Genomic DNA, 57,671 nt, shown 5'->3' with positions numbered 1-57,671 from the left:
TGCCATTGCTATGTTTGTTCGACAAGAAATTTCTAAACGTCATTACAATCCACTCATCGTTTTTGCCATTACCGCTTTTGTCGCTTCACTGATTTCCGGTATGAGTTTGAAATATAGTTTAGGCAATGATCCTCATATCGCATTAGCTTCTAGCGTTTTATTACTCGTTCCAGGATTCCCATTGATTAATTCACTTGCGGATATTTTAAAAGGGTATGTCAATATGGGAATAGGACGATGGACCATCGCTACGGTTCTCACTTTTGGTGCTTGTTTAGGCATTGTCTTTGCATTAAATCTTTTAAATATTGTTTCTTGGGTGGGGTAATAGATGTTTTTACTGAATTTACTCGATGATATGCTTTTCGCAGCCATCCCCGCAGTAGGATTTGCTTTAGTATTTAATGTTCCGCCTAAAGCCTTAAAGTATTGTGCTATTTTAGGTGCACTCGGACATGTCACGAGAACCTTATTATTACACTTTGGTGTTCCAATTGTTTTTGCCACTTTTTTCGCCACTTGTGTGATTGGTTTTATTGGGGTGCATTTATCTCATCGTTATTTAGCTCATCCGAAAGTCTTTACCGTTGCGGCAATTATTCCAATGATTCCAGGTGTTCATGCTTATAAAGCCATGATTGCTATCGTACAAATTCATCATTATGGCTTTTCCGATACATTATTTGAGCAAATGATCAGCTCTTTTATCAATACCAGCTTTATTTTAGGTGCGCTTGTTTTGGGCTTAGCCTTACCAGGGCTATTGTTCTATCGACAAAAACCAGTTGTGTAGAAAATAAAAAAGCCGACATTAGTCGGCTTTCGTATTGAATCAATATTTACTTAAGCATGGCAAGTTTGACAAGCAGCTTGGAACATCCAAACAAGTTTTTCTTGTTCTTTGATGTAGTCGCTCATTTGAGAAGCCGTACCTTCATCATCAGACTCACCCGCTAATTCAAGGATTTCGCGTTGTTGTTCAAGTAATACTTTTAATCCTTCTAATGTGCCTTTTAAGCAAGATTGCGCATCAGATACACCTAACTCTTCTTTAATACGTGAGTGTTGGAAGTATTGTGAATAACCGTTATGCGGTGTGTAACCTAAAGTTAAGATACGTTCTGCCACTTCATCTACTTTTACTACTAAATCAGTGTAGATTTCTTCAAATTTTGCGTGTAATTCAAAGAAGTTTACCCCTTTAATGTTCCAGTGGTAACCGCGCACGTTGGTGTAGAATACTTGATAGGTTGCTAATAATTCATTTAATTTTACTGCTAATTTTTCAGATGCTTTTTTATCTAAACCGATTGATGTTTTTGACATAGTATTTTCCTCTTTATTGTTGATTAAAATGTTGTTCCCTTGCTTGGGAAGTGCGGTCATTATAAGCATCATTTTTTATGATAGCTATTTCATATTATCTAGTGATTCAATAGTTGAAATCTATCTATAATAAATTATACATAGTTAAAAACTTTTATTTTGAGTTGCGAAAAAAACTCTGTGAAGTAGATCACACATTCAATATTTCCCCTTTGACAGAATGAAGCGAAGATGATTATGATTGATGCAAATCATTTTATTCTAAGATTTGATTGCTTTACTTCATTTTCGAATGAAATGTTTGGCTAGGTTTAAAAACCAAAAATATGATTTTATTACTCATCAGGAGTTTAGTATGACAAAGCATTTTTCCTTTGAAACTAATGAATCTCGTCGTCATTTTATGAAACTTATGGCTGGCGTGGGGGCAGGTCTTGCATTTAGTGGTACGTTAGGCACATTTGCACCAAAAGCCTTTGCTGCAGACATTAAAGGTAAAACCATTGAAGCGGGGATTGCTTATCCGCTTTCTACCGGTTTTGACCCAATGACATCAAGTGGTGCATCATCTTATGCAGCAAACTTGCACATTTTTGAAGGTTTGGTGGATTTGCATCCTGCAACTCGTGAACCTTATCTTGCTTTAGCAGGAAAAGAGCCAGAACAAGTTGATGAAACAACATGGCGCATTACTTTACGTGAAGGCGCAACCTTCCATGATGGTGCACCGGTCACCACTGAAGACGTTGTGTATTCTTTCAATCGTATTATGGATCCAGCTAATAAATCATTATTTGTGATGTTTATTGATTTCATTGAAAGTGTGAAAGCTTTAGACGATAAAGTGGTGGAATTTAAATTGAAATATCCATTTGCTTTATTTGCTAACCGCTTAACTTGCGTGAAAATTGTACCGAAACACGTGATCGACAAAGTAGGGCAATCTGCATTTGATGCACACCCAGTTGGTTCTGGCCCATTCAAATTTGTTTCAGCTGTGAAAGATGACAAAATCGTCTTTGAAGCGTATGAACCTTACAATGGTAAATATCCAGCACAAGTTGAAAAAATGTCTTGGTTATTACTTTCTGATGCCGCAGCTCGTGTGACTGCACAAGAGTCTAAACGTACTCAAGCAATGGAAAGTGTGCCTTATTTAGACATTAGTCGTTTGAAAAACAAAAAACAACAAGTGCAATCCGTTCAATCTTTCGGCTTGTTATTCTTAATGTTTAACTGTGAGAAAGCTCCGTTTAACAATCCAAAAGTACGTCAAGCGTTACACTATGGTTTAAACACTGACAAACTTGTTGATATTGTATTTGATGGTAATGCAGAAGCTGCAACATCATACTTACAAACGACTCACCCAGATTATATTAAGGCATCAACTCAATATCCTTATGATCCGGAAAAAGCAGCGGCATTATTGAAAGAAGCAGGTGTAACTGAGCTTAAATTTGAATTGCTCGCAACCGACCATGACTGGGTGAAAGAATCTGCACCGTTAATTTTAGAGTCTTGGAACAAGATTCCAGGTGTGAAAGTAACTTTACAACACTTACAATCAGGTGCGTTATACAGCAACAACGTGGATCCTGGTGTATATGAAGTGGCAATTGCTCCAGGTGACCCATCAGTGTTCGGTAATGACTTAGACTTGCTTTTAAGCTGGTGGTATCGTGGTGATGTGTGGCCAAAACGTCGTTTCCGCTGGAGTAATACCCCTGAATTTGCGAAAGTGACTGAATTACTCAATGCAGCAGTGAGAGCAAAAGATCACGCTGAAGCGAAAAAATCATGGGAAGAAGCGATTAACATTATTGCGGCTGAAGTACCACTTTATCCGATTGTTCATCGTAAACTTCCTTCTGCATGGGATGATAGTAGCCTTGAAGGCTATCAACCATTGGCAACAACCGGTTTATCTTTCCTCGGTGTGGGCCGTAAATAAAAGCACTTTTTAATTTAATATCTTGGCTGTTGAGTAATCAACAGCCTTTTTTCTTTCCTTTTTATCTCAAAGTGCGGTCATTTTTCTCTCTATTTTTCAATCATTTTTTCTCTTAATTTCATTTAAAAAAAATCTTTGTGAAGCCGATCACAGATTTGAATTTTGCTCTATGTACTTGGATTGACAGGGCTTGGGCTGAACACTATGATTACTGTAATTCATTTTGTTTTTGAATTTGATTGTTTTGCTTCATTTTTGAAGCTAACGAATTTCTCAAGCTAGAATAGGAGAAGTCAGATGGAAATGATACTTCGATTATTGTTACGCCGATTGATGGCCTTGCCGGTCATGATTCTAGGTGTAACCGCACTCGTTTTTGTGGTGCTTCAATTCACACCAGGTGATCCCGCTACGGTGGCATTGGGCGAAAGTGCTAGTGAAGCGGCAAAACAACTTTACCGCGAATCACACGGTTTAAATGATCCACTCTTTATTCAATATTTTCGCTTCTTAGGTAATTTACTTGTATTTGATTTTGGTGTGACGATGCCACCAGAATTACCAATCAGTAGCATGCTAGCGAAATCTTTCCCAATCACGTTACAGCTTACCTTAATTGGTGTGGTGTTTGCGGCAGTAGTCTCTTTCTCATTAGGTGTACTAGCCGCGCTTTATCGTGATAGCTGGGTAGACCAAGTGATTCGTTTAATCTCTGTTGCAGCGGTTGCGACACCATCATTCTGGTTAGGTATCTTACTTATTCAATGGTTCTCTTTGGAATTAGATTGGTTACCTTCAGGTGGTTTTGTGCCATTCAGTGAAAGCCCGATGGGGTATATCAATTCCATGATTTTGCCATCTCTTGCGCTTGCCGTGCCAGTATGTGCGTCATTAATTCGTGTGGTGCGTACAACCATGGTAGAAGAAATGGATAAAGATTATGTGAGAACTGCGATTGGTAACGGTGTGCCTTATGCAACCGTTATTCGTCACAACGTATTACGCAATGCATTAATCACGCCTGTAACAGTATTAGGTTTACGTGTAGGTTACTTACTTGGTGGTGCAGTGGTTATCGAACAAATCTTTGACTTACCGGGCATGGGTAAATTGATTTTTAACGGTATCGTCAACCACGACTTACACTTAGTACAAGGGGTGGTTCTGACAATCGCTTTTACTTTCGTTTTAGTGAATATTATCGTTGATATTCTCTATGTGTTGATTAACCCTAAAATTCGGAGTCTATAATGTTTCGTCAAGGTTTAGCAGATCGATTAGCTGCAAGCGGTGCGAGATTCCGAGCACTTTCCACCGCATCAAAAATTTCATTATTATTCTTAGTTTTCGTTGCTTTAGTGGCGGTATTTGCCCCTTGGGTAGCCACACATGATCCATTAGAAGTGATCGCACGTATGCGAGCTCCAAGTACAGAATATTGGTTTGGGACTGATCGACTTGGTCGTGATATTTTCTCTCGTATTGTTTACGGTGCCCAAACGTCCTTATTTATCGGTTTAGGTGCGGTAGCTTGTGCCATTCTTTTCGGTAGTATTTTAGGTGCAACTGCAGCTACATCCGAGAAATGGGGTAATGAAATTATCATGCGCTTAATGGATATTTTAATGGCCTTCCCAGGTATCGCATTAGCCGCAGTGTTATTAGCAACCTTTGGTAACTCAGTGCCAGTTATTATTATCACCATTGCCGTAGTTTATACCCCGCAACTTGCTCGTGTAGTTCGTGCGAATGTGGTATCACAATGGGATGAAGACTATGTGCGTGCCGAACGCGTTATTGGTGGTAGCCGTACTTATATTCTTCTCAAACACGTTGTACGCAATACCGCTGCACCGGTTTTAGTATTCGCAACCGTAATGGTGGCAGATGCTATTGTATTCGAAGCCTCGCTTTCTTTCTTAGGCGCAGGTGTACAACCACCACATCCTTCATGGGGTAACATCCTTTCTGAAGGTCGTAACATCGTATTAAACGGTGCATGGTGGGCGACAACCTTTGCAGGTGTCATGATTCTTTTAACCGTATTAGCCTTAAATATTTTGGCAGAAGGTCTAACCGATGCCTTGGTTAATCCGCGCTTAAAAGGTGGTAAAAAACCAGAAGGCAAATCAGATGAACGTCTTTCTACCGACGTACAAGAAGCGCTTTCTGAAGGTCTTGCATTAAAACGTTACTTACTCAAATTACATGAAAAAGAAATCACCCGTACGAATCGTATGCAGTTAAATCCAAATGCAAAACCGATTTTACAAGTGAAAAACTTATCTATTCGTTTCCCTAATCGTTATGGTGAAATTCCACTGGTAGATAACATCAGCTTCACCGTAAATGAAGGGGAAACCATGGGGTTAGTAGGTGAGTCTGGTTGTGGTAAATCTATTACTGCGTTCTCTATCATGGGTTTGTTACCAAAAACAGCAAAAATCACTGGGGAAGTGCTTTTCACAGACCGTAGCGGAAAACAACACAGTTTACTTAACTCTAATAATCTAAGTGAATTGCGTGGTTCTGAAATTGCGATGATTTACCAAGACTCTTTAAGTGCGTTAAACCCATCAATGCGTATTAAAGACCAAATGGCACAGCTCATTAAACGTGGTAGCCACCATACCGCAGAAAAACTGTTGGAATGGGTACACCTTGATCCTGAAAAAGTATTGAACCGTTATCCGCATGAACTTTCTGGTGGTCAACGTCAACGTGTGGTGATTGCAATGGCATTAACTCGTGAACCGAAATTATTAATTGCCGATGAACCAACAACCGCATTAGACGTAACCGTTCAAGCTGAAGTGGTGAAATTATTGAATGAATTACGCGAAAAACTGGGGTTTGCGATGGTGTTTGTCAGCCACGATTTAGCATTGGTTGCACAGTTAGCTCACCATATTACCGTAATGTATGCAGGTCAAGTAGTTGAAATGGCGCCAACATCCTTATTGCTTGCCAATCCAACTCACGAATATACACGTGGCTTATTGGGTTCTGTCCTTTCAACCGAAGTCCGTGCGAAACGTTTATATCAAATTCCGGGCAGCGTACCGTCACCTTACGATTTTGCTGTGGGTGACCGTTTCGCAAGTCGTTCATTACGACCAGATGCAAATCCGGATCTAAAATTGATATTAACCGCCGTGGAAGGCGAGCCGTCTCACTTGTGGGCTTCTCATCTAGCTAGGCCTGTAACGGAAGCGAAAGGAGCATAATATGAGCAGTAGTATTAAAGTCATTAAAGAACAAAACATCATCGATTTAGAAAATATCGTGGTGCAATTTCCTTCTCGCGACGGTTCATTGTTTGGACGTAAAAAATTCACTGCGGTGAACAATGTGAGTCTTGGCATTAAAGCGGGGGAAACCATTGGTTTAGTTGGGGAGTCTGGCTGCGGAAAATCTACCCTAGCCAATGTAATCATTGGACTTCTTAAACCGACATCTGGTTTAGTGAAATTCAACGGTTTACAAATGCAATATGGCAGCTCAGAAGCGAGAAAACAATTCGGTCGCCAAGTGTCGGTCATTTTCCAAGACCCTGCAACCGCACTGAATCCTCGTATGAAAGTGTTGGATATTTTGCGTGACCCAATGGATATTCACAATGTGTTACAACCCCATGAACGGGAAAAACGTGTGTATGATTTGCTTTCTCGCGTCGGTTTACCACGTTCTGCAGCACAAGTTGAACCGACTCGTTTATCCGGTGGGCAAAAACAACGTGTGGCCATTGCACGTGCTTTAGCGCTGAATCCAAAACTGATTGTGGCGGATGAACCGACTTCTGCGTTAGATGTATCTGTTCGTGCTCAGGTATTAAACTTATTGGCGGACTTGAAAAAAGAACTCAATCTTGCCATGGTGTTTATCTCTCACGATATCCAAACCGTACGCCAAGTATCTGACCGTATTGTCGTGATGTACGGCGGTCAAATTTTGGAGACCGGTAGCACTGAAGATATTTTCAACCACCCAACCGTGGATTACACCCGAAAATTACTTGGTGTTGCGCCGTCATTGTTGTAAACAGATAAAATAAAACATCTTAATTTATAACCGCACTTTTAAAGTGCGGTTATTTTTTTGATCATTTTTTTGTTTTAAGGTGTTGATAAATTTTAGAAACATATTCCGAAAGTCTTTTAGAGTTTAGGTTTTTTCTCAAATATCGTAGAATGGGCATATAAAAATAAGGAGATTTAATATGCAACAAAAAATTCAACAAGCATTAGCCGATTCGCCACTTTCAAATGCAATTCTTTCTGCGTTAGAAGAACAAGAATGGAAAGGTTTTTTACCTGCTGAAAAAGTGCGGTCAATTTGTGATGAATTTAAGCTTACGCCTGTTCAATTAGGTTTGGCGCTTTTGCCCGTAGCGGCTTGTTATAGTCACACACCCATTTCAGAATTTCATGTTGGCGCGATTGCGATTGGTGAAAGTGGTGATTTTTACTTTGGGGCGAATCAAGAGTTTAAGGGTAGTAGCATGGCTCAAACCATCCATGCTGAACAAAGTGCGATTAGCCATGCATGGTTACGCAATGAACCTCGCATCACCGATATCGTGGTGAATTACACGCCTTGTGGTCACTGCCGTCAATTTATGAATGAGCTTTATCAAGCAGAAGATTTGAAGATCCATTTGCCACACAGCCAAAATAATCCACTTCCTCAATATTTACCCGATAGCTTCGGCCCGAAAGATTTAGGTGTTGATTTGCTTCTATTAAACAAAGAAGAACAAGGTTTCACTTTGACGACGGAAGATGAAGTGGCAAATAAAGCAATTTTAGGGGCAAACCGAGCACATTCACCTTATTCTAAAAGCCCTCATGGTATAGGCATTTTATTTAAAAATGGGGAAATGATTTGTGGTCGATATGCAGAAAATGCGGCATTCAACCCAAGCTTACCCGCTATGCAAACAGCGATTAATTTTGCTTACTTAAATCAATTGGATGTATCAAAAATTGAGCGTGTAGTATTTGCAGAGAAGCCTTTTCGTTTAAGTCATCGCAAGATGGCAGAGCAGTTATTGAAGAGCCTCTGCAAGGTGAAAATGGAATATATTAGCCTGTAAGTGCGGTCAAAAATGAATTAGTTTTTGGACTAAAAGAAAGGGCGAACAGAGATAATCTCTCATGTTCGCCTTTCTTTTTACTGATTTTATGCTAATTCAGCACGTAATTTTTTCGTAACATCAACCATCACTTTTAATGCCGCAATTGTTTCAGGCCAACCGCGCGTTTTTAAACCACAGTCTGGGTTTACCCATAAACGTTCTTTCGGCACCACTTGTAATGCTTTGCGAAGAAGATGTTCAATTTCTTCAGCCGCAGGCACGCGTGGACTATGAATGTCATATACACCTGGGCCAATATCATTCGGGTATTTGAAATCACCAAATGCGGTGAGTAATTCCATGTCAGAACGCGAGGTTTCGATAGTAATGACATCGGCATCTAAGGCTGCAATAGCCGGTAGAATGTCGTTAAATTCGGAATAACACATATGTGTATGAATTTGAGTATCATCTTGGCAACCCATTGAGCTTAAACGGAAGGCTTCACCCGCCCATTTCAAATAAGCCTCCCAATCTGCACGTTTTAACGGTAAACCTTCACGAATAGCCGGCTCATCAATTTGAATGACTTTGATGCCTGCCTTTTCTAAATCTAATACTTCATCAGAAAGCGCTACCGCAATTTGTTTACAGACCGTTTCACGAGAAATATCGTTACGCACGAAAGACCATTGTAAGATCGTGACCGGACCAGTCAGCATGCCTTTCATCACTTTATTGGTAAGGCTTTGAGCATATTGTGACCAACGTACCGTCATTGGTTCTGGACGAGTAACATCACCGTAAATCACAGGCGGTTTTACGCAACGAGAACCATAACTTTGTACCCAACCAAATTTGGTGAACGCAAAACCATCGAGTAGTTCGCCGAAATATTCCACCATGTCGTTACGTTCTGCTTCGCCATGTACCAATACATCTAAGTCTAATTTTTCTTGCTCACGTACAACAAATTCAATTTCTTTTTTCATTGCAGTTTCGTAATCAGCTAAGCTGAGTTCGCCTTTTTTGAAGGCTGCACGCGCATGACGAATTGCTGTCGTTTGTGGGAAAGAACCAATATTCGTGGTGGGTAGAAGTGGTAAATTTAACCACGCATTTTGTAATTTAATACGTTCTGAAAATGGCGATTTACGTTGGTCAGCATTTTTCGGTAGATTTGCTAAACGTTCTGCCACACAAGTGCGGTGAATTTCACGCGAGTTTTTACGTGCATCCGCAGCTACTTGAGAAGCCTCTAATTCGGCTTGAACTGCTTCACGGCCTTGTTCTAGTGCGGTCTTAATAATGCGTAATTCTTGAATTTTTTGTAACGTGAAAGCCAACCATTGATAAAGCTCAGGCTTATTTGCTTGGAGTTGCGTTTCAACCTCTAAATCATAAGGTGTATGGAGGAGAGAACAACTTGGTGCAATCCATAAACGCTCACCTAATTTCACTTTTAATGGCTCAACCACATCTAACACTTGATTTAAGTTTGCCCGCCAAATATTACGGCCATCAATGATGCCTACAGATAAGATTTTGTCATAATCCGCAAAGGCAGTAAGTTGTTCCGGTGCGCGCACTAAATCGATGTGCAAACCTGCTACAGGTAAGGCTTTTAACAAATCAGCGTGTTCTGCCACAGAACCGAAATAAGTCGCAAGCAATAATTTTGCTTTCACTTGTTCAGCAAAAGTGGCGTAAACCGCTTTATAAGCCGCAATCCATTCTGCCGGTAAATCTAAGGTGAGAGCAGATTCATCAATTTGAATGTATTCCACACCTTCCGCAGCTAACGTATTTAAGATTTCAACATAAACCGGCACGAGTTGTGCTAATAAATCAAAGCGATTAAATGTCGCACCTTTTTCTTTACCTAACCAAAGGAAGGTGAGTGGACCAACGATTGTTGGTTTAACTTGATACCCAAGCGCTTTAGCTTCACGAATTTGTGTCACATAATGTGCTGGGTTTGCTTTAAATTGCGTCTCTTTATGGAATTCTGGTACAAGATAGTGGTAGTTGGTATCGAACCATTTTGTCATTTCAATCGCAAATTGGGTTTTATTGCCACGCGCCAACTGGAAATATTGATCGAGTGTTAAGTTTTGGCTATCGAAACCAAAGCGAGCAGGAATTGCACCTGTTGCTACTTGTAAATCTAAAATGTGATCGTAAAGTGTGAAATCAGCCACCGCGACAAAATCGGCATTTGCCTTGGCTTGGTGTTGCCAGTTAAGTTCACGTAATCTTTTTGCAATATCTAATAAATCCGCTTCCGCAATTTCGCCACGCCAGTAACGCTCTTGAGCAAATTTAAGTTCACGCTTTGCGCCTACGCGCGGAAATCCTGCTAAATGAAATGTTGTCATAATTAATCCTTCTATTATTTTGTTGGTTTAGACGTCTAAACGTCTGTTCAAATATAGAATGCAATAGAATCTTAAATTACACAACTTCATAATTTTCAGGTTTTGAATGAATAAAATTAATAAATGAAAAGTCTGCACTTTAAGATTTCTAAAAAGGAGAAAAAAGACAAAAAAATAACCGCACTTTAAAGCGCGGTTATAGAGAATTCTGAACAGTTTAGTTGAGATTATTCAACACCAACCATTACAGAGGTTGCTTTGATAATCGCATATGCTTCTTTACCAACAGCTAAACCTAATTCTTTTACTGCATCGATAGAGATGGTAGAAGAAATTACGTTACCGTTACCGATATCAATGTGTACGATTGCGTTCACAGAACCGGTTTCGATTGATTTTACAGTACCTTTAAGTTGGTTTCTTGCACTAATTTTCATTTAGCATTTCCTTATGTTTGAGTTAAACAGAGTAGACATTATATAGATAAATATATAAATTGAAAATACTACTTAATAGGTGATAAACCTTTTAAGATTTGCTCAGCATTTTCTTTACTTAACGCGTAAGCGTAATTAATCCATTTGATAGAATTTAAGTAAAAAATAACCGCACTTTATCGTGCGGTTACGTTATTTTATAAACATTTAGCTGGTTTTGGCAGACCCGCCAGTTTGGTTGCTTGCTTGGCTGGTCCGTCAGGGAAGAGTCGTTGCAAATAGCGGCTATTGCCTTTATCAGCACCTAATTTTTCTGACATTGCTTTTACCAGCATTCGAATCGCAGGAGAGGTGTTATATTCTTGGTAAAAATCACGCACAAAATAAATCACTTCCCAGTGAGCGTCGGTCAGGTCTACATCTTCTAGCTGAGCGATGTGTTTTGCTACATCTTCATTCCAATCAGCAATATTAAGTAAATAGCCAAAGGCGTCGGTTTCGATTTGTTTTCCTTGTACGGTAATCATATTAATTCACTTCTTTAAAGCTGATCATTTCGTTATCGGCGTAGTCAGACGCTTCTTCATCATCAAATTTCATTGGTTCGATACGTTCTTCATCAAATGCGGTATCCCCTTCAATGCCATCAAGTGATTGACCATGTTTAATGCCTTTGAAATCGAAGAGTTTTGGGTCACATAAGTGTGACAACGTAATATTTTGCATCGCACTAAACATGGTTTCCAAACGTCCAGGATATTGACGATCCCAAGTATTTAACATTTCTTTCACGACTTGACGTTGTAAATTAGGTTGAGAACCACACAAATTACAAGGGATAATTGGGAATTCTTTCGCTACGGCATATTTTTCAATATCTTTTTCTTTACAATAAGCCAATGGACGAATCACAATTTGCTTGCCGTCATCTGAAATTAATTTAGGTGGCATAGATTTTAGTTTCCCACCGTAGAACATATTCAGAAACAGGGTAGCCAGCATATCATCACGATGGTGTCCTAGTGCAATTTTTGTTGCGCCAAGTTCAGTTGCCGTACGGTATAAAATACCACGGCGTAGACGAGAGCAGAGAGAACACGTTGTTTTGCCTTCTGGAATTTTCTCTTTCACGATGCCATAAGTATTTTCTTCAACTATTTTATAATCCACACCAATACTTTGTAGATATTCAGGTAAAACATGCTCAGGAAAACCTGGCTGTTTTTGGTCTAGATTGACTGCAACGATATCAAATTTAATCGGTGCGCTTTGTTGTAAATTCAACAAAATATCAAGAAGTGTATAACTGTCTTTACCACCAGAAAGACAAACCATTACTTTATCACCCTCTTCAATCATGCCAAAATCAGCAATTGCGTTGCCAACATTACGGCGAAGACGTTTTTGCAGTTTATTGAAATTATAAGTTTGTTTTTTATCTTGGTTTTGTTCTGTCATATTGATTTACTTTAGCTAATAAAAAAGCCCTGAATAACTTCAGAGCTTATAAATTCTGTGGTGCCTAGGGTCGGACTCGAACCGACACGGTTATTCACCGGCGGATTTTGAATCCGCTGCGTCTACCAATTTCGCCACCCAGGCATTTGGGTTGTTCTGAATTATACGTTTATCTTACTTCGTTGCAAGTAAAATTTCATTAAAAAGGTGTGGTTGTTTTAAATTTCATCAACTTGTATTCAAAGATAAAAGGGAAGTTTAAAATAATTTGATACGTTGTCACAATTTATGAGTGAAATAAAAGCTTAGTATTTCTACTAAGCTTTATGATTATCTAATTAAGCAGTTTGACCAGCAAGGTTACCTAAATCTTTATCAATTAAGAATAAGCCTTTGCCATCTTCGCCAAGAAGATTTAATTTGTCTAAAATACCGCTGAATAATTTCTCTTCTTCGTGTTGTTCTGCAACATACCATTGTAAGAAATTGAATGCAGAGTAGTCTTTTTCTTCAAAAGTTTTACCCACTAATTCATTGATTTTACTTGTGATCAATTTTTCGTGTTTGTAAGTTAATTCAATGATTTCTTTTAATGATTTGTACTCATGCGAAGGCGCCTCAATTGCAGTGATTACCGCTAATGCACCAGTTTCATTTAAATAAGTGAATAATTTACGCATGTGTTGCATTTCTTCTGCAGCGTGAGCTGATAAGAATTTAGCTGCACCTTCAAAACCATTTTGTTCACACCATGCGCTCATTTGTAAGTAAAGGTTTGAAGAGTAGAACTCAAGGTTCATTTGATCATTTAATAATTTGATTACGTTTGATGATAACATTTTGTATTCTCCTTTTAAAATTATAATGTTGCTAAATCACGATCGATAAAGTAAAGCGAACGACCGTCTTCACCTACTAAGTTAAATTTATCAATAATGCTATTGAATAATTTTTCTTCTTCGTGTTGTTCTGCAACGTACCATTGTAAGAAGTTAAAAGTAGAATAGTCTTTGTTTGCAAAAGTCACTTCAACTAATTCATTAATTTTAGAAGTAACGAGTTTTTCATGTTCAAGTGTGGTTTCAAATACTTCTTTAAGTGATTTGTAGTCATTCTTAGGTGCGACAATTTTACCTAAAAGTGGCATACCACTTGTTTCACTCACATATTTGAATAATTTTTGCATGTGTTCTAATTCTTCATCAGCATGACGAAGTAAAAATGCTGCAGCACCTTCATAACCGTGCTTGCTACACCAAGAACTCATTTGTAAATAAACATTAGAAGAGTAGAACTCTAAATTGATTTGTTCATTTAACTTATCTGCGATTGCTTTATTAAGCATAACCAACTCCTTTCCTTATTAAGTAGAGATTAAAAATAAAAACAAGACTGCTTAACTTGTCATCGGTGTGCATTCTAATCTCGCAAATGAGAATAGTCAACTATTTTTTTAAAATTATTTTTATAAGTCACTAATAACAAAAGAGAAATCAATGTTAACTATTCTCATTTATGTGATATATATAAAATAAATTCTCATTATCAGATCAAGAATAATGAAATCTGCAGAATTGATGTACGAATTGTATTCAGAATTCACATAGCGTTATCTACAAATTTCATACTAATTCTAATTATTCCATTTCAAAGACATCCATTTATTTCTTTTATATCCACAACCCAAAATCACCTTATTTTGACCAATGCATTAAAGTAGGATAGTTATCTATTTATATTTGTGACATGTCTATATATTACATTTAACATAATATACATTATGCGAAATTAGTTATCAGGTTAGCGAAAACTGCGGATTAAATAAATCACACAGTTATACACAAGTCACAGGTACTAGTAAAACAAGACAAAATAAGGACAGATAACACGTTGTAACGAGCTATTTTATCGTTTTATTGAATGGTTAAATTTGAATGTCAAGGAAATGTAAAGGCACACGATGCGTTTCGCATTATCTAATCAGCGTAAAGGACGTGGCTATAAAGGTTCTGCAGAAGGCGCATTAATTGCTGTGATTTTTTGAAGAATGCCGAGCGCAATGAATTCATTTTTTCAAATCTCATCGAGCATGATTTCCGGCAAAATCCGCGGGTTTTGCCTTCCATTTTCCGCAAACGGAAAATAATTACACTCGCCAGAAATAAAAATCCCGTCCTCGTTAAACTGCGGGCGGAATTTTTATTTCTGGCTATTAAATTTCTTTTACTTGCAAAAGAATGATAATGTCAGTCTTTGAATTTGATTTAGAACTACCACTTAAAATGCCTTTAGGTAAAAAACTAAACCCTGTTTCCCCTTCTGTTATCTTATTTTCAGCCAAACCACCTAACACAACAATATCCCCACTTTTAACGTTACATCTGTGACAATGTCGCGTTTTATTAAAGTCGGTGATTGATTAACGCCTGTGTCAGTCTTAACAAAGTTAGATAATTGTTGATTGATTTTCAAATCAATAGCATTATTTTTAATTGTAGGTTGAATATCAAAAATCACACCACTTGAACGATATTCGATTGATTGCACGGCTCTACCGTCTCTATCATATGTCACAGCACCTAACACTGACACATCAGACCCAACTGAAAAATTACCTTTTGAGCCTGATTTAACTCTAAGCGTTGGCGAACTTACAACATGAAAGCGACTATCTGTACGAAATAACTCAATCATAGCATCTAAATTTCCCGTATTTACCGTGATAAAGTTTTCATAATTTTGTTTAACGCCAATATTAATACCAAGCTTACCTTAAGCAGTTTCGCCAATAAATTAATTCCACTTCCCTCTTTTTCTTCTGTTTGTACTTCAAAAACATAGCCTGTTACAACAACTTCACGACTTGGTACATCGACACCTTTTAAAACAGATTTTACTCGTGCAATATCTTCTGTTTTACCATAATAAACCAACTTATCACCGCTTGCTGACACTGCCCCTTCCTCATCTTTTAAAAACTGCGACAAGTATTCAGTATCACGATAAATCGGACTATAAACAAAGCTATTTTTCATCACTTTTTTAGGTTGAGGCTCAATATGAGCAAGATATACAACACCTTTTTTCTCATACACCTTTTATATTAATATTTTCAAAATAAAGTGTTAAGAACTCATTGAAATCTTGTTCTTCCGTAGTATGAAAACTTAATAAACGTTTATCTTCCGCCAGTTTTGGATCTAACATATAAGGCTTATTTAACACTTCATCATAAATCATTGATATTGCTTTTGACAGCGGTACAGATTCCAGTTTAAAATCTACACTTTTTGCAGTTGCTGATATGGATAAAAAAGCAAAAAGTACGGTTAAATAACGCTTCATTTCATTTCTCCCGAATAGTAATTGACAATCTGATTATCAATTTCTCCTTGTAGCATTCGACCACTGAAAATAAATTGGCTTCTTGGCTCCAGACGTAATCGACCTTGATTATCAGACAATACAACAAAGGCTTGATTATTCTTACGTAACTCCCCTGTTATTCGCCATTTGGTTGATAATGATTTGCTAATCTTAGGCATTTCAATAGCAATATTTACTTTACTTGTAGCTTCACTTGCAATTGATGATGTTTCAACTTCTGTTTGTTCAGGTTGTAAGTATTGGTTGAAATAGTCATAAACAAAATAAGCAGACACACCAAGCAAAATTGGCGTTGCCACGATAAAAAATAACGTTTTTGTTGATGAAAATATAGATTGCCGTTTATCAGTTACGCTTTCTTTTGCATTGGTATTTTCATAAGATTTATATAATTCAAAAATATCTTTATCATACTTTTCTTGGTAGTAATTCATTCGGTTATTTTTGAATAATTTAATGCCCTGAAATACATCAACTCGATAGCGATTGCGAAGACCTAAAGCAATGTGCTTTTGCATTCGATAGGTTGTTTCAATACGATCTTTAATAAATCTTGGGATTTGAGCAACATCTTGATTTATCACAACAAGATCGCAAGTAACACCTGTTTCAGCATGTGCAAAATGGCGATGTTCTGCAATAAATGAACGATGATTTTTAGGGATATCTTTATCACTTCCCCAAATTCGCCAAACTTCATCTATTACAATCAAGTCTCCAGCTTTGCAAAAGGTATCTTGATCTTCCATTGACGGTAAAAATTTAGGATCTAAACATTATTCATTTTCTACATAAACCAAATCACCAAGCTGCTCTACGGTTAATTTTCGTTTATTTTTTAGTAAATACTGATGAATTTTTTCCTTATCTAAACCGTAAACGTTAGATACTACCCTACGCCCTGTTGCAATTGCTGGCAAAATCACAGATTTAACCACTTCATAAGATTTACCACTACCAGGCACGCCTACATAAGCTGAAATCGCCATAATTTTTATCCTATAATTGGTAATCTACGAATAATGAAACGAGCAAGCAATGCAGAAATAAATAACGAAACGCCAAAAGGAAATTCAATTAAATTCAGGAAATACCACATACTGCTAGGCAAATATCCAAACAATGAATTTAAATCTGGGATAAGGTTATCAGGAATAAATAGAACAATGACAACAGGAATAAACTCCGTTGTAATATAAAATAAAGCAAAAAATACAAAGAATTTAGCTACAATACCTTTAAAAACAAAACCTAATAAACCACTAAATAAAGATAAAATAAGTTTTCCCATAAATCCCCCTTATGCAGTAAGCAGATGACGTAATGCAATAAATGCCCATAAAATAGTAAAAATTGATTGTATTAACTGTCGTTGTTCTTCCAATAATCCACAATGGCTATCAATCGTAAAATGCTTATTCCAAATATCAAAAGACCAAGTTGGACAAGTAGCAGACAGCCCTTTTAATTTGAAATTTTGCAATGTTGGAAAGAATTTTTTAAAAGGATCTAAGATTTCTTGTGCTGTTGGCATTTCTAATTCAGAGTATTCAGGCGTACCATAATCTTCTTGTTCATTATTCTTATTATTTCCAGTATTATGGGAAACACTTGTATTCGGTGCAACATCAACATTTACATCAAAATCAAGTTGATCTCCTGTTCCTGCTTTTGCAAATAAATCAGCTAACGTGGGATTAGACAAAGCCAGCTCATTTAGGGCTGTTCTTACTTCGGTTGCTGTAACTGGATTAGTTGAATTAAAAGGTAAACCTTGATAATCAGACTGTGCAGCCGCAGACAACAACATAGCATTGTACATATTCGCAACTTTTTCAGCTGTTAAAGGACGAGTATTAAATAAACCACTATCTATATCAGAAATTTAACCTAATTCTTCTTCCTGTGAGGTTGTTACAGGGAAATCGCCAATAAAATTTTCATTTTCTTCAAAACTAATATAAGTAACATTATTTACTCGTGTTGAAATTTTATAATCTGTTTCTTCAGGTTTATTAAATGAATGAACCTAAGAATTTCCAGTAAACGCTGATGATACGGCTTCAAAATCATCACGTAATTCTTTATATGTAAAAGTTTGTCTAACTTCAGGATAAATACTTGTTCCTCTTTGTTTATGTCTTAGATATGTATTAACCACATCTGTTTTTGATGATAAATACTTATATTTTCTACCGTCAATATCGGCTTCTTCATAAGTTTCTTCTCCTTTACCGCCGAATTCTTCTTGGGAAATATATTCAGATAACTTTTGAATAGAATTTGATTGGGCGTACTCCCCTGTTCTTAATGTGTCAAAGTATTTATACTTATTACTTAAAACATCAGATTTATAAATATAATCTACATTATCTGAAAATTGATTTTTTTCTTTTGAATATCTATAAATGACAGGATCTTGCAAACTTGGTTGAACATTAACAATTTTAGTTTCTCCATTTACTTGAATTGCATAACGCCCATCAGATAATTTTACTGCGGTTGGTTCAAAGGTAATTCCGATATTTTCATTTTCAGGTATATTCAAATCAGATAATGAAATTACCCCCGAAGCCAGAGCCAAATGCACCCAAGAAATATCTTTTGCGTGTCTTAAACTTGATATAGCACCTAATGCAAATTTGGCGTCATTCGCTGCAGTCTTGCCAACAGCTTTAAAAGTTTGTGTTGTTGCAAGTCTTGCAAAAACGGCATCATTTGCGGCAACTAATGCGGCTCTTTTAGTTACAACTTGTGTAAATACCCGACTTAATAACGGTCTTGCAACTAATGCGACCGCTGGATTTGCATAAACAAATGTTGAAGAATAAATCAGTTGTGCAATACAAAAATAAACAACTAACTTTTTAATCCTTGAATAACAGCCCAACCACATAGAACCCCTGTAAAAAAGCTCATTAACTCCCACATATTTAAATCCTTAATAAAAAAGGGACATAAAGCCCCTTTATAAATTTGCTCTACGATTGACTAAAATGCGTTCAACATTCGAGCTACTTTTTTGATACCCATTACAACAACTGCAACGCCCATAATCGTACCTGCAACAGCCACAACACCAGTAATAATTGGTGCTACATCAATTTTAGCAATCAAAGCATCAAGATAATTTGTTTGCCCCTGTTATGATGCAAAAGCTGTTGAAGACATCGCTAAAGTAGCAAGCACGCCAGCTTTAACGTACATATTTGATAAAGCATTTTTCATTTTCATAATAAACACCTAAAATAAACTCGGTTCTAACGAACCATTTTTATCATTTGTCCTAATCCGTATGAGAGAACATAAAACATTAAGACAAGCCCTAAACCATAACTAAACAAGCCTATATCAAACTCGCCTAGCTGTGGTTTATTTTGAATTTCCACAGTTTGAAGTTTCGCCACTTCGGACTGTGGAATTTTCAAAACAATTTCATCACAGCCATTTTCGCTACCGAAATTCATATAAGGATGACAAAATTTTGCTGTAACAACAGTTTCATTAATCATAAATGAACACCATTTAATGAAGCTCAATTATTGTTTTAATTCCTCAATAACTGAACTTTCATCAAAATTATATGTAATCCCTTTACGCCCATTTTCCATAGCCCATTCACGCGGATAAACTAAGATCATCACTAATTTATCTTTTAAACGGTTAATCGTATTTCTTAACGCATCATTCATAGAGCGATCATCAATCTTAATTTCTTGAATTGATGTGTTATAACCACCGTAGCCATCAGGCTCTTGTAATTGAATCCCCATATTATGGCGTTCTTTTACTTCTCCCGTTTCTCGGTTAGTAAAAGATAAAGATTTATAACCTTTTAACGTTCCTACAATATAAAAACCAGTACGCATAATTTTCTCCTAATCATTGGTTAAAAATTCAAATACATTCATTTACATCATTAAACAGCAAAACGTAAATTAGGTGCATTACTTGGAAATTGATAAAAATCAGGGGCTTTGAATGGTCTAACGAAAATATGTTCACAAGATACCACTCGAACGGCCTTAAACTTTTCAATATCACAAGGATTAGCAATATCTATCCCAATTTTTCTTAGTCTTGCTCTATGTGTCTTAAATTGACGTTCTGCAAGATCTAAATTCTGACCACTAGCCCATTTCATTGCATAAAAAGCTGATGTATTAGCCTTTCTTAATGTATCAACTACTCCTTGAGATACTAATTGTTCTGCGATACTTTCTAATTCAATTTTGCTAACACTTAATTTTTTATACATATCAATAAATCCTTGATTTAAAAGTTCTAGTTTCGAAAAATCACTAATACCCCAATAACATAAATTTTCTTTTTGCAAATATCTTGACTTTAATTTTTGTTCAAACCTAACCACACCATTTTTTTCACAATATTCATAAACGTCTTTGTAATACTTAAATTCAGGTGAATTTTCTCCAAATTTACGCTTAATTTTTTCATAAGAATGTACCCTTAATTCTTCATGTTTAATGTAGCAACTCGGATAAATAAGATTGGCATTACCTTTCTCACTCAACCAATCAACAGTGCAGCCATTAGTATGAAGTCTCCCAATAGAGTTACGATAACGCATTTGAGAAAGAGCTTTTAAAAATGTACGCTCATTACCACTTCCGACAGATTTATTTGTTGTTATATCTAAACGCTTAATAATTGCTCCATCAGAGAATTTCTGAACTTTTGTACTATCTTCACCTTGTCTATAAAAAATCTCGGTGCAACGTGTAAACTGTGGTAATTTGAGTGAAAAAAGAATTGAATTAAAACAAGCTACGCAACTATCAATTTCTTCAAATCCAATCAAATTCTCAACCCTGCCCCATCGGCTTGGGTTTCCAGACATTCGAATAACTGAACCTGAAATTTTTATGCTTACTTCATCACAAAAACTACCTTTATGATGATATTTACCTGTTCTAATCCCTGTCTGAAGTTCCCCTGTATCTAAATGAATTCCTATCATTCCAAAATCAAAAATAGAACGAAGAATAGATTCTGGAATCTCTACCCAAAAATCTTGTTCTATCTCTAACCAGTCGATAAAAAAATTCATGTTAATATACATATAACAAATAACATTTGATGATAAAATACACCTGTTACAAATATCTTGCCAATATGTAGATGATAAAACTTGTATACAAAGTATAATAATAAAATATTAAATTAATAAATTATTAAGGTGCTAAATTAAAAAATGTAACTACAGATAAAACAATTAGATTGAAAAAACAGGAAGCAATTGATTTGAAAGATATATCTTTCGAATTGACTAAGAAAGCAATCATGGCAGGGCACCAAAAGCCATATAAAGAAAGTGATATTGTTCACTATTTAATTGAGAATATTGTTCAATGTGTAAAAGTAAATGAAAAAGGCTTACTGAGCCTTGATTATGCTAAAGTAACTAATTTACACATAAATGAAGATGAATATAATAAGCCTTACGAAAGCTAAAAAGTGCAGAATATTGCACCAAAGTTCGGGTGTTACAGAACTCCCGAACTTTTTGAGTGTTTTTCAAGCAACTAATTAAGGAGATAAAAATGAGCGTTAAAGTCATTACAGGTACACCAGTTAATATTAAAGACATTGATATACTGGATGTTTGCACAACAACTTATACTACTCAAATTAATAAAAAATCGCTAATGCAGTCCATTTTTGGTAATAAAGGTGATTTATCTTTTGCTGATGGTATTAATGAACTAAAATCACTAACCGAAAGTTTAGGTGGTAATATAATATTCGATATTAAAGTATCAACCGCAACAGCAAGCTTCAATAATGGAACCTATTTATATACAACTTTGATTGCTAGTGTCGGTAAAGAATAAAAAAACGACAATTACTAGTTATTTTCTTCTATAAAATGGTCTAAGTGCTACAGGGCTAAAAACTTTTATAAATTCCTCTTTATCTACTGGAACACTTGAGTTTTTTAGCTCTGTCAAAAATGCGGCTAAATGTTTGCAAAGGTCAAAGCGCGCTTGAGTTTCTTCGGGCATATAAAATCGTTTTGTATCAAATCTGATCTCTATCATATCTAACGTGCAATAAACCCTATAATCATCAGCCTTTAGTAATCTAACAGCATTTAGAAAGTGTATAGGCGTTATATCTTTCAATATAATATTTGCCATAAATTCAAATATTTAAATATAAAGGTGCACAGATTTTCATAAAGGTGCACAGATTTTGAAAAAGGTGTACAAATTTTAATAAAGTTAACCAATTTTGCATAACGGCGGATTATGTGTAAATTCTTGCGCGGTGCTCCGCCATTATACCGCGCTTCAAATTGTAACATAATCCGAAAATCATTATGCGAAATCAATTACAAGGTTAGTAATGGCTACGTATTAATAAGATCACATAGTTATACACAGGTTGCAAATACCACTTAAGCGATGCAAAACCTAGCTCTAAAGTACCTTGTAATAAGATTAAATAATGATTTATACACTCTAAAGTTGTTATGTAAGGAAAAAATAAAGAAGTTTATATGTATCAAAATAATGGCAACGCTACGTGAATTCTGCGTTATTTTATGAGGTGAATATCATCAGATTTAAAAAAAGAAAAACGTAAATCTCATGGATAAGATTTACGTTTTTGATGATTGACATTTGTGTGACTATGTCACGATATGTATAAGATTAAGATAACAGTTTTGCACCGTATTCATAAACCTGTTGTAGTAAATTTAGCTTAGTTGGATTATCCGAATATTCCTCTGCTAACCGTTGTAAACTTTCTTCAAATTTAACCGCACTTTGTTCTAATTTACGTTGGCGATATTTTTGCCATTTGATTTGCTCTGCACGATGTAGAGTTTTATAGAAATGTCTTGCACGATAATGGAATAACAATTCTGGAATTCGTTTATCTTCAAATGCTAAACCATGCTCAGCTAATTTCTCTGCTGGTAAATCACGTAAAATAGCCATATTGTTTTTATCGGCATTGCTAAAGAAACCGCTATAAAGTTCAGTTTCTACATTATCACTCGGCTCAAATTCGCGTTCTTCTGAGAAGATTTCAATAACTTTCTCGCGAATATCTAAGGATTGGCGTAATTTTGCTAAATTATCTAAGCAATGTTGTCTGTCTATCCCTAAACGAGCTGCATTTTCTGGCAGTAACGTTTTTGCAGGCGCCAAAATTGGGCATTTATTAATATGAACCAATTTTAATGGAACTGATGAAACTCCCCTTTCTTCTAGCTCGCTTTTCTTGGTATATAAATCTTGTCGCAAATCAACCGCACTTTTACTGAGTAAATTATCAATATCACCTGATAAATCACAGACGATTACGGCATTTTGATTAGTTGGATGCCATGCTAATGGTGCCACCCAAGCACAATTGCCACGATAATTCCCTAGCATGCCCGAAACGTGCACTAATGGTGTCATTTCCGCGGTATCAATCAGTTTCTCAATTTCCTTTTTACCTCTATGCTCAAAGAAGAATTGAAATAATTTAGGCTGCTTTTCTTTGATTAATTTAGCCATAGCGATGGTTGCATATACATCCGCCATCGCATCATGGGCATTTTCATGCTCAATACCATTTGCTTTAGTGAGTTTTTCTAAGCGAAAGCTTGGCATACCATCATCGTCATAAGCCCAATTTATCCCTTCTGGACGCAGTGCATAGCAAGCCCGGACCAAATCCAGTAAATCCCAACGAGAATTGCCATTTTTCCAGCTATATTCATAGGGATCGATGAAGTTACGGTAAAAGGTATAACGCGTCATTTCATCGTCATAACGAATGTTGTTGTAACCCATCACACAGGTATTGGGTTGTGAAAATTCAGCTAGAATTTTTGCGGCAAATTCAGGTTCCGGAATCCCTTTTTCATTACATTCTTGTGGTGTAATTCCTGTGACCATTACGGCTTCCGGGGCGGGCAAATAATCATCGGTTTGCTTGCAATACAACATAATAGGCTCACCAATGATATTGAAATCTGCATCGGTACGAATACCAGCAAATTGAGCAGGACGATCATTTGCCGGATTGATACCAAAACTTTCGTAATCGTAGATAAAAAAACTAAAATCGTTTGCCATAATTAAGCCAAAATTTTATCTAAATAATATAAACAGAAAATTGCTGAAAGGCTAATAAGAACACCAAACCAGTTGATTTTGCTGATTTTTTCTTTAAAGAAAAATGCGCCGGTGATGGTGCCTAAACAAATAACACCAATATTCATTCCCGCAAAAACTAAAGTTGGGTTTTGTCCGAAGCTTTGGTGCGCTTTAATGTAAAACAGGATATTGAAGAAATTCAATACACCTAAAATAATTCCACCAATAAAGCTTGGCACTGTCCACTGTGTGCGTTTTAGGAATAAATACAGGAACATGACACAAGCGGCTAATGAGAAAGCAATGAATAATGTAGTTGGGAATGCTCCCCCGCTTTTGGCCACTTGTTTGAATAAGATATCAATGGTGCCATAACCAAACCAAACACCGATTAAGCCTAAAATACCTTTAAAACTGACCGCACTTTGTTCATTTGATTTGTTCAAAATACAGAATAAACCGATGAATGCCAAAATAATGCCAACGATTTTGGGCTGGCTTAATGTTTCATGGAAGATAATAAAAGAGGCAACAATCGGTAGAAATAACGATAAGCGTTGTGCTGCATCTGAACGCACGATACCCGCAAATTCAACTGCTTTAGACATAATGATAAATACGGTTGGTAATAAAATTCCTAACGCCAGGAAAATAGGTGTGCTATCACTTTGTGCTAAATATTCAGTAAATTCCAATCCTTTGAAATCAGGTTTGAGTAAGAAATAGCTTAATGAAATGGCGACAATATAGTTGAACGCTATTGCTTGTTCAATAATGATGTTTTTCTTGCGCGCAACTTTGAGTAACACTGATACGGCAACACTACATAGAATGGCAAAAATAAGGTTGTGCATAATTCGTCCTAAATTCTCATAAAAATAACAATGAAAAAAGCGGCCAATTGCTTTGACCGCTTTAAAAAACTACTCTGTTGCGCCAAAGCCACGCAAACCAACCACATGAACTTGTTCTTGGTTGCCAGCGATTTTACGCACCAGTTTATAGGTTGTCCCTTTTTCAGGGCTGATATTCTCTGGCGCTGCGATAAGTAATTGCATATCCAAACGTTCGCAAAGTTCGAACAAGGTGGAAATGGATTTACCATCTAAACGCGCCGCTTCATCCAAGAATAGTAAACGACATGGTACGATGTCTTTACCGCGAATACGGCGGCTTTCCTCTTCCCAGCTTTGTACAACCATTAATAGGATTGACATACCCGTACCGATCGCTTCACCTGTCGATAATGCGCCACTTTCAGCTCGTAACCAGCCATCAGCACCACGGAAGACTTCAACTTCTAACTCGAGGTAATTACGGTAATCTAATAATTCTTCACCGATAGTTTGTGCTGTGCGTTGGCCCATATCAATATGCGGGTTAATGCGTTGATAAAGTTTCGCAATGGCTTCAGAGAAGGTAATGCGATTGTCACTGAATAAATCTTGGTATTCTTCCTGTTTACCTGATAGCGCATCAAGCAACATCGCATGAGTATCGCGAATATTGACTACTAAACGTACCGATTTCACCTGACCGAAGGCAATATTTTGTAAGCCTTGGTTCAACATGCGAATACGGTTTTGTTCACGTTGAATGGTTTTACGCATAATATTCGCCACACTTTCAGAACTGATCGCCAATTTTTTCTCACGGCCAGTCAATTCTTCTGTTAAGCGATTAAGCTCAATTTCCATTTGCTCAATTGCATCAATCGGATCATCAGTTTTAATAATATCCTGACGAATACGTTCACGAAGATGTTGATATACCGCAATGAAGAAGCGGACTTTATTTTCCGGCTTGCGACTGTCTTCAGAAATACGCAATGCATCGCGGAGATATTCATTATCAGCCACTGCAGTACGTAGCGCACCTAATGCTTTATCCGACATTGAACGTAGTTCATCAGCAGATAAATAAGCTAACTCACGACGATTGAGTCGTTTTTCCACATCGGAATTACGAGATAAACGGAGAACCACGCACCAGCTGACTTTCGCAGCTACAACTAATTCACGTTGAGTTTTATAATCACGTTCTGCTTTACGAATGCGTTTATTTAAGTTCTCCGCTTCGCTTTCAATAAGCGTTAATTGTTTTTCAACATAAGAACGACGTTGACGGCTAGTTGAAAGTTGTTGATACAACTCATCACGGCGATTTCTTGCTCGTTCCTCTGCCCCTTCATCAGCACGCACACCTAATTCACCAATCTCAGCAATTAATTCTTTCAACAACTGATTTTTACTGTCATAAGAACTTTGCAGTTGGATAAATACTTGGTTGTATTGTGCAAATTGGCTTTGTTTTTGACGTAATTGTTCACGTTGAGCATCACGCTGTGCCTGTAATTGTTCCAAACGTTGACGAAGTTGCTCGTTAAACTCTGATGTTTCTGCTTGACCTGCATCTTCATAACTAAAGTGATTTTTACGTTGCACCACATCCGCTAAAGCAAATACACGTTGTTGTACTTGTTTTTGACGTTCAACCGCTTGGGTTAAATCAGCTTTTAAGCGCTCATAGTTTTCTGGGTCACTTTGTAAGGTATTGGCAATCGGCTCTAATTGTGACAACGCAATACCATGTTGACGAATAAAGCTTTCATCTTGTTCTGCAATGTCTAATTGTTCACGACATTCTTCAATGCGATCAAGTAATTCATCATCAGCAAGCAAGTTAAGCTGTGGCATTAACTTGTTCAACAATTGCATTTTTTCTTTGGCATTATCCAATTTAATGCGAATTTGTTGTTCGGTGGTTGAGAATTGATTGAGCTCGCGATCAATTTCATTGCGTTCTTGATTGATTTCCGCCATAACCTCTTCTGGGTTTGGTTGGAATGCAAGGGCTAGATGTAAGCCAACAAATTGACTAAAGTGTTCGTGTAAACGTTGACATTTTTGTACATCAAAGGCGATTTGTGCGTATTTTTCCGCAATTTCATCACGTTTAGCTTGTAATTCTTCTAAATGTTTTTCACGTGCTGCACGGCCGAATAATGGAATTTGTGGGAATTTTGAATAACGCAATTCACGCTCAGACACTTGCACCACAACGCCCATTTCAAGCTCTTGAGCAGAAAGTACGCTGTCATCAAAGGCATTTGGGTCACCTTCGATTAAATATAAATCGTCTGGACAATCTTCTAAATTAGCTAATTGTTCGCGTACCGTGTTGAGATCACGTACAACAATAGCATGACGTGCAGGGCCATAAAGTGCAGAGAAATAAGGTGCATCTTCGATTGGTACATCATCATATAATTCAGAAAGCAATACACCACCAAAGCGTTCTGCAAGCACATTCAAGCGAGCATCTTCAGAACCATCTGGTTGGCTTAAACGAGAAATTTGCTCGTCTAATTGTTGACGTTGTTTCTCTAAATTGTCACGTTGAATAGTCAGTTCACGTTCTTTCACCAATTGTGATTGCATAAAATGCATCACATCTTGGCTATGTTCAAATGTTTCACCACTTTGCTCTTGTAAGCGCTCTAAAGCGGCTTGAGCAGTTAACCAAGCCGGTGCTTTACGAGCATTTTCTTCGTAAAGTGCGGTCAAACTTTCACGTTTTTGACGCAAGGTTGAACGGTTTTCTACTTGCTCAGCAAGTTCTTCATTCAAACTTTCAATGAGTTCTTCTTGTTCAGCGTGGTATGCTTCGAGTTCATCAGCGGTTTCTAAAGATAAATCAGCACGTTGATTAAAATCAGCCAATAATTTAACCGCACTTTGTTGTTGAGCATAGCGCTGCTCTAACTCATGTAATTTCGCACGTAATTGCGGGGTTTGTTGTGCCTGAATTTTTTGTGTTGGATATTCACGCAATAATTCTTTAGCACTTTCCCAAGCACTTGAACGTGGCATATCACCAGCAATTTTACACACCAACTGATAGGCTTTATCAAATTGTGATTTGGCCGCTTCAGAAATAGACATCTTATGTTCTAACTCAAGCACTTGCTCAGTAAGACTTTCTGCGTGGGCAGCAAACTCTGCTTGGTAATCTTCCGCATTTTTCACGCTTAAATCCGCTAAACCACATAAGGTTTTCGCTTTTTCAAGCGCAGCAATTGCTTGTTGATATTGCAATGCACGGGTTTGTTGTGCATCTAATGCTTGTTGATAATCCGCAAGTTGCGCACGCACTTGGTCAATTTCAAGTTCCGTTTGCTCAAATTGTGCTTGGCTTTCTTCAAGCTGTTCGGTTGCGGTTTCCACAACCATTTTTTGTTCTTCTAATTTTTCTGTAAGCTCAGCCACATCTTCTTGATAGCGCGATACTTTTTCTTGATGACGTAACGCATTTAATACCAAGTTCAAGTGGTCTGCCGCACTTTGGTGATCTACTTCTAAAGTACGTTCATTTTCTGCCAATTCTGCAGCTTCACGGCTTAAGTCAATTAAGCGATGTTGTGATAATTCTTGCTCAGCTTTTGCTTTATACCAATCACGACGGAAACCTAAAGCCGCTTCGATATTGCCACGACGTTCATTGGCATTACGCATATAATCTGATGCCACATAATTAGTGGTTTCGGTGATTAAATGTTTGAATAAATCACGGTCAGATTGGGTAACTTTAATTGCTTCAAGGGTCATGCGGTTTTCACGTAACGCACTTTCCATATCTTGGAAGGCTTTGCGCACACCAAGGTTTTCTGGCAATAAGTAATCACGTAAAGAACGGGTAATAGCGCTGGAAATACCACCGTATAAAGAAGCTTCGATTAATTTATAGAATTTGCTACGGTCTGAAGCACTACGTAAGCGTTTTGGAATAATACCCAAATCAAACATCATACCGTGATAATCGGTGATAGAATGATATTGCTTAAATTGTGCACCAAGATTTTCAATTTTATCTTTTAATTCATTTAAATTGAGTACACGCGCCTGACGTTCACCGACTGTTTCGGTGAAAAGTGCGGTCGGATTTAAGGATAATTCTACACCTTGAATCGAGAATGTTTTTAAATCCACTTTCTTATCACGACCCGCAATTTGTTGCAGGCGCACACCCACGAGAATTCGTTGGTGACGAGAGTTGATGGTATCCAATACTGCGTAACACACACCTGGGCGTAATTTACCGTGTAAGCCTTTATCACGAGAGCCGCCTGTCGAGCCAGCCTCAGTGGTATTACGGAAATGCAATAAGGTTAAGTCTGGAATTAATGCTGTGACAAAACCTGCCATGGTTGTGGATTTACCGGCACCGTTACCACCGGAAAGTGTGGTCACCAATTCATCCAAATCAAAGGTGCGGGCAAAGAAACCATTCCAGTTAATTAAGGTGAGTGAACGGAATTTACCACGTTCTACCCCATTATGTTGGTTTAATACAGGAGCAATAAATTCTTCTTCAACCTGTTCGGCTGGTTGCTCAGGTTCGTCTTGATAGATTTCGTTTTCAAGTTCTAATACATCAGACATTATTCTTGTTCTCCTGCATCATCAAATTCTTCATCAATTTCGACCGCACTTTCTTCATCATCGAGGTCATCAGCATGACTTGCCGCTTTTGCTTGCTTTTCGAGTTCGAGAGATTGCGGTGTTGCCGCTTCCCCATCACGAATTAAGCGAGCTTGTGCTTCTAACGGGTCATCACCAGAACGGACTTCAGCCCCAAAACGGAAAACTGATTCTGAAATAGTAAATTTACCGCTATGCTGTTCACCTACGGTATGGATCATGCCTAAACGGCGTAAACGACCAATCGCAGCGCGTACTTTTTCAGATAATTTTTGCTTATCCAAATCCGAACCGCTGGAACGTTGATTGACGGCTTTCAATAATTTGCCTTCGTCTGCTAAATTCAGTAATTCATCATAGACTTCTTGTGTACTGAAGATACCTTGCTGTGCTAAACGTTCTGGGCTTAAATATAAATAGCAAAGTACCTTCCCTACTAACATTTCTAATTCGGAAAGCACTGAACGGGCAATTAACGTCGTCGCTTTTGGACGTAAATAGAAAAAGCCTTCCGGTGCACGAATTAATTCCACGTTGTAACGGCGGTAAAAGCCATCTAACTCATTTTGGAAATCCATCAAAAAAGCATGATTATCTAATTGATCTGTGCTGATATGGCGACCTGAACGCAGCAAGCTGTCCACGGCCGGGAAAATAGGATTTGCAATGGCATTTGCCAATTTCGGGGAAATTACATCTTGAATATCTGTCATGGTTAATTTCTCATTTTATGAATTTGTTTGGGTAAGCCACGAAATTAATATTTATCAATCACATGCGCTTGCACTTCTGCGCCATAATCATTAATTTCCTGCCATTGCGGATAAAGACCGGCTAAATCATCATTTGCCATACCTAAACGCACTGCTTGATCCACAATAATACGTGCCACATCAAAATGACGAGAAAGTGGATAAGCTTCTAATTGTTCTTTTAAGACTAAACTTAAATCGATTGGACGATTATTCTCACGGTATTGAATTAATAAGCTTTGCATATGTTCGACGATTTGATCATGTAAATCAGCCAAAGATTCATATTGCAACTCTTCAGGTAATTCACCCAATGCATCATCTTCACGTAATACCATTTCTTCATCACGCAGATCGACCAAACGTTCCGCTTGAGCAGTCCACAAGAACCAAGGATGATCGAAATAGCTGTGGATAGAATTACGCAAGCGTTGTGAGAATACACGGTTTTTATCCATATCAATGGCGGTACGGATAAATTTATGCACGTGACGGTCATAACCAATCCATAAATCGATAGCTTGTTGTCCCCAGCTAATAATACGATCAAGTTTTGATTGTAAATCAGTAATTAATTGTTCAATAAAATACAGCTCATCATGACCAATTACACAATCTTGAATACGTAATAATTGAGCCTGTAACTTATCACCTGCTGCATTTAAAGTATCTTGTAACTCACGTAAATTGCCTGAGGTTTCATCTAATAAACGTTCACAGCTAGAAATTGCCGCCTGCCAATCTTTGGTAAGTAAATTGGCAATTTCTTCTTTAATGCTTTGTTGATTTTCATCCATCACGCGTTGTGATAAATCAATACTATCGAAAATCTCAGCTACTGAATATTTTAACGGAGCGAAAACATTTCGGCGCCAAAAGTGCTCATTCTCCCCTTTTGCTGCCCCTTCTTCTGCTGCATCAGATGCACGCTGAATTTCATCAGCCACAATAGAAAGCTGCACAGAAAGACGCAACGCAGAAAACTCACGCTGACGAATATAATAATCTGATACGCCAACACCTAATGGGGTGAGACGATAAATGGAAAGGCCTTCAGTAAATTCACTGCTGAAACGGTTAAGAAAACGCTGTTTCACCAGTTCATTGATAGCATTATTAGCACGGGTGGCAATCGCGTCCGTTGATTGGTCAAAGGCATTGGCTGTATGGCGGAAAATATCCACTAAATCAGCTTCTAACATCTCACCATCTAAACGTTCGTTGTTATAAATGGCAATGGCCAATAAAAACACCAAACGCTCTGTCGGCAGATTTAACGAAAATCCCCGCTCTTTCGCCCATGAGACGAGTTCAGGAATGGTTTGTGAGGTTTCGATCATTCGGTTACAAAAGCTTAAAATTGAACAAAAAAATTTCTGAGATTATACAGGATTTTTTCTCAATCTTGAAAATCTTCTTGCAAATTGACCGCTCTTTTTATTTAGACTTGTTATTCAAACTTATAGTTATATTCACTAAAACAAGAAAAATAAGCTTATTTTTTATAAGCCAATTTAATCAAATTTACATTTCTTTACAAAATTGTCTCAGTTGCCCACTTCTATATAATGAAAAAATAAACTATAATATTCAGAATATATAGATAATAGAAAATTATTTTCAATATTCTATATTTAATCATATTAATATTAAACCACTAAAATATACGTAATAAATACGAATAATCTAATAATGAGGAAATTATGAGGAACTTTAGAATTAATGCGATGACAGTATTAGTTTTGGGATTAAATGTAGCTGTAGTAAATGCTACTGATGGAAATATTTTGAATATCACGACAACAGATCCTGATAATGCAAACAAAATAATAGAAGCAACTAACGTTAAGGGCCGCCCTGGCCATACTGCAGTTGGTCAGCAAAACCAAATCTATTCGATTCCTGATTCAGAAAACGGATTTGTCAACATTCAAGGGGCTAGTTCAGCTATTGGTAACCAAAATGTAGCAAAAGGTTATAACGCTAATGCGGTCGGTATTCAAAATGATGCTTATGGCGCACACTCACAAAGTTTTGGCTCTCGTAACAGAGTTTATGGAGATTTTTCTATGGGATTTGGTGCAGGTAACATGATTGGTGCTCAACCCCCAAGAGACTTAGATGGCAACAATAAAATACCAGCGAAAGATATTGTTACAGATAAGAATACACAATCAGGAGTTGCGTTTGGTATCAACAACATTGTCTTAGGTGACGAAACCTTGGCTCTAGGTCTACACAATTATGTAAATGGTGCAAATTCTATGGCTGTCGGTAGTGACGCTACCTCAAATGGTTTTTATGCAATTGCACTTGGTCCAGCATCTCTAGCAGGAGCTGCTGAAAAAGAAGACAACTCTAAAATATATAGCCCAATTGCAATTGGTTACTCCGCTCACGCCACAGCAACTGAGACCATTGCAATTGGTTCCGAAGCTAAAGCTAGCGCTGACGATGCTGTTGCTATTGGTAAATCAGCAACATCTACAGGTGAACGGTCTACTGCACTAGGTGATTCAGCTAATGCAAAAGATGGTAATTCTGTTGCTTTAGGATCAGGCACCATTACTCGTGAAGCAACGCAAGAAAATGAGGCAACTGTTAACGGTATCAAGTATAGTGGTTTTGCTGGTCACGATCCTTTATCCGTTGTTTCTGTTGGTTCAGACAAAACTGAAACATATACGCAAGAACAAAGTGGTTATACAGTAACAATTAAGCCACATACACGCCAAATTATTAACGTAGGTGCAGGTAAGATTTCAGCCACTTCTACCGATGCAATCAACGGTTCTCAACTTTATATGATTGCAGAACAAGTGGGCAAAAACAAAAAACTTATTGACAATATTAGTACTCTCTCTTCAAGTGCTAAAGTAGAAGCAGGCGATAACATTGATGTAGAAACTCACGATGATGCTAACCAAGTAAAAACCTATAAGGTTAGTACCAAAAAAGACATCAAAGCAAATTCTTATACCATTAATAATTCCAGTATCAAAATTGATCAAAATGGAATTAATGCAGGTAACAAAAAAGTGATCAACGTTGCAAATGGTGAAAATGATAACGATGCAGTGAATGTTTCACAGTTAAATAAAGTGAAAAGTGATATGGCTAACAATACTAAAGCAATTAATACTTTAAATAAGAAAGTTCATGATGTTGACCGTAAATCTCGTGCAGGTATTGCTGGCGTTGCAGCTATCGCATCTGCACCATCTGCACGTAAAGATGGCAAGAGCATGGTGTCAACTGGGGTTGCTCACCACCGCGGTGAAAGCGCGATTGCAATCAAAGCGTCTCGTAACTCTGATAACGGTCACTGGTCAACCAACGTGAACGGTGCTGCTGATACTCGCGGTCAATTTACTGTGGGGGCGGGTGTCGGTTACGAATGGTAATCTGACTTACACGTTAAAACAAAGAGCCACAAATTGTGGCTCTTTTTTATACCTAAAAATAACGAAAAATTTGACCGCACTTATTACAATAGATATCGCCAAACGAATGCGCTGACTAAAATAATCAGCATGATAATAATTTGTATTAAACGTTTTTTGGTTAATTTTTCTGCAGCCATATTGATTTGCTCTTTGATAACTTCTGAAATTGACTATTTTAGTGGTAGAATAATTGCGTTAGATCAATTTTACACTATATTATCGATTTGAGGAATAAATGAAGAATTTCGTTTCAGAAACCAAATCAGGACGCAGAGTTCAATCAGGTGGTTGCGCAATTCATTGTCAGGATTGCAGTATTAGCCAACTTTGTATCCCTTTTACATTGAACGAACATGAGCTCGATCAGCTTGATAATATCATCGAGCGTAAAAAACCCATCCAAAAATCTCAAGTCCTTTTTAAAGCCGGTGATACACTGAATTCCATTTATGCGATTCGCTCCGGTACCATTAAAACTTATACCATTAGCGAAGCCGGAGAAGAACAAATTACCTCTTTCCACTTACCGGGCGATTTAGTCGGTTTCGATGCAATTACCAATATGCAACACCCGAGTTTTGCACAGGCTTTGGAAACCGCCATGGTATGTGAAATTCCATTTGATATCTTAGATGACTTATCCGGCAAAATGCCGAAGCTTCGTCAGCAAATTATGCGTTTAATGAGTAGTGAAATCAAAAGCGATCAAGAAATGATTTTATTACTGTCTAAAATGAATGCTGAAGAACGTTTAGCGGCATTTATCCATAATCTATCAAAACGTTATTCCGCTCGTGGTTTCTCAGCGAAAGAATTCCGTTTAACCATGACCCGTAGTGATATCGGTAACTATCTTGGTTTAACTGTTGAAACCATCAGTCGTTTACTTGGTCGTTTCCAAAAATTGGGTGTACTCTCTGTTCAAGGTAAATACATTACTATTAATGATATAAATGCATTGATTGATTTAACCGGTGTACATAAAACCAAAATCCAATTAGCAGAATAAATTAAAAGCGTGAGTTTTCACGCTTTTTTAACATTTGAAACAAAAAAACTTGCACGAGATCACTTTTTTGATAATCGGTTCTTGTCATCGTTTAAAATCTTTTCTATCCTATTGATATCTCATATCTTGGAGGCTTTATGAAATTTAATAATATTCTTGTTGTACTCAACCCTGATAACGAAAAACAATATGCACTTGCTCGTGCAGTTCGTCTTGTTAAAGAACAACAAAATGAAGAAAAAGTAAAAATCACCACTCTATTGAGCGTCTATGACCTATCTTATGAAATGTCTGCACTTCTTTCTTCTGAAGAACGCAGCGAAATGCATAAAACAGCCGTTGAACAACAGCGTCAAGCCGTACAATTTTATTTAGATAAATATGCAGATCCAGAAATTGAATTTGAATCACACATTGTATGGAGCAGCAATGAAGCGGATGCAATTCGTGAAGAAGTTGAAAAAAATCAATATGATCTTGTTGTAAAATACACCAAAGATGAAGAAAGCTTCACTTCATTGATTTTCACACCTGTAGATTGGCAATTATTACGTAAATGTCCAATTCCAATATTAATGGTGCGTGATGGTGACTGGAAACACCAACGCCGTATTTTAGTCGCCGTGAATGTATCGGGTGAACAGGAATATCAAGATGAATTCAACCAAGAGTTAGTTTCAACAGGAATGAGCTTAGCGGAGAACTTAAACCGTGGTAATGTACATTTAGTAGCCGCCTACCCTGTTGCGCCAATTAATATGGCGATTGATTTACCTGAATTTAATACTTCAGGTTATGAAAATGGTATTCGTGGTCAACACCTTATCAATATGAAAGCCTTACGTCAAAAATTTGGTATTGATGAGGATCATACCCATGTACGCGAAGGTTTCCCTGAAGAGGTGATTCCTGAAGTGGCGAAAGAAATTGAAGCTGAATTAGTGATTTTAGGCACAGTGGGAAGAACGGGTTTATCTGCAGCGTTACTAGGTAATACAGCTGAACATGTGATTAGTAAATTAAGCTGCAATTTATTAGCCATTAAACCATCTAAAAAATAAGTCTATTTAGCTTTTTATTTAAAATAAGTGCGGTCAGAAAAACAATCGTTTTATTGACCGCACTTTTTTGTTAAAAAAATGTGAAGTTCCTCACAAAATCAACTTTTTTCATTCGTCTCATCATTTCTTTTTCGTTATACTCGTCCGCCCTGTCGAAGACTTTCTATAAATTGATTTATTATTAAAAAGGAAAGACAATGAAAAAAACATTAATTGCAGCACTACTTGGCTTTTCTGCGCTTGCGCAAGCCCATGAAGTTTGGGTTGCAACACCAGCACAACTTGCTTCTAATAGCGTTTTAAAAGCTGATTTAGCTTATGGTGACTACCCCTACGTTGAAAAAATTCCTGAAAAACGTCTTGCGATTTTTCCACCGATGGAACTCATCAATCAAGATGGTAAAATGCAAACATTAGTACAAAAAGGTGAAAACTACCAATATCAATCAGAAAAACCGTTAAAAGACGGTTCATATTGGGTAACAGCTACTTATAAACCAACTTTCTGGTCACAAAATAATGAAGGTTGGAAAATGGATAACTTACAAGGCATACCAAATGCATTCTATTGCGAACAAACTCAAATGTTTGGTAAAGCCTTTACTGTAGTGGGCAAAAAACCATTAAATGCAGATATGTCAATGACACGCCTCGGCTTACCACTTGAAATCGTGCCACTTAAAGATCCGAAAACAATTAAAGCAGGTGAAGCTTTCCCTGTTCAGATTTTCTATAAGGACCAACCACTTGCAGGCGAAACGATTATCGCAACCTCTGATACATTTGTTGTAAAAGATATGGAAGCGGCGACATCTCACCGTGAGCCGCAAGCCTTTTCTGGTAAAACAGACAAAGAAGGTAAAGTTAACTTTATTCCATTAATTGAAGGTGTTTGGAAACTTAAAGTGGTTCATAAAGAACCATTTGAAGATCAAAAAGTTTGTCAACATTCAGCGAATTACGCGACGTTAATTCTCCCTGTTGGTAAAGCTAGAGCTAAACTCCCTCCAAAACCAGAACATCATCATTAATCATAAAAAAGTGCGGTCAAATTTAACCGCACTTTGATCTGCACCCCAAAACCTGGACACCTAATTTGAGGTGCAGATTATGTCCTACTCTTATCAATTTCGTTTGAAAATTATCAAACTCGTCACTGAACAGGATTATGGTATCCGTGAGGTGGCTAAACTTCATAAAATTTCCCACGCTCTCGTCATTTATTGGCTAAAAGCATTTCGGGAAAGAGGGCTTGATGGCGTAAAATCGCCTCATACAAACCTTCCCCCCCCGAAAATAGTGAAGCCAAAGATGAAAAAGAAAGACATTGAAATTCCGGAAACCACAGACTTTTCACCTAAAGCGTTTAAAAAGCTGCAGCGAGAGCTCGCCTTGGCTCGAGCGGAGATTGCTTACATAAAGGAGTTGGAGAAGCTCGACCGTCAAAAACAACGACAGAAAAAAGAAAAATCATTGAAAGATTTAAGCCGGACCACGCGTTAAATGATTTACTTCGTGTGGCTAAAATGCCTCGCTCAAGCTTTTACTATAAAGAGATTAAGCGAAATTATCACGAAGCTAAAGAAGCTATCTTATCGCTCAGAAAACGAGATGGTTATCGCCCCATGACGTTTAAATTACGCCAAATGGGTTTTAATTTGAATCATAAAACGGAGTTAAAGCTGATGAACGAGTTAGGGATTCATTCCATTTTACGCAAGAAAAGACATGGGAAACGTGGAAAAACATCGCATATTGCCCCGAATTTACTGAATCGTGATTTTACAGCGACGGCACTCAATCAAAAATGGGTAACGGATGTAACGGAATTTCAGGTTGGGCAAGAAAAGCTTTATTTTTCACCGTTAATGGACTTGGCTAACCGAGAAATTATTGCCTATAACTTTGCGACACGCCCGAAGTTTTCATTGGTAAAAAAGATGTTAGAACAAGGGCTTAGTAGGATTAAACCAACAGAATGTCCGATTATTCATAGCGACCAAGGCGTATTGTATGGTTCGGCAGAATGGGTAAAGATGTTGGAGGGTAAAGCGGTGCAAAGTATGAGCCGCCGAGGAAATTGTTACGATAATGCGGTGATTGAAAGCTTTTTTGCAATATTAAAATCAGAGTGCTTTTACTCTCGGACTTATCATTCAATTGCTGAATTACAGGCTGACATTGAAGAATATTTAGTGTATTACAACCAAAAACGAATTAAACTTGGTTTAAAAGGATTGAGCCCGGTGCAATACCGAGCTCAATATTTAAGTTAACTAACCTGTCCAACTTTTGGGGGCAGATCACTTCAACAGCAATGGCTGGCAACGAAAAACTAATATGATTCAGTGCGAACATTATCAACGAGGCGATTGTCGTTCTTGTCAATGGTTGGAACTACCGTATTCCGTTCAACTAGAACAGAAAACCGTTCACTTGCAACAGCAGCTGCACGGTTTAGATACGTCTCATTTGAGTTGGGTTGCGCCTTTTCAATCTTCCCTTGATGGGTTTCGTAATAAAGCCAAAATGGTTGTCAGTGGCGCAGTTGAACGCCCAATCCTCGGGATCTTGCCGAACCCGTTGGCGCCACAAAGTGCGGTGGATTTATGCGATTGCCCACTTTATCCACAACATTTTCAAGCTATCTTTCCTCTTCTTAAAGATTTCATCGCACACGCAGGCCTTGTGCCGTATAACGTGGCAAAGCAAAAAGGCGAATTGAAACATCTTTTATTGACAGAAAGCCAACGCAGCCACCAACTCATGTTGCGCTTTGTGTTACGTTCGGAAGCCAAATTGCCGTTGATTCAACGTGAACTAGCGGGATTGCGTCAAAAATTGCCGCAACTTGCCGTCATTAGCGTGAATATCCAGCCGCAAAATGCCGCAATTCTCGAGGGTGAAAAAGAGATTTTCTTGACAGAACAACACACCTTACCTGAAAGGTTTAATCAGATTCCACTTTTTATTCGCCCTCAGGGGTTCTTTCAAACCAACCCACAAGTTGCTGAAGGGTTATACGGCACGGCACAACAATGGATAAAAGACCTGCCCATTCGTCAACTTTGGGATTTGTTCTGTGGTGTGGGCGGTTTCGGACTACATTGCTTGAAAGCATTGCAAACGCAAAACTCGGCTCAACAAATCCACCTCACCGGTATTGAAATCTCCGCTTCTGCCATTGCCGCTGCGAAACTATCGGCACAGCAACTCGGATTGGAGAAGCAAGTTCATTTTCAATCGTTAGATGCGGCAAATTTTGCCTTGGCTCAAGCAGACAAACCCGATTTGGTTATCGTCAACCCGCCTCGTCGAGGCATTGGTCAATCGCTCGCCGAATTTCTCAATAAAATGCGACCGCACTTTATTTTGTATTCCAGCTGTAATGCTGAAACCATGGTCAAAGATTTGCGATCTTTGCCCCATTATCAAATGGAAAAAATCCAACTGTTCGATATGTTCCCACATACGTCGCATTATGAGGTGTTAGTGTTATTGAGATTGATGCCTTAACGTAATGTTTTGTTGATTTGACTATTAGTATTACTGACAAAATAAACCGTTTTTAGGCTCACAAGTGAAGCTTGAAGGTACTTTTAGCTATATTTTTGTTCTATAGGCCATACTGTCCTTTTGTATAAAAAAGATATTTTATGAATAGTCATTTGGTTATCTTTTTTCTTTTCTTTAAGAATAATAATTGTTATTATTTTAATAAAAATAATTCTTATTTAGGAGCCAAAAATGCATCAATCTCGTCTTTCACCCCCATCTTATTTTCGCCTTAGTCTACTTTCTATTTCTTTATTTTGTACTTGCCAAACCGCGTATACGGAGGACAGTTTAGAGCAGATTAATGTTATTGAAGAAACTGATACTAATACCACTGAGGGTAGCCGTAGCTATACAATTAAGTCTATGAAAACAGCTACTGGACTAAAAGTTTCCGGTAAGGATACGCCACAATCTGTTAGTGTGATTACCAAAAAGCAATTAGATGACAAAGCTATTCATACTCTTGAAGAAGCAATGAAGAATACCACAGGGGTTAATGTTGTACGTGATTCAGGGTTACAAACTCGTTTTCTTTCCCGTGGTTTTTATGTAGATCAAATTGGTGAAGATGGTATTACGACTAATGTAGGTGGGCGTTCAGGTTATACCGCCAAAATAGACGTTTCTCCTAGCACTGATCTAGCTATTTATGATCATATTGAAGTTGTGCGTGGTGCGACAGGATTGACCCAGTCTAACTCTGAGCCTGGCGGCACAATTAATTTGATTCGAAAACGGCCTACAGATAAATTCCAACACCTAGGAGAAATAACGGTCGATCACCGAGGCAGTACCCGTACGCTACTGGACGTTTCCGGAGGCGTAAATCAAGATAATAGTATTCGTGCCCGTTTAGTTGGTGTAGGGGAAAAAGCAAAGTCTTTTAAAGATAATGTGCATGGTAAAAAAGGGCTAATTTATGGTGTCGCTGACGTGGATTTAGGCAATGTTGGCGTGTTAACTTTAGGCGGTATGTATCAGAAAATTAATGAAGTGCCGGATTTTTCTGGCGTGATATTACCTTGTGAAAATCCCCAAGTTGCTCCTTTTGCCTCCCGTCCGGCATGTAATAATCCAGTAAAACTACCTCGAAATACCTATTTAGGACAGAGTTGGTCTCGTTTGAAGGGTGATAAATATAACTTATTTGCTAATACCAAATTTGTTTTTGATAACGATTGGGAGTTTAGTATTGAGGCGTCCTATACAAAAAATAATTCAGATGCAAAAGTTGGGCAATTTTTTATCAAAGATGAACATGCTGCCGGTTTGTCCGGTTCTGACGCGCAAGGATTTCTAACCGAGAAAGGTGAAATTATTCCTTTTGAGCCAAAAGACCAAGCACTTAAAAAATTAAAAGAATATCGTGATCAAGCAACGAAAGAATACGAGCAACGTAAGGCAGATTACGCTCAAAATCAATTTAACCAAGGCGACTTTAATCAATATAGAAACGATCGGCTTGCTGCCCGTAAAAAAGGTTTTGAACAATGCATGAATGATATTGGTCTTGATTTTTTATGTAATGACTGGGCAGATCCTGGTATTGATAAAGATAAACAAGAATATATTGACAAAAAACTACAAGAAGCAGGTATTGCTAACGACGCAGAAAACCGTTTTTCAAACTATCTCTATAATAGGGCTTATAACAATAAAGGTACAACTAATCGAAAATTTACATTCGCACCAATTCGACATATTAAAAAGGACGAACAATACGGGATTAAATTGAATTTAACTGGGCACTATAATCTTTTTGAACGAGACCATGATTTTTATGTAGGTTATGCTTATAACCATGAAAATATTCAATCAGATTTTGTTGAAATTTTTCAGAAACGTTATCGTATAAGTACTATTGATGAGGTTGGTCAAGTGCATCAGCATTTAGCCGGTCGTTGTGTTCCTAATGAGCAAGGAAATTATTATTCTCCAACCGATAAAAATCTTCCTGAACCGGATTGGGACAAGCATGATGAAAAAGGTGACCATATGCTTTATACACCAGATTGCCAACATGCTTATAAAATTAAAGTCGATAAAGACGGTAATATTTTGTATGAATTAGATAAAAATGGGCAAAAAATTCCGGAACGTAACAGCAACGGTAACATTAAGTATAAAAATGGTGCTTATGGAAATCCAAATGAAATTGTTTATAAGATGTTGAAGGAGCCGGATGACCATGTTTTAGCTCGTTATAACTACGCTAAATATTTCAATAAAAATGAAACGCACGCAGTTATTTTGAGCACTCGTTTTAATGCAACGGAACGCCTCCATTTATTAGGAGGTGTGCAGTTTACCCATTTTGAGACCTCACAACGCAAAGAAACGCCTGTTTATAATGGTGAACCAGCAACGCGCTATCAATCGCAATCAAATATTGATAAGGATAATGAGCACTATACTGCCAAAATGAAGGGGCATCATTTTACACCGTATGTCGGTATTACTTATGATTTGACGAATGAGCAGAGCCTTTATGCAAGTTATACTAAGATTTTTAAACAGCAAGACAACGTAGATATTACCAGTAAAACGGTATTACCTCCGTTAATTGGTACAAACTATGAAATCGGTTGGAAAGGCTCTTTCTTTGATAATCAATTAAATAGCTCTTTGGCTTTATTTTCTGTTGAGCAAAAAAATCGTACTGTTGTTGATTTTGGATATATACCGGGCAAAAATGGTGCTGTTGGATCATTCCAGACCATCGCAAAACCAATCGGACGCGTTGTTAGCAAGGGGTTTGAATTGGAGTTGGCTGGAAATATAACAGAAAATTGGCAACTTTTTGCAGGATATACTTACAATAAAAGTAAATATAAAAATGCAGAAGAAATTAATAATGAACGGGCAAAAGGCGCTAAAGATCCTTACAACTTTAGTAATTTTACACCTGTTCAGATGTTTCGACTTGCCACCAGTTACCGAATTCCAAGTAGCAAATGGACGATTGGTGCCGGTATCTCTGCACAGAGCCCGACAAGTAGCTTATATGGCGTTAAACAAGCAGGCTATACTCTGTTTGATGCCAATATTCAGTACGAGTTTAATCGCCACGCCAAACTCAGTTTGATTGGAACGAATTTAGCGGATAAAACTTACTTTGAAAATAACTATAATCGTACTCGCGGGATGAATAATTTCTACGGACGTCCGCGTACTGTCATGATGAAATTTGATTGGCAGTTCTAACGAAATAAATAAAAAAGTGATCTGCACCCCAAAATCTGGACACCTATTTTTAGGTGCAGATTATGTCCTATTCTTATCAATTTCGTTTGAAAATTATCAAACTCGTCACTGAACAGGATTATGGTATCCGTGAGGTGGCTAAACTTCATAAAATTTCCCACGCTCTCGTCATTTATTGGCTAAAAGCATTTCGGGAAAGAGGGCTTGATGGCGTAAAATCGCCTCATACAAACCTTCCCCCCCGAAAATAGTGAAGCCAAAGATGAAAAAGAAAGACATTGAAACTCCGGAAACTACAGACTTTTCACCTAAAGCGTTTAAAAAGTTACAACGAGAGCTCGCCTTGGCTCGTGCGGAGATCGCTTATCTAAAGGAGTTGGAGGCGCTCGACCGTCAAAAACAACGACAGAAAAAAGAAAAATCATTGAAAGATTGAAGCCGGACCACGCGTTAAATGATTTACTTCATGTGGCTAAAATGCCTCGCTCAAGCTTTTACTATAAAGAGATTAAGCGAAATTATCACGAGGTAAAAGAGGCTATCTTATCGCTGTATAAAAAGAACAGAAAACGAGATGGTTATCGCCCCATGACGTTTAAATTACGCCAAATGGGTTTTAATTATGAATCATAAAACGGTGTTAAAGCCGATGAACGAGTTAGGTATTCATTCCATTTTACGCAAGAAAAGACATGGAAAACGTGGAAAAACATCGCATATAGCCCCGAATTTACTGAATCGTGATTTTACAGCGATAGCACTCAATCAAAAATGGGTAACGGATGTAACGGAATTTCAGGTTGGGCAAGAAAAGCTTTATTTTTCACCGTTGATGGACTTGGCTAACCGAGAAGTGATTGCCTATAACTTTGCGACACGCCCCAAATTTTCATTGGTAAAAAAGATGTTAGAACAAGGGCTTAGTAGGATTAAACCGACAGAATGCCCGATTATTCATAGCGACCAAGGCGTATTGTATGGCACGGCAGAATGGGTGAAAATGTTGGAGGGTAAAGCGGTTCAAAGTATGAGCCGCCGAGGAAATTGCTACGATAATGCGGTGATTGAAAGCTTTTTTGCAATATTAAAATCAGAGTGCTTTTACTCTCGGACTTATCATTCAATTGCTGAATTACAGGCTGAAATTGAAGAATATTTAGTGTATTACAACCAAAAACGAATTAAACTTGGTTTAAGAGGATTGAGCCCAGTGCAATACCGAGCTCAATATTTAAGTTAACTAACCTGTCCAACTTTTGGGGGGCAGATCACTTTTTTAATATGTTCTTAACGCTGGAGGTTGGTAATGTTCAATAAAGGTTTCAATTTTTTGAAGATCATTCGAGAGTAGAATCTTCTCAAAATCACCTTGAGTAAAGAAGCCTTCTTTCACCATATGGCTAAAAAAGGACTTTAGTGAATCAAAATACCCCTTTTCATTAAACAGAATGCAAGGATTGTTATTTTTTCCAATTCGCGCCCAAGAAATCACTTCAGCAATCTCTTCTAAAGTGCCAGGTCCACCAGGCAAAGCGATATAAGCATCACCGAGCTCAATCATTTTATTTTTTCGCTCAGACATGCTTTCAACAACCACGGTCTTGGTCAAATTAGGATGTGCAACTTCTCTGTCTTGTAAAAATTGAGGAATAATGCCAATTACCTTGCCTTGATGAGCAAGTACAGTATCTGCAACCACGCCCATTAATCCCAATTTTCCCCCACCATAGACTAAAGTATGTTGGGCATCTGCAATCCATTTCCCTAATTTTGTTGCGGCAGCCTGATAGGCTGAATCATTACCTAAACTTGCATCGCAATAAACCGTGATGTTCATCCTACTTTTTCCGTTCTACCCATTTTCCATCAATATAATCCACAATCCATTTTGTGGCTTTGCCATTCTTTTCAGATGTCACATATTGATGTTTTTCTTTACGGCTAAAGCGGATAATGGCTTCATTACCCTCAGGGTCTTTTTGTGGCGCATCCGCTAAATAACGTAATTTCTCCGGTAAACGATCACGATAAAGCGCTAATTCCGCCACTTTTGCCGGTCGTGTTTCACGTGATTTCGGGAAGTTATGTGCTGACATAAACACCCCACTTGCACCATCACGTAGTACAAAATACGCATCAGATTTTTCGCATTTTAGTTCAGGGAAATGAACCGGCTCTTCTTTTGGCGGTGCAACCTCGCCGTTTTTCAAAATCTTACGGGTATTATCACAGCTGGTACAGCCCATATATTTACCAAAACGACCGAGTTTTAAGTGCATATCTGAACCACACTTATCACATTCTACAATCGGACCATCATAGCCTTTAATTTTGAATTGGCCTTGTTCAACCAAATAACCATCACAATTCGGATTGTTACCACAAATATGTAATTTACGATGTGGGTCAATGATATAGCTATCCATCGCGGTACCGCATTTCGGACAACGTTTACGATCCATTAAGGCTTTGGTCTCAGAAGCCTCATCTAGCACATTTAATAATTCAGCTTCTGGAATAAGATTAATCGTTGTTTTACAACGCTCTTTTGGTGGTAATGCATAACCAGAACAACCAAGGAAGACACCTGTACTTGCTGTGCGAATCGCCATTTTGCGACCACAAGTTGGGCAATCAATATCGGTGAGCACAAGGCTATTCGGCTTCATTCCACCTTCTAACTCATCTAATTCAGCCGTAGAAAGTTGGGTAGAAAAATCTTTGAAGAATTGATTTAACTCAGCTTTCCAATTTTTCTCACCGGATGCAATTTGGTCTAGTACGTTTTCCATGTTGGCAGTGAAATCGTAGCTCATCAAATCAGAAAAAGATTGATTTAAGCGATCAGTAACGATTTCGCCCATTTTCTCTGCGTAGAAACGGCGATTTTCAATGCGTACATAACCACGTTCTTGAATAGTCGAAATAATTGCTGCATAAGTAGAAGGACGACCAATACCACGTTTCTCCAATTCTTTAACCAATGCAGCTTCAGTAAAACGAGCTGGCGGTTTGGTAAAGTGTTGGCTTGGCGAAACCGTTTTTAGTGCTAATGTTTCGTTTAAACTCACAGCCGGTAAAATTTGGTCTTCTGGATTTTTACCTAATTGTGGCAAGACTTTTGTCCAACCATCAAAGCGTAAAATACGGCCTTTGGCTTTCAATTCATAATCACCAGCCATTACAGTGACGGTTGTGCTGTCATATTGTGCAGCCGGCATTTGGCAGGCTACAAATTGACGCCAGATTAAATCATACAAGCGCACGGCATCTTTATCCATACCACTTAAATGATCCGCGAGCATTTTCACATCAGAAGGACGAATCGCTTCGTGTGCTTCTTGTGCATTTTCTTTGCTCGAATAGAAATTCGGTTTAGCTGGCAAATAATCTTTGCCGAAATGGCTTTCGATATAAGAGCGTGCCATATTTAATGCATCTTGACTCAAGTTGGTAGAGTCAGTACGCATATAAGTGATGTAACCAGCTTCGTATAAACGTTGTGCCAACATCATGGTTTTCTTCACACCAAAACCTAAACGTGTGCTTGCAGTTTGTTGTAAAGTTGAAGTAATAAATGGGGCTCTTGGTCTAGAACCTGTTGGTTTTGTTTCTAAATCTGTGACAACGTAATATGATTTATTTAAAAAATCGACCGCACTTTGTGCTTCTTTTTCATTTTTCGGCTCAAATTTCTTGCCTTTATATTGCACCACATCCAAACGTAAGTCTTCTTTCTTGCTCGTTTGGGTTAGCGCTTCAATTTCCCAAAACTCTTCTGGTTGGAATGCTTTAATTTCACGTTCACGCTCTACCACCAATTTCACGGCAACAGATTGTACTCGCCCTGCAGATAACCCACGAGCCACTTTCTTCCATAATAATGGCGACACCATAAAGCCTACCACGCGGTCTAAGAAACGACGGGTTTGCTGAGCATTAACCTGGTCCATATTAATGTGAGCAGGATTCTGGAATGCTTTTTCGATTGCTTTCTTCGTAATCTCATTAAATACAACGCGGCTAAAACGACTATCATCGCCACCGATCACTTCACGTAAATGCCACGCGATAGCCTCTCCTTCTCTATCCAAGTCGGTTGCGAGATAAATATGATCGGATTTTTTAGCAAGGGATTTTAATTCGGAAACAACTTTTTCTTTACCCGGTAGAATTTGATAATTGGCTTTCCAATCATGATAAGGGTCAATTCCCATACGTTTCACTAAGGCCGCACGGTCTTTTTCTGCTTTAATTTTGTTTTTTTCTTCCGCACTTAATCCTTTAGTGGAAACGGGTTTAGCCTTCTCGCCTGTGCTACTCCCTGCAGTAGGCAAATCACAAATATGCCCTACGCTGGATTTCACCACATACTGGCTACCTAAATATTTATTGATGGTTTTCGCTTTGGCTGGCGACTCCACAATCACTAAAGATTTGCTCATTTGCTTACCTAAAATATAACTAGAATTCTGTAAAGTTGGCGATATACTGCAAACTTACGCCGATAAAATCAAGCTTTTTTTCAAAAAGGATTTATAAATGGATAAACTCAATGCAATTTCGGTTTTCTGTAAAGTGATCGAAACGCAAAGTTTTACACAAGCCGCAAACCAACAGAATATTTCTGTGGCAATGGCGAGTAAATTAGTTTCACAATTAGAAGAACATTTAAAAACGCGATTATTACAACGTACAACACGAAAAATTGTGCCGACAGAAGCCGGTATGCTTTATTATCAACGTTGCCAAGCCATTCTATTAGATTTAAGCGAGGCTGACTCTAGCATCAGTAATATGGCAAAGAGCTTACAAGGTAATTTATTAATCTCTGTGCCACGTGATTTTGGCTTACTTTATATTTCACCTAACTTGCCTAAATTTATTGAGCTTCATCCCAATTTACACGTAGAAATTGAATTTGAAGACAAGCGTGTTGATCTCGTTGCGGAAGGCTATGACTTAGCATTACGTATCGGTTATATGCAAGACAGCTCACTTGTTGCGCGTAAAATTAGCAGCTCCCCTATGCATTTTGTTGCTTCGCCAAGTTATTTAGAGTTGCGAGGCACACCACTTACACCTGATGATTTAGAATATCACCAAGGTTTACTTTATAAATCATCGTTAAATCAAGTACATTGGCAATCAACAAAAGCCAATCAAATTCAACGTTATAAAATTCAATCTAAAGTGGTTTCTAATAATGGTATGGCATTGTTAGAAATGACAAAAGCAGGCTTGGGCATCAGCAATTCACCTGGTTTCTTTGTAAAAGATGCGCTTGCTTCAGGTGAGTTAGTTGAAATTTTGTCTGAATATAAACAAAAACCTTTAGATATTTATGTGGTTTACCCAAATCGTCGTCATTTACCCGCTAAAGTTCGCGCATTTATTGAATTTCTAGCGAGTCTCGGTTTGTGTGAGAACAGCCAAATATAAAAACAAGGGCGGATTGACCGCCCTTTATTATTCAAATAATGTCCAAATTGTTTTTACCTCTTCAGGTAAAAACAAATTCTTTCCTAATTCAATCCATCCGCAAGGAAAATGAAAGTCTGACCCTAAAGAGGCGGCTAAGTCATATTCATTAGCTAAACGCGCAAGATATTGACGCTGATCTTTGGTCTGTCCACTATCTGCGACTTCCATGCCATCACCGCCCCATTGTTTGAAATCAACAATTAATCGACGAATCCATTTACCTGTCATGTTATAGCGCATAGGATGAGCAATGACGGCAACGCCACCTGCCGTATGAATCGTCTCAATCGCCGTTGGAATATCCACCCATTCAGCTTTGACAAAACACGATTTTCCACCGCCTAGATAACGCTTAAAGGCTTGCCCATCATTTGAAACCTTGCCGATTTGTACCAAATAACGCGCATAATGCGCACGAGTCACTTCCCCATTAGCCAACGCTTTTGCGCCTTCATAGGCATTGGGGACACCTGCTTTTTCTAATTTGTGGCCAATTTCAACCGCTCTTTTTTCTCTCAGTGATTTTTGTTCGGCTAAAAGTGCGGTCATTTTAGGATGCGTTTTATCAAAATTTAATCCAACAATATGGATGCCACGACCTTCCCAATTCGTTGAAATTTCCACGCCATTAATTAGCTCAATACCTAATTTATCGGCTTCGAGTTTGGCTTCATCAATGCCCATCACAGTGTCGTGATCACATAAAGCGAGCACATTGACGCCTTGTTCATGAGCTCGTTGTACAAGCGCCGTAGGCGTTAAAATACCATCTGAAGCCGTACTATGGCAATGTAAATCATATTTTTTTGTCATTTATTTGATCGCTTTTACTAATTCTTTAACTAAGCTTGGACCGTGATAAATCAAACCTGAATAAACTTGTAACAATTCAGCACCCGCTTCAATCTTCTCCTGTGCGTTTTGTACACCGTCAATACCACCACTCCCAATAATAGGGATTTGTCCTTTCAGTTCTTGATGTAATCTTCGTATAATTTCTGTACTTTTCTGCTGTAACGGTTTTCCACTTAAGCCGCCTTGTTGTTCCGCATTTTTCAAACCTGTGACGTTGTCGCGTGAAATAGTTGTATTAGTGGCAATTACCCCATCCATTTGATTACGAAGTAACGTATCAGCAATTTGAACGAGCTCAGTCTCGGATAAATCAGGTGCAATTTTTACTGCAATCGGCACATATTTATTATATTGCTCAGCTAATACTTTTTGGCGCTGTTTTACACTTTGCAGTAAATCATCAAAATAATCACCATACTGCAATTGGCGCAAATCCGGTGTGTTCGGTGATGAAATATTTACCGTAATATAATCCGCATAGTTATAGGCTTTGTTTAGGCAAAATAGGTAATCATCTTTCCCCTTTTCAAGGGGCGTGATTTTATTTTTGCCAATATTAATCCCAATTACGCCATCAAATTTTGCCTTTTTAACATTCTCGACCACATAATCAATGCCATAATTATTGAATCCATTACGGTTAATAATCCCTTCCGCTTCCACTAAACGGAATTGACGAGGCTTAGCATTTCCCTCTTGCGCTAAAGGCGTAACCGTACCGACTTCAATAAAACCAAATCCCATCGCACCAAAGCCATCAATAGCCTCAGCATTTTTATCTGCGCCCGCTGCTAATCCAATAGGATTTTTAAACGTAATGCCCATTACTTGCTTAGGCGTACCTTGTGGACAAGCCAAAAGCTGCTTCAATAAAAATTGACAAGGCGATTTACCCGCTAAATGCAATGATTTAATTACTAAATCATGGGCGGTTTCAGGATCAAGGGAAAAGATGGCTTTACGGATCAAAGAATACATACTCGTTTATCTCTCAGGATAGTTCACTGTAAATGGAAAGTGCGGTCAAAATTAACCGCACTTTAGCTGAAAATTTCGTTGCATAGCATTTTAAAATGAAAGCAATGTATATGCAACGAAAGGTGCTTAGATAACACTACTTACGAATATAAAGCTCCTTAGTATAAACATAATCCTGTGGATTATGCATTGGGAACCCACCTACTGCTGGATTAATTACTTTGATCAACGGTGAATAGAAAATCGGTATTAAAGGTGCTTGCTCCGCAATAAGCTGCTCGGCTTGTTGATATAAATCAGCACGAGTTTTGTCATTTAAAGTACTTTGCGCATCTTTCATGACTTGATCAAATTTTTTGTTCTTCCACTGCCCCACATTTTCTGGTGATGTAGAAAGCAAAGAATTGAGAAATGCAGACGGTTCATTGTATTCAGCATCAATAGACATACGGGATAATTGGAAATTACCGACATTGCGTTCACCCAAGTAGGTTTTCCATTCCATCGTACGTAATTTTACATCTGCACCTAATTGTTTCTTCCATTCAGAAGCGAGCGCCAACGCCACTTTTTCATGAGTTGCATACTTATTATAAAAAATTTCAAATTGAAGCGGTTTTTTTTCACTATACCCCGCTTCATTTAATAATTTTTTAGCCTGCGCTATTCTTTCTGTTAATGGCTGATTTAATTCAGCAATATTTGGCGCATTAAAACCATCAACTTCTGGTGGTGTCAATGTTGCTGCTGGTTTGCGCAAACCAATAATATGCTCGGCAATCAATGATCTATCTAAGGTAAGATATAACGCCTTGCGTACTTTTTCATTATCAAATGGAGGTTTAGCCACGTTGAATGTATAGAATTCCGTGGTTAATCGAGGCACGACAATCAGTGCATCCGGTGTGTGTTTTTGAATATGTGGAATCTGTTCTACTGGTACCCAAGTTAAATCCAATTCTTTAGCTTGGTATCGTTGATATGCAGAAGCTAAACTTTCTTGAAATAGATATTCAGAAGTATTAATGAGCGTATTTTTATCATTCCAATAAAGTGGATTACGTTCCGCTGTAATTTTCTCATTAATCGTCCATTGCTTTAATTGATAGGCTCCATTGCTTACTATATTTTGAGCTGTCGCCCATTTATCACCCAATTGAGCCAATTTATGATGTGGTACAGGGAATGTCGTAGGGTACGCAAGTAATTGCAAGAAATAAGGTGTAGCTTGGGTAAGAGTAACTTCAACTTGTTTATCATTAAGTGCTTTAATGCCTAATTCATTTAATGGCATTTTACCTTGCATCACTTCTTCTGCATTTAAAATATGTGCCTTTGTTAAATAATTGGCATTAGGGCTACCAAATTTAGGATCAACTGCACGTTGCCAACCTAGCACAAAATCTCGAGCAGTTACTGGTGTACCGTCCGACCATTTTGCATCACGCAATGAAAAGGTATAAATTTTCCCATCGTCAGAGACTGTCCATTTTTCTGCTTGTGCAGGCTGCACTTGACCATTTTCATCCAACCAAATTAACCCTTCAAATAAATCAATCACAATTTGGGCAGCGGTATTTTCTTGTACCAATTGGGGATCAAGAGAACCAGGATCACTATGTGTGTTTTGACGGAAGACTTGAGTGTCAGAAAGTGGCGTACCAGCAGGTACAGTGGCAGAAAATGCTGTTGTTGAAAAAATGCCAAGCATCATACTGACCAGCACTGATGTTTTGTATGTTTTCATATAAAATCCTTATTAACTAATACGGCGAAATGCCGTTTTCTATTTTATCAAAGTGAATAAAAGAAAAGATTGATATAGTTAACAAATTTGAAAAAAAATACGGGATATCTTCTAGATATCCCGTATTAAATTAATTGGATATAAAATAAATTTATAGCAATTATTGCAAGGCTTTTTCAATCTTCTCGAATAAATCTTTCGAGAGTTCTTCAACAACACTTAAGCGCTCTAAAGCACGTTTCATTAACGTTTGACGTTGTGCATCAAAACGAGAGAAACGAATTAATGGCTCAATTAAACGCGCAGCCACTTGTGGATTTGTTTCATTTAAACGAATTAAAACATCGGTTAAGAAACGATAGCCTGAACCACTGATATGATGGAACGCTTTTAAGTTGTGATTTGCAAAGCTCCCCACTAATGAACGTAAACGGTTTGGATTATTGAAGTTAAAACTTGGGTGATCCATTAACACTTGTACAATTTCCAATACGTTTTCATCTGGGCGAGTTGCTTGCAAAGCAAACCATTTATCCATCACTAAGCCATCATGTTGCCATTTTTGTTCAAAATCGGCCAACAAGGCATCACGACAAGGTAATGCCGCTTTGGTTGCCATATTTAATGCTGCTAAAGTATCCGTCATATTATTGGCATTATTGTAATGTTTTTGCACCACAGTATTGCCTAGATTGGTGTAAGCTAAATAACTTAAACAAAGATTACGTATTGCTCGTAAAGCAATATCTTCTTGCGTCACTCGATAATCTTCAAGACGAGTATGGGTGTAAATACGCAATAAATCTTCTTTCAAGTATTCTGCGATTTGTACCAACATAAATTCTCTTGCGGCTGCAATGCCATCTGGATCAATCGTTTTAAAGCTTTCTGCAAACTCAATGTCTTTTGGCAAGGTTAGAATTAATGTAGCTAATTCGATATCTTGTTCGTAATTTTCCAATACATGCGCAAGTGCGGTCAAAACATCGGGTGAAATGTCAAAGGCTTCGCCTTGTTGGAAATGCGCCACATTACGACGCAATTCTTGAGTAAAGAGCATTTGTGCTGCATCCCAACGAGCAAATTGGTTATCAGCAAATTTAAGCAAACCTAATAACTGCTCTGTGGTGTAATCATAATCCAGTTTCACCGGTGCAGAAAAATCACATAACAACGCAGGAATTGGGCGACCATAAATACCATGGAACTCAAACACTTGATCTTTTTCTGTCACATTTAACACATCGCTTAGCAACTCACCGTTATGCTGTAACATTTGTTTCGTGCCTTTGGCATCATAAAGTGCAATTTTCAATGGAATATGTAAGTTTACTTTTTCCATTTGGTCCGCAGTTGGCGGCGTAGATTGCGAAACGGTTAAATGATAAGTATGAGTTTGTTCATCATACGCATCGCTAATCAATAATTCTGGCGTACCTGATTGACTATACCAACGACGGAATTGAGCTAAATCAACATCATTCGCACGTTCCATTGCAGACACAAAATCTTCACAGGTTGCCGCTTTACCATCGTTTTCAGCAATATAGAGTTGCATCCCTTTTTGGAAACCTTGTTCACCTAATAAGGTGTGCAACATACGAATCACTTCTGCCCCTTTTTCATATACGGTCACGGTATAGAAGTTATTCATTTCAATGACTTTTTCAGGGCGAATTGGGTGTGACATTGGGCTTGCATCTTCAGCAAATTGTACCGTACGTAAGAATTTCACGTTATTAATACGATTGACTGCTCGAGAACCTGTGTCAGATGAAAACTCTTGATCACGGAAAACCGTTAAACCTTCTTTCAAACTTAATTGGAACCAATCACGGCAAGTTACACGATTTCCTGTCCAGTTATGGAAATATTCATGTGCAATCACGCTTTCAATAGCGAGATAATCATCATCGGTTGCTGTTTGTGGATTTGCCAACACAAATTTAGAGTTAAAGATATTCAACCCTTTATTTTCCATGGCCCCCATATTGAAGAAGTCCACAGCAACAATCATGTAAATATCTAAGTCATATTCTAAATTGAAACGGTCTTCATCCCATTTCATGGCTTTTTTCAGACTTTCCATCGCCCAAGAGGCGCGATCAAGATTTCCACGGTCAACATAAAGCTCTAAGACCACTTCACGACCACTTTTTGTTGTAAAGGTATCTTGTAATAAATCAAAATCACCCGCCACTAAAGCGAATAAATAGCTTGGTTTCGGGAATGGGTCATTCCATTCAACCCAATGACGACCGTCCTCTAATTCACCACTTGCAATGCGATTACCATTAGAAAGTAAGTAAGGATATTTAGTCTTATCGGCGGTAATTTTGGTTGTATAGCGAGCCAATACATCTGGGCGATCAAGCATATAAGTGATTTGACGGAAACCTTCTGCTTCACATTGTGTACAAATGCCCTCGCCAGATTGATAAAGCCCTTGTAAAGAGGTGTTTTGTGCAGGCTCTAGATTCGTCACAATTTCAAGCTCAAAATTGACCGCACTTTGATTGGTTAAATCTAACGTTAAACTTTCGTGGTCTTGATGATAATGTTTGAAATCTTCGCCATTGAACTTAATGGAGGCAAATTGGAAGCCATGACCATCTAATCGTAGATGGGTTGCTTCATCATTTAAACGTTGGAAGGTTGTTTTTGCAGTGACAACGGTATGCTTAGGATCTAATTGAAAATCAAGGAAAATATCCGTAACCGTAAAATCAGGTTGTTTGTAATCTTTTCTATATTTCGCTTTAGCTAACATAATCTGCTCTATTTCTAAGAAAAAAACTCGTATTAGGATAAGATTTTATGACAAAACTTGCAATGGAATTTTCAGTTTTTACCATATAGCAAACGTTTGCTTAAAAGTAGATAAATATGCTATTCTACGCATCGTTTTTTATTAGATAAATTTTTAAAAATATGTCAAATACCGCACAAATTGCTATTGTGATGGGCTCAAAAAGCGATTGGGCAACCATGCAAGAAGCCACTCAAATTTTAGATGAACTCAATGTGGCATATCATGTTGAAGTCGTTTCCGCACATCGAACCCCCGACAAGCTGTTTGAATTTGCCGAAAATGCACAAAAAAATGGTTACAAAGTGATTATTGCGGGTGCAGGTGGTGCAGCACATTTACCCGGTATGATTGCGGCTAAAACGCTTGTGCCTGTATTGGGTGTCCCTGTTAAAAGTTCTATGTTAAGCGGTGTTGATAGTCTCTATTCTATCGTACAAATGCCGAAAGGCATTCCTGTCGGTACGTTAGCGATTGGCCCTGCTGGTGCAGCGAATGCAGGATTGCTCGCTGCACAAATTCTTGCAGGTTGGGATGATGCGTTATTCGCTCGCCTACAAGTATTCCGCGAAAATCAAACCAATATGGTATTGGATAATCCTGATCCTCGTACATAAAACACCTTTAAATTTGACCGCACTTTTTAAAGTGCGGTTGCTTTTTTAGCTAGATTTGATGAGAAATTTTATGCAAAACTCTACCCTATATCCTACTGTTTATGTGCTTGGTAATGGTCAACTTGGCAGAATGTTACGTTATGCAGGCGCACCTTTAGATATTCAGGTTCAACCGCTTGAGTTCAATGCACCCGTATTTGATTTACCCCAAGATGCCATCATCACCGCAGAAATTGAACGTTGGGAAAAAACACCGTTAACCAAGTTATTAGGTCATCATAAGAATTTCGTTAATCAGAATGTTTTTGGCTTATTGGCTGATCGCTTCACCCAAAAATCTTTACTGGATGAACTCAGTCTCTCCACCTCGCCATGGTGTTTATTAAAAGATAAAACGCAATGGTCTGAAGTATTTAAAAACGTGGGTGAAAAAGTCGTGGTTAAACGTCGTACTGGTGGTTATGACGGTCGTGGTCAATGGATTATTACTGAAAATAATCAACGTGACATTACGGACGATTTATTCGGTGAAGTTATCGCAGAAAAATTCATTCCTTTTGATTATGAAGTGTCTATTGTAGGCGCTAGATTTAAAAATGGTGAAAAACGTTTCTATCCAGTGACACATAACCTACAGCAAAATGGTATTTTACGTTACAGTGTGACAGATATTTCATTCCCGCAACAACAAAGCCAACAAATTCAGGCGGAATCTATGCTAGGAAAAATCATGGATAAGCTTGAATATGTCGGCGTAATGGCGATGGAATGCTTTGTGGTGGGGGATAAATTATTAATTAATGAACTCGCTCCTCGCGTGCATAACAGTGGACATTGGACACAATTAGGTTGTGCTATCAGTCAATTTGAATTGCATCTACGAGCCTTGTTAGATTTACCTACACCGTCATTACAACCCATTGCACCAAGTGTCATGGTTAATTTAATTGGCACAGAACATAATCCACAATGGTTGAACACCCCTTTCTCCCAATTACATTGGTATGGCAAGGAAGTTCGTCTAGGTAGAAAATTAGGTCATATCAATATAACGCATCCAGACAAAACGATCATTATCCAACAGCTTGAAAAACTTCGTCACGAACTCCCTGAAGACTATCAATCTGGTTTAAATTGGGCAATTGAGAAATTAAAATAATCAAAAAAACAACCGCACTTTTTTGATGAATATCTAAAAACATCAAAGTGCGGTTGATTTTTATCAGGTTCTTCTTGATAAAATCTATCGGCTGAAGTATAAAATTACTCATCTCACAACACATACATAAGGAAAAGCTATGTTTGAACATATCAAAGCGGCTCCGGCCGATCCTATCTTAGGCTTAGGCGAAGCATTCAAATCAGAAACGCGTGAAAATAAAATCAATTTAGGTATTGGCGTTTATAAAGATGCACAAGGTACAACGCCGATTATGCGCGCGGTAAAAGAAGCCGAAAAACGCTTATTTGATAACGAAAAGACTAAAAACTATCTGACTATCGATGGTATTGCCGATTATAACGAACGCACAAAAGAGCTCCTTTTCGGTAAAGATTCCGAAGTCATTAAAGCAAACCGTGCAAGAACTGCGCAAAGTTTAGGTGGCACAGGTGCACTACGCATTGCGGCAGAATTCATTAAACGCCAAACCAAAGCACAAAATGTGTGGATTAGTACACCAACATGGCCTAACCACAATGCAATTTTCAATGCGGTGGGCATGACGATTCGTGAATATCGTTATTATGATGCTGAACGCAAAGCCCTTGACTGGGAACATTTACTTGAAGATTTAAGCCAAGCAAGCGAAGGCGATGTCGTGCTTTTACACGGTTGCTGCCACAACCCAACTGGTATTGACCCAACCCCAGAACAATGGCAAGAATTAGCCGCGCTTTCAGCGAAAAACGGCTGGTTACCACTCTTTGACTTTGCTTATCAAGGTTTAGCAAATGGCTTAGACCAAGATGCTTACGGTTTACGTGCATTTGCATCAAATCATAAAGAATTATTAGTGGCGAGTTCATTCTCTAAAAACTTTGGTTTATACAATGAGCGTGTTGGTGCCTTTACCCTTGTGGCTGAAAATGCAGAAATTGCTTCAACTGCATTAACACAGGTGAAATCAATTATTCGTACCCTCTACTCTAACCCAGCATCTCACGGTGGTGCGACTGTAGCAACGGTGTTAAATGATCCACAACTTCGTCAAGAATGGGAAAATGAATTGACTGAAATGCGTGAACGCATCAAAAAAATGCGTCATTTATTCGTTCAGTTATTAAAAGAATACGGTGCAGAACAAGATTTCAGCTTTATCATGGAACAAAACGGTATGTTCTCTTTCAGCGGCTTATCACCTGAGCAAGTTGATCGCTTAAAAGAAGAATTTGCGATTTACGCTGTTCGTTCTGGTCGTATCAATGTGGCCGGTATCACTGAAGACAATATTCGTTATTTGTGTGAAAGTATTGTGAAAGTGCTTTAATCAATAAAAATAAAAAGTGCGGTTAAAATTTGATCTGACCCCAAA

Annotated in this window: 47 protein-coding genes, 1 tRNA gene and 4 pseudogenes (1 of these 52 running past the window's edge); 23 read left to right on the top strand and 29 right to left on the bottom strand. The window is 37.9% G+C overall.

The features are described 5' to 3' along the window. Together A9500_RS10675 and A9500_RS10670 are read left to right on the top strand one after the other, a co-directional pair. Positions 1-328: the 3' end of a threonine/serine exporter ThrE family protein gene (locus A9500_RS10675; RefSeq protein WP_049358065.1), read on the top strand. It extends 443 nt beyond the left edge of the window; the window shows 328 of its 771 coding nt (coding positions 444-771); the start codon falls outside the window, past its left edge; it ends in the stop codon at positions 326-328. A gap of 3 nt (positions 329-331) precedes the next feature. Next, positions 332-793 carry a threonine/serine exporter family protein gene (locus A9500_RS10670; protein WP_049365508.1) on the top strand — a complete coding sequence of 154 codons (462 nt, stop codon included), beginning with the start codon at positions 332-334 and terminating at the stop codon, positions 791-793. 50 nt (positions 794-843) lie between these two features. On the opposite strand, the gene A9500_RS09340 is transcribed toward A9500_RS10670, so the two are convergent. Next, a complete protein-coding gene (locus A9500_RS09340) occupies positions 844-1,326 on the bottom strand; it encodes a Dps family protein (RefSeq protein ID WP_049373453.1) in 483 nt (160 codons plus the stop codon). A 355-nt stretch (positions 1,327-1,681) separates the two neighbouring features. Here A9500_RS09340 and A9500_RS09335 point away from each other — a divergent pair, with 355 nt between their 5' ends. The 5 genes from A9500_RS09335 to cdd all read left to right on the top strand — a co-directional run bounded on the left by A9500_RS09335 (position 1,682) and on the right by cdd (position 8,375). Further along, complete coding sequence (locus A9500_RS09335; protein WP_065244722.1) at positions 1,682-3,280, top strand: ABC transporter substrate-binding protein; 1,599 nt, start codon at positions 1,682-1,684, stop codon at positions 3,278-3,280. 297 nt (positions 3,281-3,577) lie between these two features. Further along, positions 3,578-4,531: an ABC transporter permease gene (locus A9500_RS09330; RefSeq protein ID WP_065244721.1), complete on the top strand. Its 954-nt coding sequence runs from the start codon at positions 3,578-3,580 to the stop codon at positions 4,529-4,531. Continuing rightward, positions 4,531-6,507, top strand: coding sequence for a dipeptide/oligopeptide/nickel ABC transporter permease/ATP-binding protein (locus A9500_RS09325; protein WP_065244720.1), 1,977 nt, complete (start codon positions 4,531-4,533; stop codon positions 6,505-6,507). The genes A9500_RS09330 and A9500_RS09325 overlap by 1 nt, the downstream gene beginning before the upstream one ends. Before the next feature lies 1 nt (position 6,508). After that, positions 6,509-7,321 carry an ABC transporter ATP-binding protein gene (locus tag A9500_RS09320; protein ID WP_005696082.1) on the top strand — a complete coding sequence of 271 codons (813 nt, stop codon included), beginning with the start codon at positions 6,509-6,511 and terminating at the stop codon, positions 7,319-7,321. Between the two features lie 178 nt (positions 7,322-7,499). After that, positions 7,500-8,375 carry a cytidine deaminase gene (gene cdd, locus A9500_RS09315; RefSeq protein ID WP_065244719.1) on the top strand — a complete coding sequence of 292 codons (876 nt, stop codon included), beginning with the start codon at positions 7,500-7,502 and terminating at the stop codon, positions 8,373-8,375. Positions 8,376-8,461: 86 nt separating this feature from the next. On the opposite strand, the gene metE is transcribed toward cdd, so the two are convergent. The 16 genes and pseudogenes from metE to A9500_RS09245 form a co-directional block, all read right to left on the bottom strand. Next, a complete protein-coding gene (metE, locus tag A9500_RS09310) occupies positions 8,462-10,735 on the bottom strand; it encodes a 5-methyltetrahydropteroyltriglutamate--homocysteine S-methyltransferase (protein WP_065244718.1) in 2,274 nt (757 codons plus the stop codon). Positions 10,736-10,962: 227 nt separating this feature from the next. Then, on the bottom strand, positions 10,963-11,172 hold the full coding sequence (locus A9500_RS09305) for a molybdopterin-binding protein (protein WP_007525241.1): 210 nt from the start codon (positions 11,170-11,172) through the stop codon (positions 10,963-10,965). Between the two features lie 197 nt (positions 11,173-11,369). Continuing rightward, complete coding sequence (locus tag A9500_RS09300; RefSeq protein WP_065244717.1) at positions 11,370-11,699, bottom strand: TusE/DsrC/DsvC family sulfur relay protein; 330 nt, start codon at positions 11,697-11,699, stop codon at positions 11,370-11,372. A 1-nt stretch (position 11,700) separates the two neighbouring features. After that, positions 11,701-12,630, bottom strand: coding sequence for a tRNA 2-thiocytidine(32) synthetase TtcA (ttcA, locus tag A9500_RS09295; protein ID WP_065244716.1), 930 nt, complete (start codon positions 12,628-12,630; stop codon positions 11,701-11,703). A gap of 58 nt (positions 12,631-12,688) precedes the next feature. Further along, positions 12,689-12,774: transfer RNA gene (locus tag A9500_RS09290), tRNA-Leu, on the bottom strand. A 194-nt stretch (positions 12,775-12,968) separates the two neighbouring features. Continuing rightward, positions 12,969-13,469, bottom strand: a complete 501-nt coding sequence (ftnA, locus tag A9500_RS09285; RefSeq protein ID WP_065244715.1) for a non-heme ferritin — start codon at positions 13,467-13,469, stop codon at positions 12,969-12,971. A 20-nt stretch (positions 13,470-13,489) separates the two neighbouring features. Continuing rightward, the gene (gene ftnA, locus A9500_RS09280; protein ID WP_065244714.1) at positions 13,490-13,975 is read right to left on the bottom strand and encodes a non-heme ferritin; all 486 of its coding nucleotides are present in this window, start codon (positions 13,973-13,975) and stop codon (positions 13,490-13,492) included. 867 nt (positions 13,976-14,842) lie between these two features. Beyond that, positions 14,843-15,975 (bottom strand): annotated as a pseudogene (locus tag A9500_RS10665) (type II secretion system protein GspD). Beyond that, a pseudogene (locus A9500_RS09270) lies at positions 15,972-17,006 on the bottom strand (zonular occludens toxin family protein). The pseudogenes A9500_RS10665 and A9500_RS09270 overlap by 4 nt, the downstream one beginning before the upstream one ends. A 5-nt stretch (positions 17,007-17,011) precedes the next feature. Continuing rightward, a complete protein-coding gene (locus tag A9500_RS09265; protein ID WP_065244713.1) occupies positions 17,012-17,308 on the bottom strand; it encodes a DUF2523 family protein in 297 nt (98 codons plus the stop codon). 9 nt (positions 17,309-17,317) lie between these two features. Continuing rightward, positions 17,318-17,827: a hypothetical protein gene (locus A9500_RS10940; protein WP_257005717.1), complete on the bottom strand. Its 510-nt coding sequence runs from the start codon at positions 17,825-17,827 to the stop codon at positions 17,318-17,320. Between the two features lie 219 nt (positions 17,828-18,046). Continuing rightward, the gene (locus A9500_RS10935) at positions 18,047-18,946 is read right to left on the bottom strand and encodes a hypothetical protein (protein ID WP_257005716.1); all 900 of its coding nucleotides are present in this window, start codon (positions 18,944-18,946) and stop codon (positions 18,047-18,049) included. Between the two features lie 62 nt (positions 18,947-19,008). Then, positions 19,009-19,134, bottom strand: a complete 126-nt coding sequence (locus A9500_RS10930) for a hypothetical protein (RefSeq protein WP_257005715.1) — start codon at positions 19,132-19,134, stop codon at positions 19,009-19,011. 143 nt (positions 19,135-19,277) lie between these two features. Continuing rightward, positions 19,278-19,529, bottom strand: a complete 252-nt coding sequence (locus A9500_RS09255; protein WP_065244712.1) for a hypothetical protein — start codon at positions 19,527-19,529, stop codon at positions 19,278-19,280. A gap of 27 nt (positions 19,530-19,556) precedes the next feature. After that, positions 19,557-19,886 (bottom strand): DNA-binding protein, encoded by a 330-nt coding sequence (locus A9500_RS09250; protein WP_065244711.1) that lies wholly within the window; start codon positions 19,884-19,886, stop codon positions 19,557-19,559. 50 nt (positions 19,887-19,936) lie between these two features. Next, positions 19,937-21,088: a phage/plasmid replication protein gene (locus tag A9500_RS09245; RefSeq protein ID WP_065244840.1), complete on the bottom strand. Its 1,152-nt coding sequence runs from the start codon at positions 21,086-21,088 to the stop codon at positions 19,937-19,939. A gap of 170 nt (positions 21,089-21,258) precedes the next feature. Between A9500_RS09245 and A9500_RS09240 the strand changes: the two genes are divergently transcribed. Next, positions 21,259-21,492 carry a hypothetical protein gene (locus A9500_RS09240; protein WP_257005714.1) on the top strand — a complete coding sequence of 78 codons (234 nt, stop codon included), beginning with the start codon at positions 21,259-21,261 and terminating at the stop codon, positions 21,490-21,492. Between the two features lie 89 nt (positions 21,493-21,581). After that, positions 21,582-21,872 (top strand): hypothetical protein, encoded by a 291-nt coding sequence (locus tag A9500_RS09235; protein ID WP_065244710.1) that lies wholly within the window; start codon positions 21,582-21,584, stop codon positions 21,870-21,872. Positions 21,873-21,890: 18 nt separating this feature from the next. Here A9500_RS09235 and A9500_RS09230 read toward each other — a convergent pair whose 3' ends face one another. The 6 genes from A9500_RS09230 to mukF form a co-directional block, all read right to left on the bottom strand. Further along, positions 21,891-22,178 carry a hypothetical protein gene (locus A9500_RS09230; RefSeq protein WP_065244709.1) on the bottom strand — a complete coding sequence of 96 codons (288 nt, stop codon included), beginning with the start codon at positions 22,176-22,178 and terminating at the stop codon, positions 21,891-21,893. Between the two features lie 516 nt (positions 22,179-22,694). Next, positions 22,695-24,116 carry an exodeoxyribonuclease I gene (gene sbcB / locus A9500_RS09225; RefSeq protein ID WP_065244708.1) on the bottom strand — a complete coding sequence of 474 codons (1,422 nt, stop codon included), beginning with the start codon at positions 24,114-24,116 and terminating at the stop codon, positions 22,695-22,697. Positions 24,117-24,118: 2 nt separating this feature from the next. After that, positions 24,119-24,991, bottom strand: a complete 873-nt coding sequence (locus A9500_RS09220; protein ID WP_049365492.1) for a DMT family transporter — start codon at positions 24,989-24,991, stop codon at positions 24,119-24,121. A 69-nt stretch (positions 24,992-25,060) separates the two neighbouring features. Then, positions 25,061-29,578: a chromosome partition protein MukB gene (gene mukB / locus A9500_RS09215; protein ID WP_065244707.1), complete on the bottom strand. Its 4,518-nt coding sequence runs from the start codon at positions 29,576-29,578 to the stop codon at positions 25,061-25,063. Continuing rightward, positions 29,578-30,330: a chromosome partition protein MukE gene (gene mukE / locus A9500_RS09210; RefSeq protein ID WP_065244706.1), complete on the bottom strand. Its 753-nt coding sequence runs from the start codon at positions 30,328-30,330 to the stop codon at positions 29,578-29,580. Before mukE ends, mukB begins: the two co-directional genes overlap by 1 nt. 44 nt (positions 30,331-30,374) lie before the next feature. Then, positions 30,375-31,709: a chromosome partition protein MukF gene (mukF, locus tag A9500_RS09205; protein WP_065244705.1), complete on the bottom strand. Its 1,335-nt coding sequence runs from the start codon at positions 31,707-31,709 to the stop codon at positions 30,375-30,377. Positions 31,710-32,072: 363 nt separating this feature from the next. On the opposite strand from mukF, the gene A9500_RS09200 reads away from it, so the two are divergent. The 10 genes and pseudogenes from A9500_RS09200 (at position 32,073) to A9500_RS09155 (ending at position 43,887) form a co-directional block, all read left to right on the top strand. Continuing rightward, entirely contained in the window at positions 32,073-33,773 is a 1,701-nt protein-coding gene (locus A9500_RS09200; protein ID WP_065244704.1) for a YadA-like family protein, read from the top strand. 277 nt (positions 33,774-34,050) lie between these two features. Then, positions 34,051-34,824: an FNR family transcription factor gene (locus A9500_RS09195; RefSeq protein ID WP_014065394.1), complete on the top strand. Its 774-nt coding sequence runs from the start codon at positions 34,051-34,053 to the stop codon at positions 34,822-34,824. A gap of 137 nt (positions 34,825-34,961) precedes the next feature. After that, a complete protein-coding gene (gene uspE, locus A9500_RS09190) occupies positions 34,962-35,885 on the top strand; it encodes a universal stress protein UspE (RefSeq protein WP_065244703.1) in 924 nt (307 codons plus the stop codon). A 197-nt stretch (positions 35,886-36,082) separates the two neighbouring features. After that, positions 36,083-36,916: a DUF4198 domain-containing protein gene (locus tag A9500_RS09185; protein ID WP_065244702.1), complete on the top strand. Its 834-nt coding sequence runs from the start codon at positions 36,083-36,085 to the stop codon at positions 36,914-36,916. 79 nt (positions 36,917-36,995) lie between these two features. Further along, a complete protein-coding gene (locus A9500_RS09180) occupies positions 36,996-37,388 on the top strand; it encodes a transposase (protein ID WP_065244701.1) in 393 nt (130 codons plus the stop codon). Continuing rightward, a pseudogene (locus A9500_RS09175) lies at positions 37,352-38,161 on the top strand (IS3 family transposase); the annotation flags it as partial. The gene A9500_RS09180 and the pseudogene A9500_RS09175, both read left to right, overlap by 37 nt. A 64-nt stretch (positions 38,162-38,225) precedes the next feature. After that, entirely contained in the window at positions 38,226-39,401 is a 1,176-nt protein-coding gene (gene rlmC / locus A9500_RS09170) for a 23S rRNA (uracil(747)-C(5))-methyltransferase RlmC (RefSeq protein WP_065244699.1), read from the top strand. Positions 39,402-39,632: 231 nt separating this feature from the next. Beyond that, positions 39,633-42,647, top strand: coding sequence for a TonB-dependent siderophore receptor (locus A9500_RS09165; protein WP_065244698.1), 3,015 nt, complete (start codon positions 39,633-39,635; stop codon positions 42,645-42,647). Between the two features lie 62 nt (positions 42,648-42,709). After that, a pseudogene (locus tag A9500_RS09160) lies at positions 42,710-43,083 on the top strand (transposase). Between the two features lie 186 nt (positions 43,084-43,269). Next, a complete protein-coding gene (locus A9500_RS09155) occupies positions 43,270-43,887 on the top strand; it encodes an IS3 family transposase (protein WP_065244697.1) in 618 nt (205 codons plus the stop codon). Between the two features lie 36 nt (positions 43,888-43,923). Here the strand turns inward: A9500_RS09155 and A9500_RS09150 are convergent, their stop codons facing one another. Both A9500_RS09150 and topA read right to left on the bottom strand, forming a co-directional pair. Further along, positions 43,924-44,484, bottom strand: coding sequence for a TIGR00730 family Rossman fold protein (locus A9500_RS09150; RefSeq protein WP_065244696.1), 561 nt, complete (start codon positions 44,482-44,484; stop codon positions 43,924-43,926). 1 nt (position 44,485) lies between these two features. Further along, a complete protein-coding gene (topA, locus tag A9500_RS09145; protein ID WP_065244695.1) occupies positions 44,486-47,092 on the bottom strand; it encodes a type I DNA topoisomerase in 2,607 nt (868 codons plus the stop codon). Between the two features lie 97 nt (positions 47,093-47,189). On the opposite strand from topA, the gene A9500_RS09140 reads away from it, so the two are divergent. Continuing rightward, positions 47,190-48,089, top strand: a complete 900-nt coding sequence (locus tag A9500_RS09140; RefSeq protein ID WP_065244694.1) for a LysR family transcriptional regulator — start codon at positions 47,190-47,192, stop codon at positions 48,087-48,089. Positions 48,090-48,116: 27 nt separating this feature from the next. Here the strand turns inward: A9500_RS09140 and A9500_RS09135 are convergent, their stop codons facing one another. From A9500_RS09135 to pepN, 4 genes are all read right to left on the bottom strand, one after another. Further along, positions 48,117-48,944: a PHP domain-containing protein gene (locus A9500_RS09135; protein WP_065244693.1), complete on the bottom strand. Its 828-nt coding sequence runs from the start codon at positions 48,942-48,944 to the stop codon at positions 48,117-48,119. Beyond that, the gene (gene pyrD, locus A9500_RS09130; RefSeq protein ID WP_065244692.1) at positions 48,945-49,964 is read right to left on the bottom strand and encodes a quinone-dependent dihydroorotate dehydrogenase; all 1,020 of its coding nucleotides are present in this window, start codon (positions 49,962-49,964) and stop codon (positions 48,945-48,947) included. Between the two features lie 136 nt (positions 49,965-50,100). After that, positions 50,101-51,711, bottom strand: a complete 1,611-nt coding sequence (locus A9500_RS09125; RefSeq protein WP_065244691.1) for an ABC transporter substrate-binding protein — start codon at positions 51,709-51,711, stop codon at positions 50,101-50,103. 160 nt (positions 51,712-51,871) lie between these two features. After that, the gene (pepN, locus tag A9500_RS09120) at positions 51,872-54,481 is read right to left on the bottom strand and encodes an aminopeptidase N (protein ID WP_065244690.1); all 2,610 of its coding nucleotides are present in this window, start codon (positions 54,479-54,481) and stop codon (positions 51,872-51,874) included. A 161-nt stretch (positions 54,482-54,642) separates the two neighbouring features. On the opposite strand from pepN, the gene purE reads away from it, so the two are divergent. The 3 genes from purE (at position 54,643) to A9500_RS09105 (ending at position 57,626) form a co-directional block, all read left to right on the top strand. Beyond that, on the top strand, positions 54,643-55,137 hold the full coding sequence (gene purE, locus A9500_RS09115; RefSeq protein ID WP_049365474.1) for a 5-(carboxyamino)imidazole ribonucleotide mutase: 495 nt from the start codon (positions 54,643-54,645) through the stop codon (positions 55,135-55,137). A gap of 70 nt (positions 55,138-55,207) precedes the next feature. Next, complete coding sequence (gene purK / locus A9500_RS09110; RefSeq protein WP_065244689.1) at positions 55,208-56,296, top strand: 5-(carboxyamino)imidazole ribonucleotide synthase; 1,089 nt, start codon at positions 55,208-55,210, stop codon at positions 56,294-56,296. Between the two features lie 139 nt (positions 56,297-56,435). Next, positions 56,436-57,626 (top strand): amino acid aminotransferase, encoded by a 1,191-nt coding sequence (locus tag A9500_RS09105; RefSeq protein ID WP_065244688.1) that lies wholly within the window; start codon positions 56,436-56,438, stop codon positions 57,624-57,626. Positions 57,627-57,671 lie beyond the last annotated feature (45 nt).

It is taken from the genome of Haemophilus sp. CCUG 60358, from assembly GCF_001679485.1.
Taxonomy (GTDB): domain Bacteria; phylum Pseudomonadota; class Gammaproteobacteria; order Enterobacterales; family Pasteurellaceae; genus Haemophilus_D.
The sequence above is the reverse complement of the archived record's forward strand: the minus strand, read 5'-3'. Positions and strand labels throughout refer to the sequence as shown.

Coding starts and splice junctions, on each gene's coding strand:
- A9500_RS10670 (WP_049365508.1), top strand. CDS start 332: ATGTTTTTACTGAATTTACTCGATGATATGCTTTTCGCAGCCATCCCC.
- A9500_RS09340 (WP_049373453.1), bottom strand. CDS start 1,326: ATGTCAAAAACATCAATCGGTTTAGATAAAAAAGCATCTGAAAAATTA.
- A9500_RS09335 (WP_065244722.1), top strand. CDS start 1,682: ATGACAAAGCATTTTTCCTTTGAAACTAATGAATCTCGTCGTCATTTT.
- A9500_RS09330 (WP_065244721.1), top strand. CDS start 3,578: ATGGAAATGATACTTCGATTATTGTTACGCCGATTGATGGCCTTGCCG.
- A9500_RS09325 (WP_065244720.1), top strand. CDS start 4,531: ATGTTTCGTCAAGGTTTAGCAGATCGATTAGCTGCAAGCGGTGCGAGA.
- A9500_RS09320 (WP_005696082.1), top strand. CDS start 6,509: ATGAGCAGTAGTATTAAAGTCATTAAAGAACAAAACATCATCGATTTA.
- cdd (WP_065244719.1), top strand. CDS start 7,500: ATGCAACAAAAAATTCAACAAGCATTAGCCGATTCGCCACTTTCAAAT.
- metE (WP_065244718.1), bottom strand. CDS start 10,735: ATGACAACATTTCATTTAGCAGGATTTCCGCGCGTAGGCGCAAAGCGT.
- A9500_RS09305 (WP_007525241.1), bottom strand. CDS start 11,172: ATGAAAATTAGTGCAAGAAACCAACTTAAAGGTACTGTAAAATCAATC.
- A9500_RS09300 (WP_065244717.1), bottom strand. CDS start 11,699: ATGATTACCGTACAAGGAAAACAAATCGAAACCGACGCCTTTGGCTAT.
- ttcA (WP_065244716.1), bottom strand. CDS start 12,630: ATGACAGAACAAAACCAAGATAAAAAACAAACTTATAATTTCAATAAA.
- ftnA (WP_065244715.1), bottom strand. CDS start 13,469: ATGTTATCATCAAACGTAATCAAATTATTAAATGATCAAATGAACCTT.
- ftnA (WP_065244714.1), bottom strand. CDS start 13,975: ATGCTTAATAAAGCAATCGCAGATAAGTTAAATGAACAAATCAATTTA.
- A9500_RS09265 (WP_065244713.1), bottom strand. CDS start 17,308: ATGGGAAAACTTATTTTATCTTTATTTAGTGGTTTATTAGGTTTTGTT.
- A9500_RS10940 (WP_257005717.1), bottom strand. CDS start 17,827: ATGTTGTTGTCTGCGGCTGCACAGTCTGATTATCAAGGTTTACCTTTT.
- A9500_RS09255 (WP_065244712.1), bottom strand. CDS start 19,529: ATGATTAATGAAACTGTTGTTACAGCAAAATTTTGTCATCCTTATATG.
- A9500_RS09250 (WP_065244711.1), bottom strand. CDS start 19,886: ATGCGTACTGGTTTTTATATTGTAGGAACGTTAAAAGGTTATAAATCT.
- A9500_RS09245 (WP_065244840.1), bottom strand. CDS start 21,088: ATGAATTTTTTTATCGACTGGTTAGAGATAGAACAAGATTTTTGGGTA.
- A9500_RS09235 (WP_065244710.1), top strand. CDS start 21,582: ATGAGCGTTAAAGTCATTACAGGTACACCAGTTAATATTAAAGACATT.
- A9500_RS09230 (WP_065244709.1), bottom strand. CDS start 22,178: ATGGCAAATATTATATTGAAAGATATAACGCCTATACACTTTCTAAAT.
- sbcB (WP_065244708.1), bottom strand. CDS start 24,116: ATGGCAAACGATTTTAGTTTTTTTATCTACGATTACGAAAGTTTTGGT.
- A9500_RS09220 (WP_049365492.1), bottom strand. CDS start 24,991: ATGCACAACCTTATTTTTGCCATTCTATGTAGTGTTGCCGTATCAGTG.
- mukB (WP_065244707.1), bottom strand. CDS start 29,578: ATGTCTGATGTATTAGAACTTGAAAACGAAATCTATCAAGACGAACCT.
- mukE (WP_065244706.1), bottom strand. CDS start 30,330: ATGACAGATATTCAAGATGTAATTTCCCCGAAATTGGCAAATGCCATT.
- mukF (WP_065244705.1), bottom strand. CDS start 31,709: ATGATCGAAACCTCACAAACCATTCCTGAACTCGTCTCATGGGCGAAA.
- A9500_RS09200 (WP_065244704.1), top strand. CDS start 32,073: ATGAGGAACTTTAGAATTAATGCGATGACAGTATTAGTTTTGGGATTA.
- A9500_RS09195 (WP_014065394.1), top strand. CDS start 34,051: ATGAAGAATTTCGTTTCAGAAACCAAATCAGGACGCAGAGTTCAATCA.
- uspE (WP_065244703.1), top strand. CDS start 34,962: ATGAAATTTAATAATATTCTTGTTGTACTCAACCCTGATAACGAAAAA.
- A9500_RS09185 (WP_065244702.1), top strand. CDS start 36,083: ATGAAAAAAACATTAATTGCAGCACTACTTGGCTTTTCTGCGCTTGCG.
- A9500_RS09180 (WP_065244701.1), top strand. CDS start 36,996: ATGTCCTACTCTTATCAATTTCGTTTGAAAATTATCAAACTCGTCACT.
- rlmC (WP_065244699.1), top strand. CDS start 38,226: ATGATTCAGTGCGAACATTATCAACGAGGCGATTGTCGTTCTTGTCAA.
- A9500_RS09165 (WP_065244698.1), top strand. CDS start 39,633: ATGCATCAATCTCGTCTTTCACCCCCATCTTATTTTCGCCTTAGTCTA.
- A9500_RS09155 (WP_065244697.1), top strand. CDS start 43,270: ATGAATCATAAAACGGTGTTAAAGCCGATGAACGAGTTAGGTATTCAT.
- A9500_RS09150 (WP_065244696.1), bottom strand. CDS start 44,484: ATGAACATCACGGTTTATTGCGATGCAAGTTTAGGTAATGATTCAGCC.
- topA (WP_065244695.1), bottom strand. CDS start 47,092: ATGAGCAAATCTTTAGTGATTGTGGAGTCGCCAGCCAAAGCGAAAACC.
- A9500_RS09140 (WP_065244694.1), top strand. CDS start 47,190: ATGGATAAACTCAATGCAATTTCGGTTTTCTGTAAAGTGATCGAAACG.
- A9500_RS09135 (WP_065244693.1), bottom strand. CDS start 48,944: ATGACAAAAAAATATGATTTACATTGCCATAGTACGGCTTCAGATGGT.
- pyrD (WP_065244692.1), bottom strand. CDS start 49,964: ATGTATTCTTTGATCCGTAAAGCCATCTTTTCCCTTGATCCTGAAACC.
- A9500_RS09125 (WP_065244691.1), bottom strand. CDS start 51,711: ATGAAAACATACAAAACATCAGTGCTGGTCAGTATGATGCTTGGCATT.
- pepN (WP_065244690.1), bottom strand. CDS start 54,481: ATGTTAGCTAAAGCGAAATATAGAAAAGATTACAAACAACCTGATTTT.
- purE (WP_049365474.1), top strand. CDS start 54,643: ATGTCAAATACCGCACAAATTGCTATTGTGATGGGCTCAAAAAGCGAT.
- purK (WP_065244689.1), top strand. CDS start 55,208: ATGCAAAACTCTACCCTATATCCTACTGTTTATGTGCTTGGTAATGGT.
- A9500_RS09105 (WP_065244688.1), top strand. CDS start 56,436: ATGTTTGAACATATCAAAGCGGCTCCGGCCGATCCTATCTTAGGCTTA.